Consider the following 54239-nt stretch of genomic DNA (forward strand, 5'->3'; position numbering starts at 1 on the left):
GCATCTGGTCTTCAAGGGCGCGGGCGACATGGGCGCGCGCGAGATCGTCGAGCGTGTCGAGGCCGAGGGCGGCTCCATCAACGCCGCGACCGGCTATGAGCGCACCAGTTTCGACATCCGCGCGCTGAAGGGCAGCCTGCCGCTGGCCATGCAGGTGCTGTCGGATCTGGTGTTCCGCCCGACCCTGGCGCCCGAGGAGATCGAGCGCGAGAAGGACGTGGTGGCCCAGGAGATCGCCGAAGCCTTCGACACCCCCGACGACCATGTGTTCGAGATGGCCCAGACCCGCGCCTTCGTGGGGCAGGCGCTGGGGCGGCCGATCCTGGGCTCCATCGCCAGCCTGGCGCCGGTCGAGCGCGAGACGATCGGCGACTGGCGCCGACGTCTCTATTCGCCCGACCGCATGGTCGTGGCTGTCTCGGGCGGGGTGGACGAAGACGAGCTTCTGCCGCTGGCCGAGGCCTGGTTCGGCCATCAGACGGCGACGCCGACCGAGGCGCTGCCGCCGGCCGTCTTCGTCGGCGGCGAGGCGCGGCTGGCGCGCAAGATCGAACAGGCCAATCTGGTGTTCCAGCTGCCGACCATCGGCGCGCGCGACGAGCGGCTGCCCGCCCTGCGCCTGTTCACCGAAATCCTGGGCGGGGGCATGGCTTCGCGCCTGTTCCAGAGCGCGCGCGAGGATCGCGGCCTAGCCTACGCCATCGACGCCTATCACGAGACCTACGACGATCTGGGGCTGCTGGGCGTCTACGCCGGGGCGGGGGCCGAACGCTCGGTCGAGCTGGCCGAACTGTGCGCGGCCGAAATCCTGGATCTGGCCGAGCGGGGGCCCGCGCCGCAGGAGCTGGCGCGCGCCAAGGCGGTGCTGAACGCCAGCCTGTGGATGGCCGACGAAAGCCCGGCCAGCCGCGCGGGCCGCAATGCAGGCCAGACCCTGGTGTTCGGGGCGCCGGTCTCGTCCGAGGCGACGGCGGCCCGCATCGAGGCTCAAAGCGCCGAGGACCTGCGCGCCGTGGGGCGTGAGATGGCGGCGACGGGTCGGTCGGCCAGCGCCGTGCTGGGGCCGCGCGGGGCGGGCGGGGCGGGCGCCGCCTTCCGCGCCGCCATGTTGGCAGCCGGCGGCTGACGTCATCTTTGTCGCCGGCGGCTGACGCCGGGGCTGCGACGGGTTATCCTGATCCCATGGCCCTGTTCGACTGGATGGCCGAGGCGACCGGACCGGTCCTGAACGGGCAGGGGGTCGTGCTGCGTCCGCCGCGCCCTTCTGACTATATGGCGTGGGCCTCCCTGCGCGAGGAGTCGCGCGCCTATCTGCAGCCGTGGGAGCCGGCCTGGCCCGAGGACGATCTGACCCGGGCCGCCTTTCGGCGCCGGCTGGGCGTCTATGCGCGCGAAATGGAGCTGGGCACGGCCTGGCCCCTGTTCATCTTCGATGGCGAGGATGAAGCCCTGCTGGGCGCCGTCACCCTGTCCAACATCCGGCGCGGCGTCGCCGAGACCGGGACGCTGGGCTATTGGGTCGGCCAGCCGCACGCAGGGCGCGGGGTCGGCACCACGGCGGTGCGCGCCATGCTGGCTTACGCCTTTGGCCCGTTGAAGCTGCATCGGGTCGAGGCGGCGTGCCTGCCGACCAACTACGCCTCGCGCCGGGTGCTGGAAAAGGCGGGGTTCCGTCATGAGGGACTGGCGCGGGCTTATTTGAAAATTAACGGCCGCTGGGCAGATCATCTGCTGTTCGGCGTTCTGAACACCGAGTTCGCGCCCACCCTTCCTCAGTCATGTTAGCGGGTACGCTTTGAGTGCAAGATCCAGAGCGTTGACGTGGGACCCCACCACGGCCATCGAAGCCTTGGCTGCGGCGGACGCCGCGCTTTGGATTTGGACCCCCGCCGAGGATCAGATCCGCTTCACCGGCGCCACCCGGCCGCTGGGACTGGGGCCGCTGGCGCCGCAATGCTCGGGCGCGGCCTTCACCGCCCTGGCAATGCCGCAGGACCGCGCCCTGGCCGATCGGCTGCTGAAGCCGCAGGCCGAGGGGACCGAGATCGCCGTGCGTCTGCGGATGCGCGGGTGCGAGACCTGTCTATGGCGCGGCGTCTGGCTGGAAGACGGCCTGCGCGCGGCGGGCATCGTCGCCCTGGAGACCAAGTTCGCCGGGGCGGATCGCGACACGCTGACCGGCCTGCTGGACCGGCGGACCTTTCGCGTCCGCGTCGCCGAAACCCTGGCGCAGCCCGGCGAGTATGAACTGGTCGTGGGCGATCTGGACCGCCTGCGCCGCCTGAACGAGGCCCTGGGGCACGAGCGGGCGGACCTGGTGCTGTCGGCCTTGGGGTCGCGACTGTCGGCGGCCTTTTCCGAAAGCTGCGCCCCCGCCCGGATCGGCGAGGACGAGTTCGCCATCCTGGTGAAGCGCGGCGGGACCAGCGGCGGGGCCCGGATGCGCGAGGCGCTGGAACAGCCGCTGCGCATGGCCGGTTTCGACATCTATCCCACCCTGTCCATCGGGGCGGTGACGGCCGAGGGCGGCCCCGACGCCCCGGACCCGGCCGAACTCCTGCGCCGCGCCGAGCTGGCGGTGGAGCAGGCCAAGACCGCCGGGCGCGGCGGGGCCGCCGCCTATGGCCGGGCGCTGGAAAGCGACAGCCTGTCGCGTCTGGCGCTGGAGGCGGACCTGCGCAACGCCTTCGTGCGCGGCGAGATCGAGCCCTTCTTCCAGCCGATCGTGAACCTGAACACCGGCGCCGTCGCCGGGTTCGAGGCCCTGGCGCGCTGGCGCCACCCTCGGCGCGGTCTGGTCCCGCCGGACGAGTTCCTGACCCTGGCCGATGAAATGGGCCTAATGAACGAACTGGGCCTGCTGATGATGACCCAGGCGGCGCGTCAGCTGGACGAGTGGCTGACCCGCCACCCCAATGCGGGGCGGCTGTTCTGCAGCGTCAACCTGTCGGTCGGCGAGATCGAACGCCCTTATCTGGTTGAGGATGTCGCCCGCATCATCAAGGAGACGGGCCTGCCGCGCGGCGCCCTCAAGCTGGAAGTCACCGAAGGCGACATCATGCGCGACACCGCCCGCGCCGCCGAGGTGCTGAAGGCCCTGCGCGAAGCCGGGGCCAGCCTGGCGCTGGACGACTTCGGCACCGGCTTCTCGTCGCTGTCCTACCTGGCCAAGCTGCCGTTCGACACGCTGAAGATCGACCGCTACTTCGTGCTGACGATGGACAAGGACGAGGGCTCGGCCAAGATCGTCAAATCGGTCGTCAACCTGGGCCGCGACCTGGCGCTGGAAGTCGTGGCCGAGGGGGTCGAGAACGCCGGCCTGGCCCGGCTGCTGCTGGCCGACGGCTGCCACTATGGGCAGGGGTTCGGTTATGCGCCCGCCCTGCCGGCGCAGGAGGCCGAGGTCTATTTGAACGAGTCCCTCGCCGACGGTTCCGCGCCGATCAAGGGGCGCTCGGCGTGAAGATAGACCCGGTGATGAGGGATCGTATGATCATGACGGCGGCGGCGGCGCCCGCCGTTCTGGGCGTCGGCGTCGCCCTTCTGTTCACGCAAGATCTTGTGGTGGTCGGCGCCGTCGGGGCCAGTCTGGCGCTTGTTTCGGCCGCGCTCAGCCTGACGCCGCCTGTAACGGCGGCGCGAATCCGACATCTGCGCCGCAGGTGTCCGAAAGAAGACTAGGCCCGGCCGCTCTGGCTGGACAGGCGGGCCGCGTCGACGCCGAGGCCCGCCAGGGCGCGGCTCCACTTGGTGTCGTAATCGGTGTCGAAGATCAGGGCGTCGTCGGCTTCTGCGGTCAGCCAGACGTTTTCGTTCAGCTCTTCCTCCAGCTGACCCTCGCCCCAGCCGGCGTAGCCCAGCAGCAGGATCGACCGCCGCGGGCCTTCGGCGTCGGCCATGGCGGTGAGGGCGTCGCGGGTGCCGGTCAGGGCCAGCCCCTCGCCGAAGCTGAGGCTGGTCTCGTCGCTGATCCAGTCGTCGGTGTGCAGGACGAAGCCGCGCTCGCGCTCGACCGGGCCGCCGATCAGCACTCGCCGGTCGCGCAGGCGGTCATGGCTGGGCGTATCCAGCGTCTCCAGCACCTCGGCCAGGGACACGCCGGGCGCGGGCTGGTCCAGGCGCACGCCCAGGGCGTGGTCATCGTCGTGGGCGCAGATCAGGATGACGGCGTGGCGGAAGCGGTCGTCGTCGATGCCGGGCATGGCGACCAGCAGACGTCCGGTCAGGGAGGAGGCCGCCGGGGAGGAGGAGGTCTTCATCCCCCTATCATCGGGGCGCCGGCCTTCGGGCGCAAGACGGAGGGCGCCGGGGCGCTTGGCGTTCGGGCCGTGGGTCTCTATCTGATCGTCATCGCGCTCCGGATCGGCCGGGCCGACATCCGGAGATCCCGACATGACCCTTTCGATCGGCGACCGCATTCCCGAGGCGACCCTGACCACCATGACCGCCGAGGGCCCCAAGCCGGTCACGACGGCCGAGCTGTTCGGCGGCAAGACCGTCGCCCTGTTCGCCGTGCCGGGCGCCTTCACCCCGACCTGCTCGGCGCGCCACCTGCCGGGCTATGTCGACCACCGCGCCGACCTGAAGGCCAAGGGCGTGGACACCGTGGCCTGCGTTTCGGTCAACGACGCCTTCGTCATGGGCGCCTGGGCTCAGGCCAACGACCTGAACGGGACCGACGACATCGTCATGCTGGCCGACGGCAACGGCGACTTCACCCGCGCCGTGGGCCTGGCGCTGGACGCCAAGGGCTTCGGCATGGGCGAGCGCTCGCAGCGTTACTCCATGCTGGTCAAGGACGGCGTCATCGACCAGTTGAACATCGAGCAGGGCGGCGAGTTCAAGGTGTCCTCGGCCGAGCACCTTCTGGCCCAGCTGTGATTGCCGGCGTCGCCCGCCGCTGGCCGGCCCGCCGCGCGCGGGGCTGAGGCCGTGGCGGGCGACGTCTTCACGCCCGAACAACGCAGCGCCGTCATGCGGCGCGTGAAGGGTCGCGACACCGGCCCCGAGATGAAGGTCCGGCGCGCCCTGCGCGCGGCGGGCATCGGCTATCGCCTCGGCGGCTGCGGCCTGCCGGGGCGGCCGGATCTGGTGATGAAGGGGCGCAAGACGGTCGTGTTCGTCCACGGCTGTTTCTGGCACGGCCACGACTGCCCGCGCGGCGCTCGCCAGCCCAAGGACAACGCCGATTACTGGATCGCCAAGATCGACCGCAACCGCGCCCGGGACGCCCGCGTGGCCGACGAACTGGCGGCGGCGCGCTGGCGCGTCCTGACGCTGTGGGAATGCGACCTCAGACAGCCGGGCTGGGAAGAGCGCTTGATTGCGGCCTTGCGCCCGGAAACCGCCTAGGCGGCGGCCGCGTCCGCCTCGCCTTGGGCCGCGGCGTCCAGCGTGCGGGACAGGGCCTCCAGCAGCGCGGCTGGGGTCAGCGGCTTGGACACGAAGGCGTTCATGCCGGCGGCCAGGCAGGCGCTCATGTCTTCCGGCTCGGTGTCGGCGGTCACGGCGATGACGGGAACGCAGGCGTTCGGGCCGCCGCCGCTGCGCAGCCGTCGGGTCGTTTCGCGGCCGTCCAGTTCGGGCATCCGCACATCCATGAAAACGACGTCGAAGAGCTGGTCCTCGCAGGCCTGAAGCGCGGCCAGGCCGTTTTCCGCCATGACGATCTCGCAGTCGAAGGCCTGCAGGATCAGCTGGATGGCGCGCCGGTTGATGGCGTGGTCGTCGACGACGAGGACGCGCAGAGGCCGGGCGTCCGCCGCGTCGTCATCGAGCGCGACCTTCTCGAAGGCCGGCGGCGAAGGCAGGGACGGCGAAGGCAGGGGCGGCGAAGGCGGGAGATGCGAAGTCGGGGCCGCCGGAGCGCTGTCCGGCGGGGGGGCGAGCGGGTCGAGGCGGCCGGACACGGCCAGCGGGGTGATTGGCTCGTCGCGGATGTCGTCGGCGGCCGCATCGCGCCGTCCTTGAGGCAGGCTCAGGGCCACGGTGAACTGGGAGCCGCAGCCGGGTTCGCTGCGCACCGTCAGGCGCCCGCCCATCAGTTCGATCAGGTCGCGGCTGATCGCCAGCCCCAGGCCAGAACCGCCGAAGCGGGCGGCGACGCCGTCCTGGGTCTGGTCGAACGGGTTGAACAGCCTCTGCAGCTGCGCGGGGCTCATGCCGCGCCCGGTATCGGCGATGTCGATCAGCAGGGCGCAGGCGCCCTGATCGTCCACCCAGCAACGGACCTTCAGCGTCACCGTCCCGGCCTCGGTGAACTTCATGGCGTTGGAGATCAGATTGTTCAGCACCTGGCGCAGGCGCATGGCGTCGCCCCGCACCCAGCGGGGCGTCTCGCGCGCGCCTTCCAGCCGCAACCGCAGACCCTGGGCGCGGGCCTGGCCCTGCCACAGCCGTGCGGTCTGGGCCAGCAACAGGCGCAGGTCGAACTCATTGCTCTCGACGTGCATCCGGCCTGCGTTCAGCCGTGCGTGATCAAGCAGGTCGTCCAGCAGGGCCTTCATCATGAGGCCGGCGTCCTCGATCAGGGCGACCTGCTGGCGCGCGGCGGCGGACGGAGCGGCGGCGCGCAGGTAGTCTGCGCCCGTCAGGATGGCGCTGATGGGCGTGCGCAGGTCGTGGCCGACGGCGGCCAGGAAGGCGCTGCGCTCGGTCATGGCGGTCTCGACCTGGCGGCGTTCCCGCTCGGCTTCGGCCAGGGCGTGGCGCTCGGCCAGCGTGGCGCTGCGCAGGCGCGCGCGCGTGTTGAAGCAGAACAGGGCGTAACAGAAGATGCCGATCGCCACGGCGATGATCAGAGACCGCTCGGCCCCCCACAAGGCCATGAACATGGGCGTCAGGGCCATGAAGCCCAGCTGGGGCAGCACGGTGAAGCTGAACACCCGCATATTGCCGGCCGACATGATCACGGAGTTGATCGAGCCTGCCGAGAGCAGGACGGAAGCGGCGAAACCGCCCATCGGACCGCCGATCAGCCAAAGGGGCACAGACAGGAAACCCAGCCAGCCGGCGTTCAGCGCCAGAACGGCGTCCATCGCCAACCCGCGCCAGCCCTTTGGCGTCTCCTGGCGGTCCTGGAGCACGGGCTGGGCCAGCCAGGCCTCAACCCCCTGGATCAGGACATAGACAGCCAGCCACCCCATAGCGGGCCCCAGTCCCAGAATGGGGCTGAAGACAAGCGCCGTCGCGCCGCCCGTGACAAGGCGCTGCATTGTCGCCTTGCGACGTTGGCGAATGGCGGGCGCCCACCCGATGTGGGCGTCGGCGATAGTGTCGGACATACGACGTTCCAAACGGGCGCTGGGCCCATTGGTTCATCATCGACCGAGGGTTGCTAATGCTCCGTCAACGGCGGGCGGCGGTCGCCTCGGCCATGCTGGAGAAACCTTCGGCGCGCAGGCGAGCGGCCAGGTCGCACTTGATGCGGCCGATCAGGCCCGGACCTTCATAGATCAGGGCCGAATAGACCTGGACCGCCGAGGCGCCGGCCCGGATTCGGGCGAAGGCGTCCTCGCCGCTGGCGATGCCGCCGACAGCGATCAGGGGCAGGCGCCCGCCCGCCGCCTCGGCCGCCGCCTCAAGGGCCTTCAGGGCGAAGGGCTTCAGCGGGGCGCCGGACAGGCCGCCGCTCTCGCCCGCGAAGGCGGAACGCAGGGAGGCGGGCCGCTCCAGCGTGGTGTTGGACACGATCAGGGCGTCGATGCGGTGGGCGAGGGAGGCCTCGACGATCATGCCGATCTCTTCGCCGATCAGATCGGGCGCGATCTTCAGGAACACCGGGGCGCCGTCGCCGGGGCGCGCCTCGTTGATGCGGCCCAGCAGGTCGTCCAGCGCCTCGCGGCCCTGCAGCGCGCGCAGCCCCGGCGTATTGGGCGAGGAGATGTTGATCGTGAAATAGTCGGCCAGTCCCGCCAGCCGCCTCAGCCCCGCGACATAGTCGGCGGCCTTGTCCTCGGTGTCCTTGTTGGCGCCCAGGTTGGCGCCGATGGCGGTGCGGGTCGGGCGCCGGGCCAGACGGGCGGCGAAGGGCTCAAGCCCCTCGTTGTTGAAGCCCATGCGGTTGATGATCGCCCGGTCTTCGGCCAGGCGGAACAGGCGCGGTTTGGAGTTGCCCGCTTGCGCGCGCGGCGTGACCGAGCCGCACTCCACCGCGCCGAAGCCCAACCGCGACAGGCCTTCCAGCGCCTCGCCGTTCTTGTCCAGACCGGCGGCCAGACCGACGGGGTTGGACATCTGCAGCCCGGCCATCGTGGTCTTCAGGATCGGATCGTCGGCGCCGGGCGCGGGCAGGGGCGTCAGCTGCAGGGCGCGGATGGCCAGGCGGTGGGCCGTTTCGGGGTCGAATTGGCGCAGCAGGACGGCGCCCAGGTCGGTCAGGCTCATGCTCATGTTCAGGCTCGGGCGGTCTCTTCAATGACCATGCGGCCGTCGGCGCTGACCGACAGGGCGCGCGCGCCGCGCGTCGCCGCGACGGGCAGGGGGCCGTAGATGTGCGGGAACAGGGCGCCGCCGCGCGACGGCTCCCAGATCAGGGCGTCGCCCAGGGCCGTCAGGTCGACCTCGACCAGCATCAAGTCGCTCTGTCCCGCGTAATGCTTGGCCGCCGTGGCCTCCAGCTGATCGGCGGCCGACAGGTGGATGTAGCCGTCGGCCAGGTCCACGGCCGAACCGTCGTAGCGGCCCTCGGCCAGGGCCGCGCGCCAGTCGGCGCGGCTCAAAATCTTGAAGGCGAAATGGGGCAGGTCGGTCATGGCCTAGAGCGTCTCCGGGGTCAGCCAGCCCTCATAGGAGGGGCGCCCGGCGACATCGACGGTGAAGACAGCCGCCGCCCCGGTGGGGAAGCCGCCGCTCATCTTGTCTAGCACCGACGGGGAGGCGGCGCTCTCGATCAGATATTCGACCGCCAGTTGATGTACGCCGGGGTTATGGGCGATCAGCAGCAGGCAGCCCGCCTCGTCCTCGGCCGCCTCGACGGCGCGGCGCAGGGTGTCGGCCGAGGCGTTGTAGAGGCTATCCGAAACGCGCAGTTCGACGTCGCCGAAATGGTCGCTGACCTGATCCCAGGTCTGGCGCGTGCGCCGGGCGCCGGACACCAAAGCCATGTCCGGCTTCAGTCCCCGCGCGGCCAGGGCGCGGCCGATGGCGGCGGCGTCGCGCAGGCCGCGCTCGCTCAGGGCGCGGTCCACGTCGCCGCCGGGCGCCGAGGCTTCGGCCTTGGCGTGACGCATCAGGATCAGTCTTTGCATGAGGCTGGCTTTAAGGCTGTTTGCGCGCGGCGCCCATAGGGTGCGACGCAGGCGCGTGATCACGGGCGGCGGGCGAGGGGGTCAGGGCGGGCCGTCCGGCCAGCACCGTCTGGGCCAGGCCGCGCGGGCGGACGCGAGCGTAGGCCTGGCGCGTGGCTTCCAGCATGATCAGGCCCGCCGCGCCGGGAAACAGTTTCGGGCCCACCTGTTCCAGCCCGTCCGCCAGACCCAGCAAGGGCCGCCACGGGGGGACGTACAGCGCCTGGGACCAGGCGACCGGCTCCAGGCCGACTTCGCGCACTAGCCGCTCCAACTGGCCGCGGGTGAAGGGGCGGCCGTGGCCGAAGGGGGTGGCCTCGGCGCGGGCCCACAGTCCCCCGCGCGCCGCCGCCGCCAGGATGACGCGGCCGGACGGAGCCAGGGCGCGGACCGCCTCGGTCAGCAGGGCCTTGGGGTCGTCCGCCTCTTCCAGGGCGTGGACCAGCAGGATGCGGTCGAAGGTTCCGGCGGCGAAAGGCAGGCGGCGCTCGTCGATCAGGACGGTGCGGTTGCGCCCGCCCGCCGTCCACTGCTCCGCGCCCTGTGCGCCCGGCATGGCGGCGATGACGCGGCGCGCGCCGATGAAGGCGTCCAGCCAGGGGGTGGCGTAGCCCAGCCCCAGCACGTCGCAGCCGTTCGCCTCGCCCCAGGCGTCGTCCAGACGCCGCGCCAGCATGCGCCGCGCCAGCGCCCCGGTCGGTTCGCCGTAGAAGGTGCGGAGCTCGTCGATGCTGCGGCGCATGGGAGCAGTATGGCGGATTTCGCAGCGGATGTCGGCCTTCCTGCTTAAAACCGCTAATCCCCGGCGGACGCCGGGATGAGCGGAAAATTGTATATGGGCCTGCTAGGATGACGCCTGATCGGAGACCTCCTCATGACCCTGACCGTCCGCCAGTTCCCCTGCCTGTCCGACAACTACGGCTTTCTGATCCGCGATGAGGCGACCGGGCTGGTCGCGGCCATCGACACGCCGGACGCCGAGGCGATCCTGGACGATCTGGAGGTGTCGGGCTGGGGGCGGCTGGACCTGATCCTGAACACCCACTGGCACCCCGACCATACCGGCGGCAACGAACGGCTGCAGGCCGAGACGGGCTGCGAGATCGCCGGGCCGGAGGAGGTGCGCCGCGCGGCGCCGCTGGATCACGTGCTGGTCGACGGCGAGGCGGTGCGGCTGGGCGAGACGGCCTTCGACGTGGTGCTGTCGCCGGGCCATACGCTGGGCCATGTGGTCTATCATGCGGCGGACGACGGCCTGGCCTTCGTCGGCGACGTCATCTTCGCCCTGGGCTGCGGGCGGCTGTTCGAGGGAACGCCTGAGCAGATGTGGGAGAGCCTGAACCGCATCGCCGCCTGGCCCGAGGCGACGACCCTGTACTGCGCCCATGAATATACGGCGTCGAACGCCCGCTTCGCCCTGTCGTCGCCGGACGCCGATGAGGCCTTGCAGGCGCACGCCGAGGCGATCTTCGCCGCGCGCGAACGGGGCGAGGCCACCGTGCCGACGACGGTCGGGGTCGAGCGCCGCTTCAACCCCTTCCTGCGCGCCCGCGACGCCGAAGACTTCGCTCAGCGCCGCGCGGCCAAGGACGCGTTCAAGGGATAGCGGGTCTCAAGAGGCCGAGTAGCTGGTCTTGATCTGGGTGTAGAAGTCGGCGGCGGCGAAACCCTGTTCGCGGGGGCCGTAGCTGGACTTCTTCGTGCCGCCGAACGGGACGTGATAGTCGACCCCGGCGGTGGCCAGGTTGACCATGGTCATGCCCGCCCGCGCCCGGCGCTGGAACTCGCGCGCGTGCTTCAGCGACTGGGTGACGATGCCCGCCGACAGGCCGAACTCGACGCCATTGGCGATGGTCATGGCCTCCTCGAAATCGGCTACGCGGATGGTCGAGGCGACGGGGCCGAACACTTCTTCGTTGTTGATGCGGGCGTCGGGCAGGGTGTCGACGATCAGGGTCGGCTGGACGTACCAGCCCGGCTTGTCGAGGCTGAGGCGCTGGCCGCCCGCCACGACGCGGCCGCCGCCGGACGCGGCGATGTCGATGTAGTCGTAGGACACGTCGCGCTGGGCCTCGGTCACGGCGGGGCCCATCTGGGTGGACGGGTCCAGGGCGTCGCCGACGCGCAAGGACGCGACCTTCTCAGCCAGGGCGGCGACGAAGCGGTCGTGGATGCCGTCCTGCACGATCAGGCGGCTGGAGGCGGTGCAGCGCTGGCCCGTGGCGAAGAAGCTGCCGTCCAGGGCGACGTTCACGGCGCGGTCCAGATCGGCGTCGTCCATCACGATCAGCGGGTTCTTGCCGCCCATTTCCAGCTGGACGCGGGCCTGACGCTTCATCGCCCCTTCGGCCACCCCGGCGCCGACCTTCTGCGAGCCGGTGAAGCTGATGCCGTCCACGTCCGGATGGGCGACGATGGCGCGGCCGACGTCGCCGTCGCCGATGACCATGTTGACCACGCCCTTGGGCAGGCCCGCCTCATGCAGGATGGCGATCAGGGCCTCGGCCGTGGCCGGGGTCGGGCCGGCGGGCTTGATGACCACGGTGTTGCCGAAGGCGATGGCCGGGGCGATCTTCCAGGCCGGGATGGCGATGGGGAAGTTCCACGGGGTGATCAGGCCGAACACGCCGACCGGCTGGCGATAGGTCTGGATTTCCACGCCGGGGCGGGTCGAGGCCAGGTTCTGGCCGTGCAGGCGCAGGGCCTCGCCGGCGAAGAACTTCAGGATGCGGGCGGCGCGGGCCGTCTCGCCGATGCCCTCGGCCAGGGTCTTGCCCTCTTCGCGCGACAGCAGGCGGCCGATGACTTCGCGCCGCTCCATCAGCAGGGTCCCGGCGCGATCCAGCACATCCGAACGGACCTCAGGCGAGGCGTCGGCCCAGGGACCGAAGGCGGCGCGGGCGGCGGCGACCGCCTGATCGACCTCGGCGGCGCCGCCCTGGGGCGTGCGGGCGACCACTTCGCGGATGTCCGACGGGTTCAGGCTCTCGCCCGGGCGCGTTCCGGCGACCTTCTCGCCGCCGATCCAGTGCGAAAGCTCAAGCGTGTCGGTCATCTGATCATTCCCTTGGTTCAGCGTCTGGATTGCCTGACGCAGCGACCGGCGACAAGGCGTCGGCGCCGGATGTTTCTGTTGAATTGGCGCGGGTTTGGCGAAGGGATTGCGCTGAGCGCACAAGGCGTGTCATGAATAACGCTGATCGGCCGGGGGCGGTTTCAGATGATTTTCCAGCGGGTTTTCGCAGCTTTTGCTGCTCTGGCCGTCTGTGCGTCGGCTTGCCCGGCCGCAGCCTTCGTCGCGCCCGGCGCGGTCCAGGTCGAGACGGGGCCGCCGGGTTCAGCGCGGGCGGGGCTGAAGCGCCGGGTGGCGGTCGGGCGCTTCAGCAACAGCACCCCCTATGGCCGCCTGCTGCTGTCGCCGGGGCAGGCTGATCCGGTGGCGAGCCAGGCGGGCGACATGCTGGTCAACGCTTTGGTGGCCTCCGACCATTTCTTCGTCTTCGAGCGATCCGATCTGACGGCGCTGAACGCCGAGCGGGTGCTGTCCGAGGCGGACGGTCAGGCGTTGAGCGGGGTCGACGCCCTGCTGCTGGGCTCGATCACCCAACTGGGCCGTCGCAACGAGGGCAAGCAGGGCTTCCTCAACTCCCAGCGGCGCCAGGCGGTCAACGCCACCGTCGAAATCCGCTTGGTCGACGTGCGCACGGGTCGGGTCTTCTTCACCGCCTCGGGCGCCGGGGAGGCGACGACGGAGACGGGCGAGGTGGCGGGCTTCGGCAGCCGCGCCGGCTATGACTCGACCCTGAACGATCGGGCCATATCGGCGGCCATCGCGGACGCCATGACCAATATCGTCAACCAGTTGCAGCAGCGGGCCTGGTTCACCGACATCCTTCGGGTGTCCGGCCCGACCGTCTATGTCAGCGGCGGTCCCAGCCAGGGTCTGCGCGCCGGCGACCGCTTCCACGTCGAAACGCCGGGCGAGACGGTGGTCAGCGGCCAGTCGGGCTTGCCGATCACTCTGCCGGGCAGCCGGGTGGCGCAGATCGAGATCACCGGCTTCTTCGGCGACAGCCCTGAGACCGAGGGCGCGACCGCCCGCCTGATCGAGGGCGAACTGCCTGCCGATCCAACCGGCCTGCGGGTCACGGAGATCAGACCATGAAGACGAGCGCGGTCGTGCTGACCGTCCTGTGCGCCGCGCTGGCGGCCGGAGGGTGCGTCCAAAACTATCCTGCGCGCGAGGCGGTGCAGGGCGCATCCGCGGGCACGCTGACGCTGCGTAACGCCCCGGCCGACGCCCGCCTGATCGTGGACGGGCGCGATCTGGGATCGGTCAGCGCCCTTGGCGGGGGCGCGGCCCTGACGCCGGGCCGTCATGAGGTCGTCGTCAGTCAGGGCGGTCGGATCCTTCACGCCCAGACGGTGATCGTCGCCGCCGGGACGCAGGCTGTGGTGGTGCTGCCGTGAAACGTCTGATGATGGCCGCCCTGATGACCCTGACCGGCCTCGCCGCCTGCGCGCCCGCCACGCGGTTCGAGTGGGGCGCCTATGAGCCCGCGCTCTACGCCTATGCCCAGAACCCTGAGAACCGCGAGGCCTATCGCACCGCGCTGGAGCGCGCCATCGAGGCGGGGCGCAAGCGCGACGCCGTGGCTCCCGGGCTGCTGGCCGAGCTGGGCTATCTGCATCTGCAGGCGGGCGAGACGGCGCAGGCCCTGACGCTGTTTCAGGAAGAGCGCGCGCGCTTCCCCGAATCCGCCGTCTTCATGGATCGGGTGATCGTCGGCCTCGGCGGTCAGGCCGCCGTCGCCGGAGGAGAGGCGCAATGATCATCCGCCAATCGCTCGCCGTCGCCGCCCTGGCCTGCGCCGCCCTGCTGACCGCCTGCGCCACGGGGCCTGCGCCCAAGAGCTACGCCGTCCTGCGCGCCGAGAATCCGCGCAGCGTCATGGTGGTTCCGGCGCTGAACTCGACGGTCGACGTGGATGCGGCGGACTATTTCGTCTCGACCATTTCCCGGCCGGTGGCCGAGCGCGGCTACTATGTCTTCCCCGCCCATATGGTGAAGGGGGTGCTGGAGGACGAAGGCCTGTCGGACGCCGGTCTGGTGCATCAGGCCGACGCCGCGCGCTTCGGTCCCCTGTTCGGCTGCGACGCCGTGCTGTTCGTCGAAATCCAGAAGTGGGAATCGCAATACATCCTGATCTCGACCTCGACCAATGTGGCGTTCGAATACACGCTGAAAAGCTGTCGCAGCGGTCAGGTGCTGTGGTCGGATCATCAGTCCATGACCTACAGTCCGCAGGCGTCAAACTCGGGCAATCCGCTGGCCGATCTGCTGGTCCAGGCCGTCGTCGCGGCGCTGGAGAAGGCCAAGCCCAACTATATGCCGCTGACCCAGCAGGCCAATCTGACGGCGACCCATGCGCTGGGTCAGGGCCTGCCCGCCGGTCCCTATCTGCCGGCCCAGCACCGGCAGGATCACAAGAGCTTTCCGGACGAATAGGTCCGTTGCGTCAGGGCGCGGTCAGCGCGGCTAAACACCGCGACAGAAAAGCTGCGGAGCGGGGCCTTGCCTCGCGCGTATAAGCCTTATCTGTTACGCCGCCCCCCGAACGTACGGAGACCTCGCCATGTCCGACACTGCTCAAACCCAAGCCTATGACGCCAGCCGCCACAGGAAGGCGGGGCGGGGGCGGGTCTATGACAGCATCGTCGACACCATCGGCGATACCCCTCTGGTGCGGCTGCCCAATCTGACGGCGGCGCTGAAGCCCAAGGCCACGGTGCTGGCCAAGCTGGAGTTCTTCAACCCGATCGCCTCGGTCAAGGACCGTATCGGCGTGGCGATGGTCGAGGCGCTGGAGCAACTGGGCAAGATCAAGCCGGGCGCCACCCTGATCGAGCCGACCAGCGGCAACACCGGCATCGCCCTGGCCTTCGTGGCGGCGTCCAAGGGCTATAAGCTGATCCTGGTCATGCCCGAGAGCATGTCGATCGAACGGCGCAAGATGTTGGCCCTGCTGGGCGCCAAGCTGGAGCTGACGCCGGCCGAAAAGGGCATGAAAGGCGCCATCGCGCGGGCTGAGGAGCTGCTGAGCGAAATCCCCGGCTCGGTCAGCCCGGCCCAGTTCGAGAACCTGGCCAACCCCGCCATCCATGAGGCGTCGACGGCTGAGGAAATCTGGAACGACACGGCGGGCGCCGTGGACGTGGTGGTGGCGGGCGTCGGCACCGGCGGCACCATCACCGGCGTCGGCCATGCGCTGAAGGCGAAGAAGCCGTCGGTGAAGATGATCGCGGTCGAGCCGACCGACTCTCCCGTCCTGTCCGGCGGCGCGCCGGGGCCGCACAAGATCCAGGGCATCGGCGCGGGCTTCATCCCCGCCGTGGTGGACCGCGCCGTCATCGACGGGGTCGAGCAGGTCACCAACGAGGACGCCTTCGCCATGGCCCGCCGCGTCGCGCGCGAGGACGGCGTCCCGGTCGGCATCAGCTCGGGCGCGGCCCTGACGGCGGCCTTCCGACTGGCGGCGCAGGACGCCTATGCCGGTCAGACCATCGTGACCATCGTCCCCAGCTTCGCCGAACGGTATCTGTCCACGGCCCTGTTCGAAGGGCTGTGACGGCCGGTTAACGCGTCGGCGCTAGGCTGCGCTCATGAGCGAACCCCGGGTCAGGGCGGAAGAGACAGGGACGCGGCCGTTGCGGGCGCGCCGCGCCCTGCTGCGTCGTCTGGCCGACGTGGTCAGCCTGCCGGCGAGCCGGATCAACGTCTTCGAGCGTTCGGTGGTCGGCGACCTGCTGGTCGACGTGCTGCGGACGGCGGCGACGGATGAGCGCCGCCGGGTGGCCGAGCGGCTGGCCCCGCTAGGCGAACTGCCCGATGCGCTGAAGCGGCTGCTGCTGCGCGACGAGCCCGAGGTGGCGCGGCCGCTGCTGGAGGAGTGCGCGGCCCTGTCGGACGCGGACCTGATCGGCTGCGCGCGCGATGCGGGGCTGGAGCATCGCCTGATGATGGCGGCGCGGCGCGGCCTGTCCGAGGTCGTGGCCGAGGCCCTGTTCAACTGGGCCGAGGAGGCGGTGATCGCCGCCGTCCTGCGCAATGACACGGCGCGCCTGCCGCAATCCGCCGTCGAGAGCGTGATCGCCCTGAGCCGCAACGCGCCGGCGCTGTGCGCCCTGATCCTGCGGCGCCCGGAACTGCGGCCCTCGGGCGCCTATGTCATGTTCTGGTGGTGCGGGGCCGAAGAGCGGCGCATCATCCTGCAACGCTTCGCGGTGTCGCGCGAGGTGATGCAGAGCAGCGTCGAGGACGTCTTCGCCCTGGCGGCCGAGGAGGGGTGGAGCGACCCGGTCGCGCGCAAGGCGCTGCAGTTCATCGAGCGGCGCCAGCGCAACCGCGCGGCGGTCGCCAAGAGCCCTTACGCCGATCTGGAAGCGGCCGTCGCGGCGGCGGGCGCCGGGGGGCTGACCCGCGAACTGGTCGCCGAGATCGGCTATCTGTCGGGGATCAAGCCTTTGACTTCGGCCAAGATCATGGGCGATGCGGGGGGCGAGCCCCTGGCCATATTGTGCAAGGCGACGGGGTTGGCGCGGCGCGACCTCGCGGCCCTGTGGCGAGCCATGCGGCGCCCCGAGACCACGGCGGACGGCGCCGAGCACCCCGACTGGCGCCGGGTGCAGATCATCTATGAAATGCTGGCGGTGGACCGGGCCCAGACGGTGCTGCGTTACTGGAACTGGTCTCTGTCCTCGGCGCTGACGCCGACGCTTCTACGGGCGATCCGCGAGGGGGAGGAGGCGCTGATCGACGAATACTCGGCGCCTGAGCGCGCAGCCCTGCTGGCCCTTGCGGAGAACTTCGGTCGATAAAAAATCGGCGTTGTCGTAATTACTGATCAGAGCAGTTGAACTCGCTTATCAAGCGATAAAAGACGGCTGCATTGCTTTCAAACTCGAACATCCGTATGAAACCGACAAGCGGCGGATCCTTTCAGATCAGTCGAATGAATTTGGGACGACAGAAGGCTGATCCAGATGGAAGAAAAACCCGAACTGCTTGAGATGACGGCGGACATCGTGTCGGCCTATGTCAGCAACAACACCGTATCGGCCGACACTGTGCCGACCCTGATCGCGCAAATCCACGCCGCCCTGTCGGGCGTTTCGGAAGCGCCGGTCGAGGCCGAGCCCGAGCCGCAAGAACCGGCCGTCCCGGTTCGCAAGTCGATCACGCCGGACTTCCTGATCTGCCTGGAAGACGGTCGCAAGTTCAAGTCGCTGAAGCGTCACCTGCGCACCAAATACAATCTGAGCCCGGAAGAATACCGCGCCAAATGGGGTCTGCCGAAAGACTATCCCATGGTCGCCCCGAACTACGCCAAGGCGCGTTCGGAACTGGCCAAGCAGATGGGCCTGGGCCAGGGCGGCCGCAAACCCGCCCGCGCGACCCGCAAGTAAAAGCGGCGCCAATCAAAAACAGACGCCCGCCTTTCCAGCGAAAGGCGGGCGTTTTGCTGTCCGGGACAAGGAGAGGCGGTCAGGCCGCCTGCATCGCCTTGCGCGCGCGCCAGAAGCGGATCGTCCGCAGGGCCGCCTCGCGGGTCAGTTCCTGATACATCCCGGCATAGGCGCGGGCCTTGCCCATGGCGTTGTCGTCGGTGTTCAGCAGGACGACGGCGTAGGTCAGGAACAGGGCGCGATCCAGGTCGGCCGCCTTGCAGATCACCGCCAGGGCGTCCAGCTCGCGCCGCTCGATGATCTGGCGGGCGGTGTGGAAGTCGACGTCAGCCAGCTGCGACAGGGCGATCAGGAAGGCGGTCTGGCCCCCCGAGCGCAGGAAGCGGGCCAGCACCTGGGGCGTCAGCTGGTTGGCGGCGCGCAGTTCTTCGACATAGGCCAGGCTCTCGGCGTAGTCGGGGGGCAGGGCGCCGTCTTCGGCGGCGACGCGCGTGCGCCCGGCGGCCAGGGCGCTTTCCAGCAGGCCCGGGTCCATCCGCGCGTTCTGTTCCAGGATGCGCTGGCGCAGGCGGGCCTCGACCTCGAAATACAGGTCGTTCAGCAGGTCGGGCGGCAGGCTGGAGCGTTCGACCGTCACCGCGTGCAGGGCCGGGTTGGCGCGGGCGCGTTCAACGGCGGTTTCCGAGGCGGCGCGCGACAGGCTGGCGCCTTCATTGCCCAGCAGCACGCCCAGGGTCTCGTCGTCGCCGCGCTCGACAATGGCGTCGGACACGGCCTCGGACACGGCGACGCGGCGGCTGACGGCGCGCATATGCCCCTGACCGCGCGAGCGCACCACGCCGATCAGGTCCGCCTCGGTCAGCACGGGCGAGGCGCTGAGGACGGGGGCGGCCACGGTCTCGGCTTCGTCGTTGGCCAGGCGGCGGATCAACTGGTGCGGGGCGTCGGGCGCCTCGGCGAACCGCTCGGCCAGTTCGGCGCGCACGGCCGTCTCCATCGCGTCGGTGAGGTCGGACAGGACGGCGCCATAGAGGGCGGTTTCCGCCTCGGTGCGCTGGGGGGCGCCGAAGAAGCAGTCGGTCAGTTCACGCAGCAGGGCGCGCCGCTTGGGGCTGGAGTCTTCCTGGGCCAGGGCGATCAGCTCAGGCAGGCGCGAGCCGGTCTTGGCCGGCGGAGGCAGGGCGGCGCCGTCGCTCATGGCAGGTCGGGCCCGTCGGTCGTGGGACCGTCCGTAAGGGGGGCGGCGCGCAGGCGGCCCTGGGCGTCGCGCATGACGGCGGGCGCCTCGGGCGGCTGAGCCAGGTCGTCCGAGGCGATCGGTTGATCCAGTTCGACCGGCAGGGCGTCCAGATAGTTGGGCGCGGGCAGGGGCGTGGCGTCCGGCTGGCGGCCCGCCTGACGGTGGACGGAGTAATAGCGGGCGCCGCTCTGAGCCGGGGCGTCGCTGGACGCGGGCTGGGGCGCGGGTTGCGGCGCAGTCTGAGGTTGTTGCTGCGCCGGGGCCTCAGGCGTGGCGGCGGCCGATGCGGCAGGCGTCTGAGGCGCGTTCCGTTGCAGCTGGAAGATCAGCGCGTCGCGACGGGGCGCCAACGGATCGACGGTCGGCTGGGCCGGTGCGGGCGCGGGGTCTGGCTGAGCTTGGGGCTGAGGCTCGGGCGGGAGCGGGGGGGCAGGCTGGACCGGCGGCGGGGGCGGCGCAGGCTGGGGCTGGGCGACAACGGTCTGCGGCTGTCGCACCGGTTCAGGCGTCGGCTCTGGAGCCGATTGAGGGGCAGGTTCGACGACGCGCGGGACGGGCTGAACTGGCGGCGGCATCGGCCGCAACGGCTCGGGCATCGGCGCGGGCGTCGGCTGGGGCAGAGGCGCATAGGGCGCAGGCTGAGGCTGGCTCTGCGTCGGCCGGCGCGTCCACGGCGGGGGTTGATAGGACGGCTGATAGGGCGCGGGCGGCGTGAAGTCGGGCGCCGGGGCTTCGGCCGGGGGGCTCACATAGGGGCGCCAGACGGCGTCCGGGTGGCTGGTCACCGGACGGAACTCGGGCGCGGGGGCCTGCTGGGGCTCGCCGTAGGCCTGGGCGGAACGCCAGGGGTATCCGCCGTGCGGGATAATCGGCGGGCGGGCGGCATAGGTCTGGCTGTCCGCCACGACCTGCTGCGGCGGGGCGAAGCTGTCAGCCGGGGCACTGGTCCAGTCCGGCGCGGGCCGGCTGGCTGGATGGGCTGAGGGGCGGCCCGGCCAGGAGAGTTGGCGCGTATGGGAGGGCGTAGGATAGGGCGTTTGGTCGGGAGCTTGTTGAGGCGGGACGGGCTGCGCCCAGGCGGCCGTGGCCGCGCCGAGCGCGGGCAGAAGGACGGCGATGGTCAGGGTGCGCGTCAACGGCGCCTCGTGAAAACTGCAGAGGTTCAGCCGGGCATCCTAGGCGGCGCGGCTTAATCCTCGCCTAACGTCGGGCGATTTAGCCGCGCGAGGGCAGGTACTGGCTGGTGAAGGCCTCGCGCCAGTCGGGGGCGGCGGGATAGGCGCCCTGCGTCTGATCGGCGAAGGCCTGCCAACGCTCGGGCGTCATGGCGCCGAGGCCGTACAGGGCCGCGTCGCCGCCGTCGACCATGGCGCGGGCGCGCAGGGCGGCGCGGGCGGCGTCCAGCGCGCGCTGGGGCAGGTCGGGATGGGCGCGGCGGATCAGGGCGTCGCCCTTGGCCCCGTCGCCGTGGACATAGTCGCGCCAGCCCTCGACCGAGGCAGCGATGAAGTTGCGCAGGGCCTGGGCGTTGTCGCGGGCGAAGGCGTTGGGCGCCAGCACCAGCCCGGAATAGGAGGGGTAGCCGTCCTCGGCCGGGGACAGGATCAGGGGCTGGAAGCCGACCGCGCGGGCGACCGCCTCTGGGCCGCCGTCGGTCAGGCGGGCGATCAGCACGCTGTCCGCATCGTCGCGGAAGGCCTTCAGATTGTCATCGACCGCGCCGGGTTGGGCCTGGTCGGCGGCCAGGTCGAAGCGGGCGCGCAGCCAGGTCCAGAAGCCGTCCTGATCCCTGGGCTCCATCAGCAGCTTGCGGCCGCGCAGGACGGTCAGATCCTCCAGCTGCTGGCCGGGATGGGCCAGAAGGACGACCGGGTCTTTCTGCAGGAAGGCGGCTACGGCCTTGACCGGGGCGCGCTCGGCGATCAGCCGCAGGGGCAGGAAGCTGTCGCGGCCGATGGCCAGTTCGACCGCGCTGGCGGCCAGAAGGGCGGGGATGTCGGCGCCCGGCGGGCCGGACAGAATCTCGACATTGAGGCCGCGCCGCTCGTAGGCCCCGACCGCCAGCGCCTGATAGAAGCCGCCGTGCAGGGCGTCGGCCGGTCCGCCCGCCGCGACGCGCAGGCGCACGCGGCCGGACTCGTCGGTCGGCGCGGGCGTGCGGCTGCACGCCGACAGGGCGCCCACGGCGCTCAGGCCCACGGCGCTTAGGCCAAGGGCGCCGGCCATCAGGCCGCGTCGGTTCAGGCGGGCGCGAGTCATCACGTCTAGGGTGTAGGGGGGCGGGCCGCGCTTGGAAAGGCGGCGGGACGTCGCCAGGCCGAATTGCGACCGGAAATCCAACAATCCAGCGCCGGAATTGAGCGAGGGGACGCCATCCTTTGAGCCGGACCGTCGCCGGTCAGATCGCGGATCGCGTCCCCTCGCCAAGTCCGGGTTGGACTTGACCGTTATAGGGTCGAAACTTCGCCTCAGCGTCGGCGGGCGAACCCGGCGTCGTTCAGCGCCTGTTTCATCGGCTCCTGGTCTTCGGCGTTCCGCAAGGCGAACCTCGCGCCGTCCGTCGATCCCGGCCTGGTTCTCCGTGATCCCTGCGCCGAAACGCTAAAGGATCGGGAGCCTTGGCCCTGCGTCGGTGTTTCCGCGTCCTCCGAGGAGGCTTGGAACCCTGGGTCAGAGAGCCGGACCGGTCCGCTTGATGTCCGGGTCTCCCCGGATTTCCGCGCCTCCGTGTCCCTTCGGCCTGTTGACGTTCCCGCGAAATCAGTTATTGGGCAAGCGCCCAAACCGGCGCGTCTGTGCGGAATCATCCCCGACCCGGTGGGCAAGTCTGTGGATATCTGTGGACGGCCGAAATTCGCGCAGGCGGATCAGGATGTTGCGCTGTCCACAGGAAAAGGCGCGCCGCGCCGGGCGCGAACTCTAGAGAATGAGGGCGTAGCCGGCCTGCTGGTGGTGAATGACGGTCATCATCGCGGCGGTATCGACCTGAACGCCGGGCTCCAGATCGGCGGGGGTCAGGCCGTTGGCGACCATCGACTGACCGCACAGGCGCACCTGAACCCCGGCGGCGAGGAGGGCGCGGATCAGGGCGCTGTTGGGATTGACCTCCCCCTTGCCGCGCGCGGCCCAGGCGGCGTCGGACAGGGTGGCGAGCGTGGCGCCTCCGTGCAGGACGGCGACGATCTTGCGGCGCTCGCCCGTCACGCCGCCGGCTTCGAGCAGATTGGTCAGGCGGGCCACGCGGTCGAGCGACTTGAGCGGCTTGTCGTCCGGCCCGCCCTGGGCCACGTCGAGAATGACCTTGTAGTCGCGCCCGGCGTCAGGTTGTTCGCCCGCATCAGGCAGGGCGGTGAAGGCGCCGTGGCCGACGACCGTCTGGGCTTGGGCTTGAGACGGAAGGGCGACGGTTGAGACGCCCAGAGCCCCGAGGGCCAGGACGATGGCGGAGAGAACGGCTTTCATGCGGAGGTCCTGACTTAACGAAGGGTGCAGAGGCAGGCGATCACCCTGCCAGCGCGGCCTTCTTCTCTTCAAGCTCCAGCCAGTCGAGTTCGGCGGTTTCCAGTTCAGCGCGGGCCTTTTCGGCGGCCTTCATGGCGCGGTCGAAGGCGGCGGGGTCGCGTGAATAGAGGTCGGGGTCGGCCAGGATGGCGTCCTGTTTGGCGATTTCGACCGGCAGGGTCTCCATCAGCTTTTCGACCTCTTCCAGACGGCGGGCGTCCTTGTAGGAAAGCTTGGCCTGTTTCTTCGGGGCGCGGTCAGAAGGCTCGGCCTTCTCGACCCGACGCGCCCCGGAGGGGGCGGCCTCGGCGTGGGTCGGGGGCGGGGCGAGGAAGCCGGGGTTCTGACGCAGGAAGTCCTGCCAGCCGCCGGGGGTCTCGACCACGTCGCCGCGGCCGTTCAGGGCGATGGTCGAGGTAGCCAGACGGTCGACGAAATCGCGATCGTGCGACACCAGGATCAGAGTGCCGTCGTAGCTTTCGAGCAGCTCTTCCAGCTTCTCCAGCGTGTCCATGTCGAGGTCGTTGGTCGGCTCGTCCAGGATCAGCAGATTGGCGGGCTGGGCCAGCGCGCGCGCCAGCAGCAGGCGGTTGCGCTCGCCGCCCGACAGGGTGGAGATGGGCTGCTTCAGCTGGGCCTCCTGGAACAGGAAGTCCTTGGCGTAGGCGGCGACGTGCATGGAGCGGCCGCGCACCAGGATGCTGTCGCCCCCGCCCGGCGTCAGGGCGTCCCACAGGGTCATGTCCGACTTCAGCCCCTCGCGCGACTGGTCGAGGTAAAGGGGCTCCAGATTGGCGCCCATGCGGACCGTGCCTTCGTCCGGGGCCAGTTCGCCCAGCAGCACCTTGACCAGGGTGGTCTTGCCCGCGCCGTTGGGACCGACGATGGCCAGCCGGTCGCCGCGGATGATGCGGGTGGTCAGGTTCTTGAAGATGACGCGGTCGCCGAACGCCTTGCTGACGCCCTTGATGTCGGCCACCAGCTTGCCCGAGGCGCCGCCGGAATCGACGCCGAGGTTCAGTTCGCGCGGAATGTCCTTGACCCGTTCGGCCCGGTCCAGACGCATCTGCTGCAGGGCGCGGGCGCGGCCCTCGTTGCGGGTGCGCTGGGCGGTGATGGAGCGGTAGAAGGTATAGGTCTCGGCCTCGATGCGCTTGGTCAGGCGGCGCAGGGACTCGGCCTCCTCCTCCATGACCTTGGCGGCCCAGTCGTCGAATTCGACGAAGCCCTTGTTGAGGGTGCGCACCCTTCGGCCTTCCAGCCAGTGCACGGTGTCGGTGACGCGGTTCAGGAAGGCGCGGTCGTGGCTGACGACCAGGAGGGCGAAACGGGCCTGGATCAGCTCGTTCTCCAGCAGTTCGATGGCCAGGATGTCGAGGTGGTTGGTCGGCTCGTCCAGCAGCAGAAGGTCGGGCTCTTCGGCGAAGGCCTTGGCCAGGGCGGCGCGGCGGATCTCGCCGCCCGACAGGCCTTGCGTCGACTTGTTCGGGTTGAGGCCGAAGGTCTCCAGCCAGCTTTCGGCGGTCCAGCGTTCGGCCTCGCCCGAGGCGGCGTAGTCGGCCAGGGTCCATTCTTGAGCGGCCCTACCGCTCGCGACTTCGCGCTCGCTGCTTGAGGGCGGTGAAAGATCGGGTTCTTGCGGGACATAGGCGAAGCGGGTGCCCGCCTGGAACGAGCGGTCGCCCGAGTCCGGCTCGATCAGGCCCATGACCACCTTCATCAGGGTGGACTTGCCCGCCCCGTTGCGGCCGACCAGGGCGGCGCGGCTGCGCGGCTCCATCGCCATGTCGACGCCGTCGAACAGCGGGCGGGGGCCGTCCTGCAGGCGGACGTCCTTGAGGGCGACGAGAGGAGGGCGAGGGGCCATAGACACCAGTCCGAAAAGGGAGGCGACGCCTATAGCGCGTCGAGGGGGCGAAGGGCCAATATTTCCGGATTTACACAAAACCGTCCAGACGGTATGTCGGGCCGCATGGACGCTCAACCGAACCGCCGCACGCCCGAAGACACCCGCCGCCAGATTATCGACGCGGCCATCGAACTGGCCGCCGAACAGGGGGCGATGGCGCTGACGCTGGACGCCGTGGTGGGGCGTCTGCCCTTCAGCAAGGGCGCCCTGCTGCATCACTTTCCGACCAAACAGGCGTTGCTGGAAGGGGTGCTGGACCATCTGGCGCTGGAGATGACGACGGCGGTGCTGGCCGAGGCCGCGCGCGATCCCAACCCCTATGGCCGCAATGCGCGGGCCTATCTGAGGACGGTGGTCAATGAGCCGGCGACCGAGCGGGACGTGAGCATCGGCCGCGCCGTCCTGGCCGCCTGCGCCATAGAGCCCAGCCTGATCCCGCGCTGGCGCGAGGCGATCCGCAGCCTGACGGTGGGAGACCCCGAAGATCCGATGGGCCGGGACGACGCCCTGATGCTGCGGCTGATCGCCGACGGCCTGTGGATGAGCGACCTGTTCGACACGCATGAGGTGTCGCTGGAACAGCGCCAGGCCCTGCTGTCGCTGCTGACGCCGGGCAGCCTGCTGACGAACGGCTATTCAGAGGCCGGCGCCAATGGGGAGACCGGCGCATGAGCCCGACCACCTGGCTGGCCCTGCTGGGCGCGATCGGCTTTGAGGTGATGGGCACGACCCTGCTGCAGCAGTCGCAGCAGTTCACCAAACCCCTGCCGACGGCGGGGCTGGCGGTCTGTTACGGCATCGCCTTCTATCTGCTGACGCTGGCGCTGAAGCAGATGCCGGTGGGGCTGGCCTATGCGATCTGGAGCGGGCTGGGGGTGGTGCTGATCTCGCTGATCGGCCTGGTCCTGTTCAAGCAGAAACTGGATGGCCCGGCCATCATCGGTCTGGGGCTGATCATCGGCGGGGTGGTGGTGATCAACCTGTTCTCGAAAAGCGTGACGCACTGAAGCGCGCCGGAGGGGCGGCTGAGTCGCCGAGACCAGGATCGCCTGGCCCTCCCCACCCGGTCTTCGCTTCGCTTCGACCACCCTCCCCATGAAGGGGAGGGAGAAGGCGACAGCGGGGGTTTTGAGGCGTATAGGGCGCGCCCATGAGTTCCGCGCCCGCCAAGCCCTTCTGGGAGACCAAGACGCTCGCCGAGATGAATCCGGCCGAGTGGGAAAGCCTGTGCGACGGTTGCGGCCTGTGCTGCGTCATCCGGTTCGAGGACGAGGACACCGGCCGGATCATCCCGACGCGCGTGCATTGCAAGCTGTTCGACACGAACGCCTGCACCTGCACCGATTACGCCGATCGTCAGGCCGAGGTGCCGGACTGCGTGCAGCTGACGCCCGACAATATCGAGCGGCTGAAGTGGATGCCGCTGTCGTGCGCCTATCGTCGGCTGCATGAAGGGCGGCCGCTGGCCTGGTGGCATCCGCTGGTCTCGGGCGACCGGGAGACGGTGCATACGGCCGGGGTGTCGGTGCGTCGCCAGACCGTGTGCGAGACGGCGCTGAAGGAACCCGAGGACGCCCTGGAGTTCGAAGCGCCCGAATGGATGGCGGAACGGGGCGTCGCTAACGAATAATTCGGCGCCTGGGGGTTAGGGGCGTGGTCAGGGCGAGGGCGGAATGGATATTGTCGCAGCAGGAAAAGGGTCGGGAAACGGCGCGCGGGACGCGTTCGACCGGCTGACGGCGATCGCCTGCGCGACCTTCCGCACGCCCCACGCCATGATTGCGACGCTGGATGAAGACCGGGCGGTCTTTCTGTCCGGGGTTGGGCTGGACGAGGTGAGCGTGCCGCGCCTCGACAGCGTCAGCCATCAACTGGCTGACATGGGGCCGGACGCCGTGATGGTGATCCAGGATGCGCGTGAGCATCCCGTCTATCGCCGCCATCCGATGGTGGTCGGGGCGCCCCATGTCCGCTTCTTTCTCGGCGCCACGGTGTGCGGCGCTGACGGGCGGCCCGCGGGGGCCATCGGCGTGATGGACGTTCAGCCGCGTCCGGCGCCGACGCAGGCCGAGCTGGACCTGATCCGCGAACTGGCCGGGCTGGCGGGTCAGTTGATGGAGCACGCCGAGGCGATGCGCCAGGAGGCGGCGCGCCTGGAGACGCTGCGGCTGGCCGAGGACATGGTCGGGGTCGGACGCTGGCGCTATGAGGTCGCGACCGGAGCGGTGACCTGGTCGGACGAGATCTATCGCATCCACGGGCGGGCGCCGGGCGCCTTCCATCCGAAGCTGGAGGATGTCTTCGGCCACTATCACGCGGACGACCGGGGCGAGGTCCAGCGGCTGGTCGAACGGGCGCTGAAGAGCGGCGAAGGCTATACCTTCAAGCTGAGGCTAGTAGGCGTGGATGGGGTCGAGCGGGTGGTCGCCGCCGAGGGCGCCGCCGAGAAGGACGCCACCGGCCGGGTGATCGCCCTGTTCGGCGTGCTGCAGGACGTGACCGAGCGCGAGGCCTTGCTGCGTGCGGCCCAGACCAATGAGCGGCGCTATCGCCTGCTGGCCGAAAACACCGGCGACGTGATCACCCGCGTCAAGATGGACGGGTCGAGCAAATACATCTCGCCGGCGATCCAGCAGTTGCTGGGCTGGACCTTTGAGGACATGAGCGGCCAGTCGACCGACTATGTCCACCCCGAGGACCGGCTGCAGGTGCTCCAGGCGATCAGCGCGGCGGTCCAGACAGGCCAGCCGACGCGGCTGGAGCATCGGGCGGTGCACCGCCAGGGCCACACGGTATGGGTGGAGTCGGCCTTCAAGGCCCTGACCGACGAGCACGGCCAGGTCGACGACGTGGTGGTGGTGATCCGCGACATGACCCAGCGCAAGGTGCTGGAGGACGAGGTCATCGAGGCCAAGGAGCGGGCCGAGAAGGCCGCCCAGGCCAAGAGCGAGTTCCTGGCCAACATGAGCCATGAGCTGCGCACGCCCCTGACCAGCGTCATCGGCTTTTCGGGACTGTTGCAGGCCTCGGAGCACCTGCCGCCCGAAGAGCGGGTCTATGTCGAACGGATCGCCACGGCGTCGGAGGCGCTGCTGGGCGTCATCAACGACATTCTGGACTATTCCAAGCTGGAAGCCGACGCGATCGAGATGGACCCGGAGCCGTTCGATACGCGGGCCCTGGTGGACGGGGCGGCGGCCATCATCGAGAGCCAGTGCTCGGCCAAGGGGCTGACGCTGAACGTGGTGGTGGCGGCGGAAACGCCCGAGCGCCTGACCGGCGACAAGGGGCGGTTGCGGCAGGTGATGCTGAACTTCCTGTCCAATGCGGCCAAGTTCACCGCGCGGGGAGCGGTGACGCTGAAGGTCGGCGGGCGGCCGCTGGCGGACGGCGGCTGGCGGATGCGGGTGGAGGTGACCGACACCGGCATCGGCATCCCGTCCGAGAAGATCGGGGAACTGTTCCGGCGCTTCACCCAGGCCGACGCCTCGACCACGCGGGTCTATGGCGGGACGGGGCTGGGTCTGGCGATCTCGCGGCGGCTGATCGAACTGATGGGCGGCGAGGTCGGGGTGGAAAGCGCGCCGGGCGCCGGCTCGACCTTCTGGTTCGAGGCGCCGCTGGCGGCGGCGACGGCCGAGGACGTTACGGCGGCAGGCGAGGAGGATCGCGCCCGCAAGGACGCCCTGCGCGGCCGGGTGCTGATGGCCGACGACGCGGCCGCCAACCGCGAGCTGGTCAGCGCCATTCTGAGGAACCTGGGGTTGGAGATCGATACGGTCGCCGACGGCGCCGAGGCGGTGCATGCGGCGCATTCAGGCGCCTATGACCTGGTGCTGATGGACGTGCACATGCCGGTCATGGACGGCCTGACCGCGACGCGGGAAATCCGCCGGATGCAGGCCCAGGGCGAGCGGCGGATCCCCATCCTGGCGCTGACGGCCAACGTGCAGGCGGACCAGGTGAAGCGTTGCCTGGAAGCGGGGATGGACGGCCATCTGGCCAAGCCGATCCAGATCGCGGAACTGGCGGCCGCCCTGTCGCGGTGGCTGAACGAGGCGGCAACGACGCCTGAAGAGACGCGGGCGGGCGCCTGACGCCGACGGTCTTTGCGACAGGGCGGGCCAAAGCCGGGAAATCCCTGCGTTTGACGCCATCCGGGCGCCCTTTGCGCGCCTGAGGACGCTGCTCGTCTATGGTTCAGTCATGGCGGGAAAAGCGGATCAGAGCGGGGCGGCGGGGACGACCGCGGCGTGGCTGGGCGAGGTCTTCGCCCGGCTGAGGGCCGCGACCGACGAGGCCATCGCCGTGGTGACGGCGGCCGAGCCGCCCGCCGATGTGGCCGAGGCCGAGAAGCGGGCGCGCGCCATCGGCGTTCTGGCCCGCACGGCCAAGGCGGTGGCGGCGCTGGAAGCCGACCTGATCCGCAAGAGCCGCAGCCCTGAAGAGGATGGAATGAGCGACGACGACCGTGACCTCAGCGACGCCGAACTGGCCGGGCTTCAGGCCGAATTCTTCGCCCGTGTCGATCATCTCGTCGCAGCCATCGAGCGCAAGTCGCTGGCTGCGGGACTGGATCGAGAGCCTGCCGCGCGAACAGCGGGGGGCGGCGCTGAGGGCGGCGGTCAAGGCGACGCCGAGGCTGAACGACGACCAGATCGCGCCGCCTGAGGACTGGCGCACCTGGGTGCTGCTGGGCGGGCGCGGGTCGGGCAAGACCTTCGCCGGCGGCTTCTGGATGAACGAGCTGGCGCGGGGGGCGGATATGACCTTCGCCCTGGTCGGGACGGCCCTGCACGACGTGCGCGAGGTGATGGTCGAGGGGCCGTCGGGGCTGAAGGCTCAGGCGACGGCCGACAACCGGCCGCGCTGGGAAGCGGGGCGGCGAAGGCTGGTCTGGCCCTCGGGCGCGGCGGCCTATGCGTTTTCGGCCGAAGACCCGGACAGCCTGCGCGGGCCGCAGTTTCACGCCGCCTGGGCGGACGAGTTCTGCGCCTGGAGGAATATCGAGGCGACGCTGTCGAACCTGAGGTTCGGCCTGCGGCTGGGGACGGACCCTAAGCTGGCGATCACGACGACGCCCCGGCCGATCCCAGCCCTGAGGCGGCTGTTGGCCGAGCCGGGCGTGGCGACGGCCCGGCTGGCGACGAAGGACAACGAAGCCAATCTGGCGCCGGGGTTCCTGGGCCATCTGCAGAGCCTCTACGCCGGGACGCGGCTGGAGGCGCAGGAGATGGAAGGGCTGGTGGTCGAGGCCGACGGCGCCCTGTTCCGGGCCGAGGATCTGGCGCGGGCGCGGGGGAGCCGTCCGGCGAAGTTTGAGCGGGTGGTGGTGGCGGTCGATCCGCCAGCCAGCGCCCACGGCGACGCCTGCGGGATCGTGGTGGCGGGACGCTGGGACAGGACGGGCTATGTGCTGGCCGACCGTTCGGCGCGCGGCCTGTCGCCCGCCGGGTGGGCGCGGCGCGTGGCCGAGACCGCGCGCGAGTTCGACGCCGACCTGGTGCTGGCCGAGGCCAATCAGGGCGGGGAGATGGTGCGCGCCCTGCTGGGCCAGGCCGACTGTCCGGCGCAGGTGAAGCTGGTTCACGCCAGCCGGTCCAAGAAGGCGCGGGCCGAGCCGGTGGCGGCGCTCTACGAACAGGGGCGCGTGGTCCACTGCGGGGCGTTCGCGGCGCTGGAGGAAGAGATGATGGCGCTGGGCGGGGAGGCGCCGGGGGGCAAGAGCCCGGACCGGGCGGACGCCCTGGTGTGGGGGCTGACGCACCTGCTGCTGGCCGGGAAGACGCAGCCGAGGCTGCGGGCGTTGTGAGCGCTTCGAACTGTAAAATTCGAATGGCAAAGCTTGTTAAAGAACGTAGGTTAGTCGGGAGTCTTTCGAACAACGAAAAGAGATCATGGTGCTGCAGAAGATACGGATGAGCTTGGTCGCAGTCTTAGTGGCGATGGGGCTCTGGGCGACAGCGGGAAGCGCCTTGGCTCAGCGGGTCGAGCATGACGTGGCGGGGACCATGACGACCCTGGTCGATAATAACCCCGATCGCATCGGGCAGGTGGTTACCGCGCCCGCAGGCTATGATCGTGTGAAGCGGTTCACCTATTGGATCGAGCCGGGCGCGAGCGGTGTGACGGTGCGGCCGGCGGTCCGGGGCTATGATTCCGTCTCGGATCGCTATGCCGATCAGGTGATTGAGACGGGGCCGGACCAGACCTTGTCGGGGACGACGGCGAGGGCCGTCACGTTTGACTTCGACGCGCCGGTCGTCGCGGGCCAACAATATATGCTGGCGCTGGAAGTCGTGAGCGGCGACGGCAAGATCGAGGTGGTTGACCCGGGCAGTTATGCTGATGGGTTCTGGCTGCAGGTCTATTTCAATTCGCCATTGCTCTTCCCGAACAAGGACGCCCGCTTCCGTGCCGAGTTCGGTCAGGCGGCGCCTGCGGCCATTCCGACGATGACGGAGTGGGCGATGATCCTGATGGCCCTGGCGATGGCCGGGGGAGCGGCGGTCGTGTTGCAGCGGCGTAGGACTGCAGCGGGTTAAACCGCTTCCGACATAATGAGGTCGAGCGTGGCCCCGGTCTGAGAAGGATCGGGGCCTTTTGCTGTCTGGAGGTTGAGAATGGGATGGTGGCGATTGCAGAGGCGCGCAGCGGAGCCGGCCTATGAGGAAAAGACATCGCGCACCGGGCCGCTGATCGCCCTGACCGGGGCGGGCCGCGCGCGATGGACGCCGCGCGATTATGCGCACCTGGCGGACGAGGGGTTCGGCAAGAACGCCGTGGCCTATCGCTGCGTGCGGATGATCGCGGAGGCGGCGGCCTCGACGCCGCTGATGGTGATGGTCGGGGGCGTGCGCAGCGCGGACCATCCGTTGGCGCGGCTGATCGACAAGCCCAATCCCGAGCAGTCGGGGGCCGAGCTGATGGAGGCGCTGTACGGCGCGCTGCAGACGGCGGGCAACGCCTATGTCGAGGCGACCGGCGACGCGGATGGAGACGGGGCGCCGGACGAGCTGTGGGCGCTGCGGCCCGACCGGGTGAAGGTGGTCCCGGGGCGGGCGGGCTGGCCAGAAGCCTATGAGTATGCGGTCGGCGGGCGCGCGGTGCGGATCGGGCGGCATGGCGACGGCTGGTCGCCGGTCATGCATCTGAAGCTGTTTCATCCGACGGACGATCATTACGGGTTTTCACCGCTGGAGGCGGCGGCCTTCGCCATCGACGTGCACAACGCCTCGGGCGCCTGGAACAAGGCGCTGTTGGACAATGCGGCGCGGCCGTCGGGGGCGCTGGTCTATGGCGCCAGGGACGGCGAGCGGCTGACGGCGGATCAGTTCGAGGCGCTGAAGGCGGAGCTGGGGGAGGCCCACGCCGGGGCGCGCAACGCCGGGCGGCCGCTGCTGCTGGAAGGCGGGCTGGACTGGAAGCCGATGAGCCTGACGCCGCACGACATGGACTTCATCGCCGGCAAGCACGCGGCGGCGCGGGAGATCGCCCTGGCGTTCGGCGTGCCGCCGCAACTGCTGGGGATCCCGGGGGATGCGACCTACGCCAACTATCGCGAGGCCAACGCCGCCTTCTGGCGCGGGACGGTGATCCCGCTGGTGCGGAAGGCGGCCGGCGCGATGACGGGGTGGCTGGGCGGGCGGTTCACGGATTGCCGGATCGAGCCGGATCTGGATGCGGTTCCGGCCCTTCAGGTCGAGCGTGACGCGCTGTGGGCGCGGCTGAATGCCGCGAGCTTCCTGACCGAGGACGAGCGGCGCCGGATGGCGGGGGTGGGGGAGTGATGGAGGCGATGAAGAAGATGCCCGTCGCCCTGATCGCGGCCTTGCTGGTGCAGACCGTCGGCGGACTGGTCTGGGCCGGCGGGGCGGCGGCGCGGATCGCCACCCTGGAGCAGCGCGTGGACGAGCAGAGGCTGGTCGCCGAGCGGCTGGCCCGGCTGGAGGCGCAGGGCGAAGCGACGCGCGCCGCGGTCGAGCGGATCGAGCGGCGGCTGGAGGAGAAATGATGGCGGCGATAGGCCGAACAACGGCGGGCCTGGCGATCGCCGGCTACGCCTCCCTTTGGGGCGTGGCGGATCTGAACGGGGACGTGACGGCGCGCGGCGTCTTCGCCGACAGCCTGGCCAAGACCGGCGCGGGCGGGGTGCGGATGCTGCACCAGCATGAGAGCCGCGCCGTGGTCGGCGTCTGGGACCGGATGGTCGAGGACGAGCGCGGCCTGTGGGTCGAGGGGCGGATCGAGGACTGGTCCGCCGAGGCCCGCTACGCCGCCGCCCTGACGCGCGCCGGGGCGCTGGACGGGCTGTCGATCGGCTTTCGGGCGACGAAGGCGCGGCGCGACGGGCGGCTTAGGGTGCTGAGCCGGGCGGAGCTGTGGGAGGTGTCGCTGGTGACGTTTCCGATGCTGCCGGGCGCGCGGTTTCAGGCGCGGGCGGCGGCAGGCTGATCCGGCGTCAGTCGGGCGAGGCCAGCGGGCGGTCGTCGCGACGTCCGTGCAGGCCGGGGGCCTCCTGGGCGTGGCCGCGCAGGGCGATGGCGCAGGATTCGGGGGTCTGGCGGGAGGCGACGGCGGGGCTGGCGCCGCGGTCATAGGCGGCCCGGAGCGCGCGGCGTTCTGTCTCGTCGGCGGTCGGGGCGTGGCGGCGCAGATGGGCGGCGAAGCCCTGTTCGCCCGAAGGGGCGCGATTGAAGCGCTCGCACGCCCCCAGGGTCTCGAACAGGCGGGTCTGCAGGGAAGCGTCGGCGGAGAGACGGCTCTGTTGAAGGGGCATGGCGGCTGTTTCCGGCGTCGCGCACGACGGGAGAAAGGCGGCGGACAGGGCGATTATGACGAGTTTGAGCATCAATCCTTCCTGCATGAACGAGGACGCTAACACGCCAGCGCGAAGGCGCAACAACGGCTGTGGCGCGACCTGCTGAAGCAAGATCGAGACGCGGCGTCGCAACCGCGTCTCCAGCGTAACCGCATCGTGCGGTTCTAACATCGGAGACACCATGAAAGAGACCAAGACCGTCTCGGGCAACCCCGAGGCGCGCGCCGCCATGCATGAGATGATGGCCGCGTTCGAGGCGTTCAAAGGGGCGAACGACGCCCGTCTGGACGAGATCGAGAAGAAGGCTTCGGCCGATGCGCTGCTGGAGGAGAAGGTGGCGCGCATCGATCAGGCCGTGGCGCAGGCGCAGGCGCGCATGGATCGCGTGCTGAGCGAGAGCCGCAGGCCTGTGCTTGAGGCCGACGGCCCCTCCACCGCTTCGCGGTCCCCCTCCCCATTCCATGGGGAGGAGAAGAGCGCGTGGGACGGCTATATGAAATCGGGCGCCTCGCATGGCCTGGAGCTGAAGGCGGGGCTGTCGTCGGCGTCGAACTCGGCGGGCTATGTTGTGCCGCCGGAGACGGAGCGCGCCATCGAGCGCCGCCTGATGGCGGGCTCGCCGATGCGCGAGATCGCCACGGTGCGCACCGTCGGCTCAGGCGTGTTCAGGAAGCCGGTGTCGACGGCGGGCGTGCAGGCCGGCTGGGTGGCCGAGACGGCGGCGCGGCCGGAGACGGACCCGGCGACGCTGGCGCTGCTGGAGTTCTCCTCGGCCGATCTCTACGCCTGTCCGGCGGCGACGCAGAGCCTGCTGGACGACGCCCTGATCGATCTGGACGAATGGCTGGCGGCCGAGGTCGAGGACGCCTTCGCGGCGCAGGAGACGGCGGCCTTCGTCAGCGGCGACGGGGTGAACAAGCCCAAGGGCTTCCTGGCCTATGCGACGGCGAGCGAAGGCACGCAGACCTGGGGGCAGATCGGCACGGTGGCGTCGGGGGCGGCGGGCGGTTTCGCCTCGACCAACCCGGCGGACAAGCTGATCGACCTGATCTATGCGCCCAAGGCTCAGTATCGGCCGAACGGGCGTTTCGTGATGAACCGACGCACGGTCTCGGCGGTGCGCAAGTTCAAGGATGCGGACGGCAACTATGTCTGGTCGCCGGCGACGCGGCCGGGCGAGACGGCCTCGCTGCTGGGCTATCCGGTTACCGAGATCGAGACCATGCCGGATATCGGCGCCAACAGTCTGTCGATCGCGTTCGGCGACTTTGCGCGCGGCTATCTGATCGTAGACCGCGCGGGGGTGCGGGTGCTGCGCGATCCCTATTCGGCCAAGCCCTATGTGCTGTTCTACACGACCAAGCGCGTGGGCGGCGGGGTGCAGAACTTCGACGCGATCAAGCTGATGAAGTTCGCGGCCTTGTAAGGGGCCGACGTCGGGTCTTCCTTCTCCCCTGCGGGGGAGAAGGCGGCTCGCAGAGCGAGACGGATGAGGGGGACGGGGGCGGCGCGCTTTGGTCCAGCCGGTCGTCTGTTGAACCCTTCCCCTCATCCGAGCGCCTGCGGCGCCCACCTTCTCCCACAAGGGGAGAAGGAAAAGGAATATAGGAGATTTGAATGACCGCACCCGTGAGCCTCACGGAGGCGAAGCTGTTCCTGCGCGTCGAGCATGAGGCGGAGGACGGGCTGATCCAGACGCTGATCGACGCGGCCAGGGCGCGGGTGGAAGGCGAAGTCGGGTTGTGCCTGACCTCGACCTCGCCAGCGCCGCTGCGGCTGGCGGTGATGATGCTGGTGATGCGCGCCTATGAGCGCGGCGACGGCGAGATGAGCGCGGCGCCGGTCGAGGGGTGGATCGCGCCCTATCGCGTGGTGCGGCTGTGAGCGCGGGCGCGATGAAGGTGGTGGCGTCTCTGGTGCGGCCGGTGGAGGCGCAGACGCCCTATGGCGGGCGCGTCGTCAGCTATGAGCCGGTCGGGTCGCTGTGGCTGAGCCTGGGGGCGCGGCGGCGACGCGAGCGGACGGACGCGGGCGTGACGCGCGCCGTGGAGACGCTGAGCGCCACGGTGCGGGCCGATCCGAGGCTGGAGGAGGGGCTGGTCGTCCGCTTCGGCGGGGCGGACTGGGGCGTCGTGGGCGTCGAGGCCGATCCGAAGGCGGCGGGCCGGGCAAGGCTGAATCTGGAGCGGGCGCGATGAAGGATCATGAAGGGGCGCTGGTGAAGGCGCTGATCGCGCATCTGGGCGGCGACGGGGCGCTGAAGGCGCTGCTGGGCGATCCGGCCCGGATCTGGGACGAGCCGCCGCAGGGGGCGGAGTTTCCGCATCTGGTGATCGGGCGGTGCGAGAGCCGGCCGCTGAATGCGGACGGCGGCGGGGTGGAGCAGAGGCTGACCCTGACCTGCGCCAGTCGGTTCAGGGGGCTGGAGGAGGCGCGGGCCGTGGCGGCGGCGGTGCGGGCGCGGCTGGCCGATGCGCCGCTGGAGGCGGAAGGGGTGAAGGCGGTCAGCGTGGCGGTGACGTTCACGGACCTGTTCCGCAGCCCGGATCTGAAGCGGGCATGGGCGGTGATGCGGCTGCGGGCCGTGACGGAAGAGGTTTAGCGCGGCGCCTCTCCCTCCCCTTCATGGGGAGGGTGGTCGCGATAGCGACCGGGTGGGCGCGCGGGGCGATCGGGGCGCGGCGTGGGCATGGCCTGGCCCTCCCCACCCGGCCTCGCCTGCAGCTCGGCCGCCCTCCCCATAAGGGGAGGGAGAAGGCGTGCGTGTTCTGGAAAACGAAGCGAGGAAAGATGACGGCGCAACGGGGCAAGGACATCCTGCTGAAGATCGAAGGCGCCGCCGGCGCCTTCATCACTGTGGCGGGGCTGAGGGCGAGGACGATTTCGCTGAACGCCAAGACGGTGGACGCGACCGACAGCGACAGCGCCGGGCGGTGGCGCGAGCTGCTGGCGGGCGCGGGCGTGAAGTCGGCGGCGGTGTCGGGGCAGGGAATCTTTCGCGACGCGGCGTCGGACGCCCTGATCCGCGAGGCCTTCTTTGAGCAGGCGGCGAAGACGTGGCGGCTGATCGTGCCGGACTTCGGCGTGCTGGAGGGGCCGTTCCTGGTCGCCGCGCTGGAATATGCGGGCGAGCATGAGGGCGAGGCCAGCTTTGCGTTGAGTTTGGCCAGCGCGGGCGAGATCCGTTTCGAGGCGCTGTGATGGCGAACGGCGTGCGGGGCGAGGTGGTCGCGAGGCTAGCGGGGGCGGAGCGGACGCTGTGCCTGACGCTGGGCGCCTTGGCCGAGATCGAGACGGGGCTGGGCGTGGCCGGGATGGCGGCGCTGGCGGAGCGGATGCGCTCGCTGTCGGCGCGCGATCTGATGGTGGTCCTGGCGGCGCTGTTGCGCGGCGGGGGCGAGGTTGTGCTGGCGGACGGACTGGCGAGCGCGCCGGTTGATCCGCGCGAGGCGGCGGGGGCGGTGGCGAAGGCGTTCGCGGCGGCGGCCTGATGACTCCTTGGAGCGAGATGATGCAGGCGGCGGCGCGGAGGGGCGTGGGGCCGGAGGGCTTCTGGCGGCTGTCGCTCAAGGAGTGGCGGATGCTGACGGCGGGGCCGGCGCGGGCGGCGCCCCTGGGGCGCGGCGAACTGGAGCGGATGCAGGAGATGTGGCCGGATGAGCGATAGTTTCAGGCCGGACGGCGTCGACGCCGTGCCGGTGAAGGCGGCGGAGGCGGCGGCGGCGCTGGAGGCGCTGAAAGAGCCGGCGGAGCGGGCGGCGGCCTCGATCGAGGATGCGTTCGGGCGGGCGGGGGCCAGTCTGACGCGCTCGCTGGCGCGGGCGGCGGCGGACGGGCAGGTGACGCTGGCTGAGCTGGCGCGGGCGGTGCTGAACGCTGTCAATGCGGCGGCGGGCGTGCGCGGCGGCGTGGGACTGTCGGGCGCCATAGCGGCGGCGATGGGCGGCTTCGGCGGCGCGCGGGCGGACGGCGGGCCGGTGCTGGGCGGGGGCGCCTATCTGGTCGGCGAGCGCGGGCCGGAGGTGTTTCGCCCGGCGGGCGCCGGGACGGTCGAGCCGATGGGCGGTCCCTCTGGTTCTGGACCCGGGGTGACGGTGAACGTGACGGTGGACGGCGGCGCCGAGGGGCTGTTGCGGTCAGAGACGCAGATCGCACGGATGCTGGCGCGGGCGACGGCGCTGGGCGCGCGCTGACCCGCTCAAGCAGCGAGGCGCCGCGCGCCGAGCGGTAGCGACAAAGCAGCTCAAGCAGCGAGGCGCCGCGCGCCGAGCGGTAGCGACAAAGCAGCCCAAGCAGCGAGGCGCCGCGCGCCGAGGGGTAGCGACAAAGCAGCTCAAGCAGCGAGGCGCCGCGCGCCGAGCGGTAGCGACAACAAAAAAGAGCGCTCCGAAGAGCGCTCTTTGGGACTTATTCGCCCTTGGGGTTGGGGCCGTATTTGTTGGGGCCGGGTTGGCTGCCGCCGAAGCCGAGCCACATCCAGAAGCCGAAGCTGACCAGACCGGCCAGGAACATCAGGCCGAAGGCGGCGCCGCCGGTGGCGACGAGCAGTTCGGGGTCCATCGACTGCATGGCGTTGGGGTCGCTCAGGACCGACAGGCCGAAGGCGCTGACCAGCATGGCGAGCGAGGCGTACCAGAGCGCCCAGGGGATGACGACCAGCCAGCCCGGCTTGCCCATGTCGTGGAAGCGTTTGAAGCCGACCGCCAGGTGCAGGACCATCACGGCGAGGCCGAGGATGAAGCTGACCTTGGGCACGAAGTTCAGGATCAGGCCGACGACGACCAGGATGGCCCAGCTGATCCAGAAGTCCCGGCGCCGCAGGCGGCCCTTGAACGAGAAGAGGGCGGTCTTGATGTCGTAGCCGGCGGCGGGCTGGGCGCTGGCCGAGGGGGCGGCGCCTGCAGCCTGGCCGAAGGCCGCGGCGGCGGTGGCGGACGGCAGAAGCATGATCTGGGTCGCCTCCATGCCTTCGGGCACGAAATCGACGCGCACGCCGGCGGCCATCGCGCCCTCGCCCTGAACGGCGGTGCGCGCAAAGCCGTAGCGGAGGCTGTCGTCGCCGCTGATCAGCCCTGTGCCGGTCGCCTCGTCATAGCTGAGAATTTCGCCGCGCACGCGGATCTCCTGTCGTTGAACGGCTTTGCCGTGGTGTGGCGAAAGCATGGCCGACGCCGGTGGCGCGGACAACCCAAAGCGTGACGTTAGGCAAGGTTTTTCGCGACGCGTTCGCGAGCGGTCCCGGCCGGGACGCAATCCAGACATTGAGACAGGGATGGGGAGGGGACGCATGGCCTTTCATGAGGTGCGCCTGCCGGCGCGGCTGGCGTTCGGTTCGACCGGCGGCGTCGAGCGCAGGACGGAGATCACGACGCTGGCGTCGGGGTTCGAGCGGCGTTCGACGCCGTGGGCCGATGGGCGCAGACGCTATCTGATCGGGGCGGGGCTGCGCTCGCTGGACGACATGGCGGCGCTGACGAGTTTCTTCGAGGCGCGGCGCGGGCGGCTGCATGGGTTCCGGTTTCGCGACTTTGCGGACTTCAGGAGCGGGGCGCCGGGGGCGGCCGTGACGCCGCTGGATCAGGCGATCGGGACGGGCGACGGCGAAACGCGGACGTTCCAGCTGTGCAAGGCCTATGGCGATCATCGGCGGCTGATCGCCAAGCCGGTCGAGGGATCGGTGCGGGTGGCCGTGGCGGGCGTGGAGACGGCGGCCTTCAGCCTGGAGGCGACGACAGGGCGGGTGACGCTGGCGACGGCGCCGCCGAAAGGGGCGGCGGTGACGGCGGGCTTCGCCTTTGACGTGCCGGTGCGGTTCGACGCGGACCGGATGGAGGTGACGCTGGAGAGCTTCGGCGCCGGGCGGATGGTCGCCATGCCGCTGATCGAGGTGCGGGTCTGAGCCATGCGCAATGTTCCGGACGAACTGCTCGCCCGCATCGAGAGCGGGGCGGCGACGCTGTGTCATGCCTGGCTGCTGAGGCGGGCGGACGGGCGGGCGATGGGCTTCACCGACCATGACCGCGATCTGGAGGTCGAGGGCGTCATGTGCCGGGCGGGCAGCGGCTGGACCGGCGGCGCGGGCGAGGGCGAGGTCGGGCTGGCGGCGGGGGCGTTGTCGGCCTCGGGCGGGCTGGATGACGCGGCGATCACCGAAGAGGACATAGCGGCGGGGCGCTATGACGCGGCCGAGGTCGAGCTGTGGCGCGTGGACTGGATGCGGCCGGACCTGAAGGTGCGGCTGTGGAAGGGGAGGCTGGCGCGGATACGGCGCGAGGAGGGGCGGTTCATCGCCGATCTGGACGGGCCGATCGCGGCGCTGGAGCGGGTCGTCGGGCGGACCTATGGCCGGGGCTGCGACGCGGTGCTGGGCGATGGGCGCTGCGGGCTGGAGGCGGCGGCGGTCGCGGGGCGCAGCTGCGACAAGCGGTGGGCGACCTGCGTGGGCGTGTTCGGCAATGGGGTGAACTTTCAAGGGTTCCCGGATGTGCCGGGCGAGGACTTCCTGACGGCGCGGCCGGCAAGCGGGCGCAATGACGGCGGGAGCCGCAGGCGATGAGGAAGATCAGCGCCGACCCTTCCCTCCCCGTCCCGGGGAGGGTGGTCGCGCAGCGACCGGGTGGGGTGGGCTGGGCGATACAGGACGCCGCGATCCTGGACGCCGCCATGCGGAGAGAGGCGTTTGAGGCGCCTGGCCGCCCCCACCCGGCTTCGCCCTGCGGGCTCAGCCACCCTCCCCGGGACGGGGAGGGAGAGGCGGCGCGCCGTGCAATCATCGTCTCCGCCGCGCGGGGCTGGCTGGGCACGCCGTATCGGCATCAGTGCAGCGTGAAGGGCGAGGGGGCGGACTGCCTCGGCCTGGTGCGGGGGGTGTGGCGCGAGGTTATGGGCGAAGAGCCGGAGGCGCCGCCGCCCTATCGCCCCGACTGGGCCGAGGTCGGGGGCGAAGAGGCGTTGTGGGCGGCGGCGCGGCGCTGGCTGGTGGAGATACCGCCCGAGCGGGCGGGGCCGGGCGACGTGCTGCTGTTCCGCATGGCGGCGGGGGCGCCGGCCAAACACTGCGCGGTGTTGAGCGCGGTGGCGGGGCCGGAGCCGCGGATGATCCACGCCTATTGGGGCCGCTCGGTCGTGGAGAGCTGGATGGGGCCGTGGTGGCGACGGCGGCTGGTCGCGGCCTTTCGCTGGCCTGAATCCCGGACGATTTTGAAGGAGTAGACGATGGCGCAGGTGCTGCTGGGCGGGCTTGGCGGGATGGCGGGCGTCAGCAGCCTGGGCCTGTTGGCCGGGGGCCTGCTGGGGCGGGCGCTGGACGACCGGCTGGTGGCGGGCCTGTCGCCGGCGCGGCAGGTCGGGCCGAGGCTGGAGGGGCTGAAGCTGCAATCCTCGGCCGAGGGGGCGCCGATGGCCTGCGTCTTCGGTCGGGCGCGGGTGACGGGACAGGTGATCTGGGCCGCGCGGTTTCTGGAGCGCAAGGAGAAGCGCTCGGCCGGCAAGGCGGGAAAGACGATCGACTACGCCTATTCCCTGAGTTTCGCGGTGGCCCTGTGCGAGGGGCCGATCGACGGGGTGGGGCGCGTCTGGGCCGACGGCCAGCCGATGGACATGACGGGCGTGACCATGCGCCTGCATCGCGGGACCAAGGATCAGATGCCCGACCCGCTGATCGAGGCGGTGGAGGGACGGGCGCCCGCCTATCGCGGGACGGCCTATGTGGTGTTCGAGGACCTGCCGCTGGACGCCTATGGCGACCGGGCGCCGCAGCTGTCGTTTGAGGTGTTCCGTCGACCGCAGGGCGCCGAACCGCAGATGGAGGACCGACTGGAAGGCGTCTGCCTGATCCCCGGCGCGGGCGAGTTCTGTCTGGCGACCGAGCCGGTGATGCGGCGCGAGGGGCTGACGAAATCGACGCCCGAGAACGTGCATCTGACGGCGGGGCAGACGGATCTCGAGGCCTCGCTGGATCAGTTGACAGCCCAGGCGCCGAGGCTGAAACGGGTCAGTCTGGTGGTCGGCTGGTTCGGCGACGACATATGCATGAGCCATTGCCGCATCCGGCCGGGGGTGGAGCGGCGGCAGAAGCCGACCGAGCCGCTGGTCTGGCGCGTGGCCGGGGTCGAGCGGGCGGACGCGCATCTGATCTCACAGGTCGAGGATGGTCCGGCCTATGGCGGCACGCCCTCGGACGACAGCGTGCGGCAGGCGATCCGGGCGCTGAAGGCGCGCGGGCTGGAGGTGACGCTGTATCCCTTCGTCTTCATGGACTGCCCCGGCTATCCGTGGCGGGGACGCATTGAGGGGACGGACGGAGCGGGGGCGACGGCCGAGGTCGCGGCCCTGTTCGGGACGGCGGACGGCTGGGGCCTGCGTCGGCTGGCGCTGCACTATGCGAAGATCGGGGCCGAGGAGGGGGCGGACGGGCTGCTGATCGGCTCGGAGATGCGCGGGCTGACCTGGACGCGCGATGCGGGCGGGGGCTTTCCGGCGGTGGCGCAGTTGCGGACGCTGGCGGCCGAATGCCGGGCGGTGGTCGGGCCGGGAGTGAAGCTGAGCTACGCCGCTGACTGGTCGGAGTATTTCGGCTGGCAGAGAGAGGGGGAGGTAAGGTTTCACCTCGATCCTTTGTGGGCTGATCCGAACATCGATTACGTCGCCATCGACTGGTACCCGCCGATGGGGGACTGGCGCGGCGGCGACGGCGGGGTTGATGCACAAGCGTTCCGTGGACCGTCGGACCCGGCCTATCTGGCGGCGCAGGTGGCGGGCGGCGAGGGGTATGACTGGTTCTACGCCAACGCGGCGGACCGGGCGGCGCAGCGGCGCACGGCGATCGAGGACGGCGCCCACGGCGAGGCCTGGATCTGGCGCTACAAGGACCTGAAGGGCTGGTGGTCGAACCCGCACCATGAGCGCATCGGCGGCGCAAGACAGGCGGCGCCGACGGCCTGGGTTCCGCAGATGAAGCCGATCCGGCTGACCGAGTTCGGCTGTGCGGCCGTGGATCGCGGGGGCAATGCGCCGAACCTGTTCCAGGATCCGAAGAGCAGCGAGAACGCCCTGCCGCCGTACTCGACCGGAGCGCGCGACGACCGGATGCAGCGGCGGCTGATCGAGGCGGTGCTGACGCACTATGCGCAGCCGGCGAATAATCCGATCTCGGGCGTCTATGGCGGGCCGATGTTGCAGGGGGCGGACGTCTGGTGCTGGGACGCGCGGCCCTATCCGGCGTTTCCGGCGCTGGCTGAGGTGTGGGCGGACGCGGGCGCCTGGCGCACGGGGCACTGGCTTAACGGGCGGATGGGCGGCGATGCGCGCGGCCTGATCGAGGCGATCCTGAAGCGCGGCGGGTTGGCCGAGACGGACTATACGGTCGGGGCGGTGGACGGCGCGGTGACGGGCTATGTCATCGACCGGCCGATGGCGACGAAGGATGCGCTGGCGCCGCTGATTCAGACGCTGGGGGCGACGGCGGCGGAGCGGGATGGTCGGGTGGCCGTGTTGGGCGAGACGGCGCGGGAGATGATGTTGCATCAGGCGGCGCTGGCCCTGCCCGACAAGGGCGGGAGCGCGGCGGCGGAGCGGCGGCTGACGCCTCGGCCTAGCGCCGCGCGGCTGCGGTTTATCGATGAGGCGGCGGACTATCAGCTGGGCGCCGTGACGGTGCGCGGCGACGGCGAGGGCGGCGGCGTGGACGCGGCCCTGCCCGCCGTGGTCGGGGCCGGGCTGGCGACGGCGGCGGCGCAGCGGCTGTTGCAGGGCGAGGCGGCCGAGCAGCTGACGCTCAAGCTGGGGCCGCTGGAGGCGCTGAAGCTGGAGCCGGGCGATGTGGCCGCGGTGGAGGGACGTGCGGGCGACTGGCGCGTCGAGCGGCTGGACTGGGACGAGACGCCCAGGGCGGTGTTGACGCCCGTGGTCGAGGCGGTTGTCGTGGATGCGCCGGAGGACTGGCGCGGCGATGGGGGCGGGGCGACGACGGCGGGGGCGCCGTTCCTGATGCTGCTGGACCTGCCGCCGCTGCCGGGAGAGGAGGGGGATGGGCGGTCGGTGGTCGCGGCGGCGGCCGAGCCGTGGAGGCCGATGGCGCTGCATGGCGGCGCGTCGGTCGACAGTCTGACGCCAAGGGCGGTGGTGGAGACGCCCGCGACGGTGGGGACGCTGACGGCGCCCCTGCGGCCCGGCGTGGTCGGCCGCTGGGACGAGACGGCCGTGCTGAACGTGCGGATCGAGGGACAGGCGCCCCAGAGCCGGGCGGCCGAGGCGGTGCTGTCGGGCGCCAATGTGCTGGCGGTGCGCAGCGGAGAAGGATGGGAACTGGTGCAGTTCCGCCGGGCCGAACTGGTCGGCGGCGACGTGTGGCGTTTAAGCGGCCTGCTGCGCGGTCAGCAGGGGACGGAGGAAGCGGCCGCGCGCGGGGCGGAAGCGGGGGCGCTGGTCGTGGTGCTGGAGCGCGGCATGGCGCGCGCCGAGGTCGATGCGGCCGAGCGGGGACTGCCTCGGATCTGGCGGGCGGGGCCGGCAGGCGCGCCGCCGGGCGGGGCGGGGACGACGGAGGTCGGCTTCACCTGGGCCAACCGGAACGCGGCTCCGTGGCGATCGGCGCATCTGCGGGCTGTGGCGGAGGGCGGCGGATGGCGGTTGAGCTGGACGCCCCGCGTGCGTCTGGGCGGCGACGGATGGGACGCTGAGCCCGTCGAGGTCGATCCGAGGCGCTTCCGCATGCGGGTGCTGGACGGCGCTGTCGTGCGGCGGGTCTGGGAGGTCGAGGGGCTGACGGCCGTCTATGGCGCGGCCGAGGTCGCGGCGGACTTTCCAGGCGGGCTCGGGGCGGACGCGCACGTCGCGGTAGCCCAGTGGGGCGACGGATATGGCTGGGGCCCGGAGGCGGTGGCGGGATTGTGACGTGGCCACCTCTCCTGTTGTGACCGGGGCGAATACGGGGAAACCGTCCTCGCCCCTTTCGGCGGGCGGTTGCATGGCTTAACTGACGCTCTGGTCTGTGTTGATCCGGAGTGGAGCGAAAATTGGCTGGCGATCCCTATCAGGAACTGGGCGTTTCCAAGGGCGCGAGCGCGGACGAGATCAAGAAGGCGTTCCGCAAGCTGGCCAAGGAACTGCACCCCGACAAGAACCCCGGCGACAAGGCGGCTGAGGAGCGGTTCAAGCGCATCACCGCCGCCTTCGACCTGCTGGGCGACGCCGAGAAGCGCGCGAAGTATGACCGCGGCGAGATCGACGCCGACGGCCGCGAACAATTTCGAGGCTTTGGCGGCGCTCAGGGCGGCCGGCCGGGCGGCGGCGGGTTCAGCGGCTTCGGCTTCGGCGGGCGCGGCGAGGGCGGCCCCGGCGGCCGGGCCAGCTTTGACGACATCGACCTGGAAGAAATCTTCGGCGCCTTCGGAGGCGGCGGACGCAGCGCCGGGCGCGGTTTCGGCGGCGGACGCGGGCAGGACGTGCGGGCCACCCTCGACATCAGTCTTGAGGACGCGATCGCCGGGACGACGCGGCGCATCCAGTTCTCGGACGGGCGGATGCTGGACGTGGCCATCCCCAAGGGCGCGGCGGACGGTCAGACGATCCGGCTGAAGGGGCAGGGCGCGCCGGGGCGCGGCGGTCAGGCGGGCGACGCGCTGATTGAGCTGCGTATCCAGCCGCATCCGGTGTTCAAGCGCGACGGCGCCGATCTGACGATGGACCTGCCGGTGTCGGTTCCGGATGCGGTGCTGGGCGGCAAGATCCAGGTGCCGACGCCGGAGGGTGCGGTGATGATGACCATTCCCAAAGGCTCCAACTCGGGCAAGGTGCTGCGGCTGAAGGGGCGCGGCGCCTATGCGAACGGCAGGCGCGGCGATCTGATGGCCAGGCTGGTGGTGACGCTGCCTGAGGCGCCAGACGACGAACTGGTCCGGTTTGCGACGGAATGGCGTGAGCGCCGGCCCTATAAGCCCGGCCGTTGATGGCCTAAGGCTGACGCTTCCTTCTCCTCCCCGAGACTTCAGAGACCGACATGACGCCTAAGCCCGCCGCCAAGCCTGCTCGCCCCTGGTTCTCGGCCGGGCCGACGGCCAAGCGTCCGGGCTGGGAACTGGCGAAGCTGCCCACGAACCTGATGGGGCGGGGCATCCGCGCGCCGGAGGTGGTCGAGCGGTTCGCGCACGGCCTGCGGCTGACGCGCGAGGTGCTGAGCCCGCCGGACGATTACGTCATGCTCTACACGCCCGGTTCGGACACAGGGGCGGTCGAGGCGGCGCTGTGGTGCATGTTGGGCGAGCGCCCGGTGCAGGTGATCGCCTATGAGAATTTCGGCCTGACCTGGCTGGCGGACGTGAAGACGCATCTGGGGCTGGAGCCTGAGGCCCTGACGGCGCCGTGGGGCGAGCTGCCGGACTTGTCGAAGGTCGATCCCAAGAAGGACGTGGTGTTTCCGTGGAACGGCACGACCTCGGGCGTGCGCGTGCCCGACGGCGACTGGATCGCCGACGACCGCGAGGGGCTGACCATCTGCGACGCGACCTCGGCGGCGTTCGCGATGGACCTGCCGTGGGACAAGCTGGATGTGACGACCTTCAGCTTCCAGAAGGCGCTAGGCGGCGAGGCGGGCGTCGGGGTCATGGTGCTGTCGCCGCGCGCGGTGGCGCGACTGGACAGCTATCGGCCGGATCGGGCCGTGCCCAAGGTGCTGCGGATCGCCGACAAGACGGGCTTTGACCGGACGCTGGCGGACGGGGTGGTGATGAACACCTTCTCAGTCCTGACCATCGAGGACTGGATCGACGCCCTGGACTGGGCGAAGGCCGAAGGCGGACTGCCTGCCCTGATCGCGCGCACAGACGCCAACTATGCCGCCCTGGCCGAGTGGGTGGAGCGGACCGACTGGATCGCCTTCCTGCCGGACCGGCCGGACATCCGCTCGACGACCTCGGTCTGTCTGAAGTTCGTCGATCCGCGGGTGGCGGCGCTGGACGAGGCGGGGCAGAAGGCCTTTGTGACGCGGTTCAAGACTCTGCTGGAGGGAGAGGGGGCGGTCTATGACATGGAGCCGCACCGCAACGCCCCGCCGGGCCTGCGCCTGTGGTGCGGCTGTACGATTGAGACAGCGGATGTCGTGACCGCGACGCCGTGGCTGGAATGGGCGTTCCAGACGGCGGTCGGTGAACTGGCTCAGTCGGCGGACGGATAATTCTGTCGCCTATTAGACGCCCTTGGGGGCGACGCCGGACGATTCAGGGGGTATAGGCTCCCACCGCATTCTGGATTGCGGAGTATAGGTCTTGGCGAACGTCGCAGTGGTCGGCGCCCAGTGGGGCGACGAGGGCAAGGGCAAGATCGTGGACTGGCTGTCCAATCGCGCCGACATGGTGGTGCGGTTCCAGGGCGGCCACAACGCGGGCCACACCCTGGTCGTCGACGGCAAGGTCTATAAACTTGCATTGCTCCCGAGCGGAGTGGTGCAGGGCAAGCCCTCGATCATCGGCAACGGCGTGGTCGTCGATCCCTGGCACCTGGTCGGCGAGATCGAGAAGATCCAGGCTCAGGGCGTGGCGATCACGCCCGACATCCTGACCATCGCCGACAACGCCTGCCTGATCCTGCCGATCCATCCGGCGCTGGACGTGGCGCGTGAGGCCGCCGCCAGCGCGCCGGGCGCCAAGATCGGCACGACCGGCCGCGGCATCGGCCCGGCCTATGAGGACAAGGTGGGGCGCCGGGCCATCCGCGTCTGCGATCTGGCCAATGAAGACGACCTGAAGATCAAGATCGACCGCCTGCGCTCGCACCATGATCCGCTGCGGGCCGGTCTGGGGCTGGAGCCGATCGACCCGGAAGCGCTGCTGGCGCAACTGCTGGAGATCGCGCCGAAGATCCTGCCCTACGTCAAACCGGCGTGGCGGGTGCTGGACGAGGCGCAGAAGGCGGGCAAGCGGGTGCTGTTCGAGGGGGCGCAGGGCGCCTTCCTGGACGTGGACCACGGCACCTATCCCTATGTGACCAGCTCCAACACCGTTGCCGGTCAGGCGGCGGCAGGGTCGGGCGTCGGCCCGCGCGGCGTCGGCTATGTGCTGGGCATTGTGAAGGCTTATACGACGCGTGTCGGCGAAGGCCCCTTCGCCTGCGAACTGAACGATGAAGTCGGCCAGCACCTGGCGGTGGTGGGCCGCGAGATCGGCGTGAACACGGGCCGGTCGCGCCGCTGCGGCTGGTTCGACGCGGTGCTGGTGCGCCAGTCGGTGGCGATCAACGGCATCGACGGCATCGCCCTGACCAAGCTGGACGTGCTGGACGGGCTGAAGACGCTGAAGATCTGCGTCGGCTATCGCATCAATGGCGAGGTTTTGGACTATCTGCCCAGCAGCCTGAAGGATCAGGCTTCGGCCGAGCCGGTGTTCGAGGAACTGGAAGGCTGGGACGAGAGCACCGCAGGCGTGCGGACCTTCAAGGACCTGAACGCCCATGCGCTGAAGTATGTGCGTCGGATCGAGGAACTGATCGGGGCGCCGGTGGCCCTGCTGTCGACCAGCCCCGAGCGCGACGACACCATCCTGATGCGCGATCCGTTCCAAGGCTGAGTTTACAGTTCCAGCCGAGGCAACGACGCCTTAACCGGTGAGGCGTAGGGTGACGCTCTGAAATGGAGCTCGCCCTGTGTTCGCCCTAGACGCCAAGACGATGCAGCGGATCGCGCCGGTGGTCCGGCGCGTGATCATCGTTGATCCCAACCCCGCCGCCGCGCGCCTGTTGCAGGACCTGTTGAAGGGGTTCGGATCGCGCGAGATCGTGGTCGAAGGCGACGAGGCGCGGGTGCTGGACCTGGCCCGTGAAATGGAGCCGGCGCTGATCTTCACTGAGCGCACGGGTCCAAGGCTGGACGGCGAGGCCTTGGTGCGGCGCATTCGGCGTTCGAGCCTGGCCTGCCGCCGCGCGCCGATCATCATGGTGACGGCGGAGGCCACCGCCAGCGCCATCAAGGGCGCGCGAGACTCGGGCGTGCACGAGTTCCTGAGGAAGCCCTTCACCAGCGGCGACCTGCAACGTCGGATCGAGAACCTGGCGACCAAGCCGCGCGATTGGGTCGAGGCGGTCGGCTATATCGGGCCGGACCGGCGGCGCTTCAACTCGGACGACTACGCCGGGCCGCAGAAACGCAAGGCGGACAAGCCTCGCTCCAGCGCGGAGGCCGCTCTGGCGGTCAAGGATCAGGCGATGCGCATTCTGTTTTCAGCCTTGGCTCAGTTCGACAGCGATCCGATGCAGGCCGTGCGGGCGATCAAGCAGCAGGCTGAGACCTTGAAGGCCCTGGCCATCAAGACAGGCGACGCGCCGCTGGCCATTGCGGCGGCGGGACTGGACACGGCGCTGGCCGCCGGGGCGCCGACCAAGGCCGGGCTGACGGCGCCGGTTGAGGTGGTGCTGAAGCTGGCCTCGCCCGAGAGCCTAGCCCGGGCGGGTTAGGGCCGCCGCCCTCGATCCTCGGGGCAAGCCCGAGGATGACGGCGGAGAGCGGCCGTTGAGGCGATCCAGCAGGCCCTCAGGCGTCGACCAAATTGCGTTCTTCGGCAGCGGCGCGCATGGCCTTTTGCAGCTTTTCGAAGGCGCGGACCTCGATCTGGCGGACGCGCTCGCGGCTGACGCCGTACTGGCCGGCCAGCTCCTCAAGCGTGACCGGATCGTCCTTGAGGCGGCGCTCGGTCAGGATGTGCTTCTCGCGATCGGTCAGCTCTTCCATGGCTTCCTGCAGCAGGCCCATGCGGATGGACTTTTCCTCGCTCTCGGCCAGTTCGGTCTCCTGGCTGACGGCGTTGTCGTCGGCCAGCCAGTCCTGCCACTCGCTTTCGCCATCCGAACGCAGCGGCGCGTTCAGCGAAGCGTCGCCGCCGAGACGGCGATTCATGTTGGTGACTTCTTCTTCCGACACGCCCAGCTTGGTGGCGATGGCGGCGAGGTGCTCGGGGTGCAGGTCGCCTTCCTCGAAGGCCGAGATCTGGCTCTTGGCCTTGCGCAGGTTGAAGAACAGCTTCTTCTGCGCCGCCGTGGTGCCCATCTTCACGAGCGACCAGGAGCGCAGGATGTATTCCTGAATGGACGCGCGGATCCACCACATGGCGTAGGTCGCCAGGCGGAAGCCCTTGTCGGGATCGAATTTCTTGACGGCCTGCATCAGGCCGACGTTGCCCTCGGAGATCACCTCGCCGATCGGCAGGCCGTAGCCGCGATAACCCATGGCGATCTTGGCCACGAGGCGCAGGTGAGAGGTCACAAGACGGTGGGCGGCCTCGGTGTCCTGGTGTTCGCTCCACCGCTTGGCGAGCATGAACTCCTCGTCCTTGGTGAGCATGGGAAACTTACGGATTTCCGTAAGATACCGTGACAGTCCCTGTTCAGGCGACATCACCGTCAGCGTTTTATTGGCCATATGGTCCCTCCGGCTTCACGAGCTGGCGCTACGGCTTTGACCACATGACGTGCATCATCACCTCGCCCCTCAACTGACAAGATGGGAATCCGTTGCCCGAAACGAAAGGGGCGGATTGTCCCAATTGAACGGCGACGCTTCCTCGCCGTCTATGTATCATCTAGCACAGATGTTGTTGCGAATAAAGCGGCCGCGTTTAGAGGGCCGCCAGCAGGGTTTGCAGCCGCTGCATGTCCTGCGGCGGGGCGGTCTGGAAGCGCAGCGGCTCGCCGGTGACGGGGTGGACGAAGCCGAGGATGGCGCCGTGCAGGGCCTGGCGTTTCAGGCCGGCCTCGGCGATGGCGGCGCGGACGGGCGCGGCGGGGCTGCCGGAGCCATAGACGGGGTCGCCGAGCAGGGGCGAGCCCCTGGACGCCATGTGGACGCGGATCTGGTGGGTGCGGCCGGTCTGCAGGGTGCAGGCGACGCGGGCGGCGAGCGGGGCGTTGGAGGCCTTGGCCGGACGGCCGAAGGTCTGCTGGACGACATAGTCGGTGATGGCCTCTCGCCCGCCGGATTTCAGCACCGCCATCTTCTTGCGGTCGCCGCTGGAGCGGCCGATCTGGGTCTGGATGCGGCCCTTCTCGGGCGAGGGCGCGCCGCGCGTCAGGGCGACATAGGTGCGCTCGATATCGTGGGCGGCGAACAGGGCGGCCAGCCCCGCGTGGGCGCGGTCCGACTTAGCGGCGACCATGACGCCGGAGGTGTCCTTGTCCAGGCGGTGGACGATGCCGGGGCGGTCCGGATCGCCGAGGGTCGACAGGGCGGCGCAGTGGTGCAGCAGGGCGTGGACCAGGGTGCCGGTCTCGCAGCCGGGGGCGGGATGGACCGCCATGCCCGGCGCCTTGTCGATGACGATCAGGTCGTCGTCCTCGAACAGGATGGTCAGGGGGATGGCTTCGGGGCGCAGTTCAGCCGAGGCCCCTGGCGGCAGGATGATCTGGTAGTCGCCGGGCGCAGGCTTGGCCTTGGCCCCTACAACGGCGCCGTTCAGGGAGACCGCGCCCGCGTCCAGCAGCGCCTGGATGCGCGCGCGGGACAGTTCGGGAAGGGCGTCGGCCAAGGCGCGGTCCAGCCGCGCAGCGCCGGGGGCGACCTGGGCGGTCAGGACTGTCAGGTCGGATTCGTCGTCTGTCGCGGGCATGATGTCGGTCACGACGTCCGTTTAGCACGGGTGGCGGACGCCATGAAAAAAGGGCGGCCCGACGGGACCGCCCCTTCAATCGTCTCAGCGGGGTTCAGGCCCGCTTCTGCGTCGATCAACCGATGCGCGGGTCCAGGTCGCCGGCGGCGTAGCGCTTGGCCATCTGGGCGGTGGACAGCGGCTGGATCTTGGACGCCATGCCTTCGCAGCCGAACTGCTGATAGCGCTCCATGCACAGCTTGCGCATGGCTTCCTTGGCGGGTTTCAGATAGGCGCGCGGGTCGAACTCGCCCGGCTTCTCGGCCAGAACCTTGCGGATGGCGCCGGTCATGGCCATGCGGTTGTCGGTGTCGATGTTGATCTTGCGCACGCCGTGCTTGATGCCGCGCTGGATTTCCTCGACCGGCACGCCCCAGGTCTGGGGCATCTGGCCGCCGTACTGGTTGATGATGTCCTGCAGGTCCTGCGGCACCGAGGAGGAGCCGTGCATCACCAGGTGGGTGTTGGGCAGGCGTTTGTGGATTTCCTCGATCACGTTCATGGCCAGAACGTCGCCGTCCGGCTGGCGCGTGAACTTATAGGCGCCGTGCGAGGTGCCCATGGCGATGGCCAGGGCGTCGACCTTGGTGGCCTTGACGAAGTCGACGGCCTGATCCGGGTCGGTCAGCAGGGCCGAGTGGTCCAGCTTGCCTTCGAAGCCGTGGCCGTCCTCGGCCTCGCCCATGCCGGTTTCCAGCGAGCCCAGAACGCCCAGTTCGCCCTCGACCGAGACGCCGCACGAGTGGGCCATCTCGACCACGCGACGGGTGACGTCCACGTTGTAGTCGTAGGAAGCGGGGGTCTTGGCGTCTTCTTCCAGCGAGCCGTCCATCATCACCGAGGTGAAGCCGTACTGGATGGCGGTGGCGCAGGTGGCCGGGCCGTTGCCGTGGTCCTGGTGCATGCAGACCGGGATGTGCGGATAAAGCTCGACCAGGGCGTCGATCAGTCGGGCCAGGACCACGTCGTTGGCGTAGGAGCGGGCGCCGCGCGAGGCCTGGATGATGACCGGCGCGTTGACGGCGTCGGCGGCCTCCATGATGGCCAGGCCCTGCTCCATGTTGTTGATGTTGTAGGCGGGCAGGCCGTAGTCATATTCCGCCGCGTGGTCGAGCAGTTGTCGCAGCGTGATGCGCGCCATGGGTAGTCTCCTGAACCGATAGTGATTTTGCCCGAGGTCTTAGCCGGTCGGGTGCGGGAAGTCACGCCGCCGTGACAGGGCTCAGGCGTGGTGGACTTTGGGCGCGCAGGCCTTAAGTGCTCCGGCGCCTGCGGGGCGTCTGACCAAGGAGCGGCCATGAGCCAGAACAATGATGCGCTGGATGAAGACGGCGGCGGTTTCGACGTCGACGACTGGGCGCGGTTGACGCCCTTCGCCGGGGCCGTGGCGACGCTGGACGACGTTCAGGCGGGCAAGGCGGTCTTCGCCCTGGGCGACACCGAAGAGGCGCGCGTCATCGACATGGAGCTGCCTCAGCCCGTCATCTGGTGGGAGGAGGACGGCGAGCAGGCGGCCGTAATCGTTCAGGCCGAGGCCCATGTCGGTCCCCACGGCGAACTTATGGAAGTGCTGGGGCTGATCCTGCCCGATGGCGGCGGGGCGGTGGCTCTGCTGGACGATGTCGATCTGGTGGACGACACCGATCCGACGTGGCGCGATCTGGTCGCGCGTGCCGTCGATATGGACGGCGAAGGCTAAAGCTTCGGACAGCAGGGGCGAGGGCCGCGAACAGCCCTCGCCTTGACGTTTTTAGGCGGCGCGCAGGGCCTCTACGCCCGGCAGAACCTTGCCTTCCATCCACTCCAGGAAGGCGCCGCCTGCGGTGGAGACGAAGGTCATGTTGTCCGCCGTGCCCGCGTGGTGCAGGGCCGCGACCGTGTCGCCGCCGCCGGCCACGGCGACCAGCTTGCCGGCCTTGGCCAGTTCGGCGGCGTGTTTGGCGGCGGCCACGGTGGCCTTGTCGAAGGGCGGGACCTCGAACACGCCCAGCGGGCCGTTCCAGATCAGCGTCTTGGACAGGTCCATGGCGCGGTTCAGGCGGGCGACGGTTTCCGGCCCGGCGTCCAGGATCAGGTCGTCGGCGGCGATGCGATCCAGGGCGCGGACGCCCGATTCGATGCCCGGCTTGACGCCCTTGGCCACCACCACATCGACCGGCAGCAGCAGTTCGCAGCCCTGACGGCGGGCTTCCTCGATGATCTCGCGGGCGGTGTCGGCCAGATCCTTCTCGCACAGCGAGCCGCCGACATCGACGCCCTGGGCGAACAGGAAGGTGTTGGCCATGCCGCCGCCGATGGCCAGGTAGTCCAGCTTGGCGACCAGGTTCTTCAGCAGGTCCAGCTTGGTCGAGACCTTGGCGCCGCCGACGATGCCGATGACCGGCTTCTGCGGCTTGCCGAGCGCCGCGTCCAGCGCCTCAAGCTCGCGCGCCATGGCGCAACCGGCATAGGCGGGCAGCAGCCGGGCCAGCCCCTCGGTCGAGGCATGGGCGCGGTGCGCGGCCGAGAAGGCGTCGTTGACGTAGAGGTCGCCCAGTTCCGCCAGTTGTTCAGCGAAGGCCGGGTCGTTCTTTTCCTCGCCCTTGTGGAAGCGGACGTTTTCCAGCAGCAGCACGCCGCCCGCGTCCAGATCGGCCACGGCGGCCTTGGCCTCATCGCCCACGCAGTCGTCGGCGAAGCGCACGGGGCCGTGCAGCAGCAGCTCAAGCGGCTCGACCACGGGGCGCAGGCTCATCGACGGCACGCGCTCGCCCTTGGGCCGATCAAAGTGGGCCAGCAGCACCACCTTGGCGCCCGCTTCGCGCAGGCGGTGAATGGTCGGCAGGGCGGCCTTCAGACGGGTGTCGTCGGTCACGTTCCCGTCCTCCATCGGCACGTTGAAGTCCACGCGGACCATGGCGGTCTGGCCCGAAAGGTCGGAAACGTCGTCGAGGGTGCGGAAGGTCATGATGGCGTATCTCTGTTCTTCCTTCTCCCCTCGTGGGAGAAGGTGGCTCGCGGAGCGAGCCGGATGAGGGGGCGTTGAACCAGACGCAGCGACTGAGAGCGGCGATGACGCCGGCCGAGGCGGCGATGTGGCGTATCCTGCGCGGTCGAGGGTTTGAGGCGCACAAGTTCCGGCGACAGACCCGCATCGGGCGCTGGATCGCTGACTTCTGCTGCTATGAACTCAGGTTGGTGATCGAACTGGACGGAGGCGTCCATCGGTTGCGCGAGGTCGAGGACGCTGCGCGCGATGCAGACCTTGAGCAGCGCGGCTTCACCGTCCTGCGCTTCGGCAATGAGGCTGTGCTGACGAATCCGAATCTGGTTCTGGATGCAGTCCGGCATCATGCGGCGCGTCAGCCCCCTCATCCGTCAGGCTCCGCCTGACACCTTCTCCCACGAGGGG

General features: G+C 70.0%; 60 protein-coding genes (1 of these 60 cut by a window edge). 42 read left to right on the plus strand and 18 right to left on the minus strand.

Annotated features, from left to right (window positions below; translation table 11 throughout):
• The 4 genes in view from DA69_RS00830 to DA69_RS00845 are tightly spaced (at most 56 nt apart) and all read left to right on the plus strand, a layout consistent with a single transcriptional unit that may run on beyond the window.
• Positions 1-1126, plus strand: the 3' portion of a protein-coding gene (locus DA69_RS00830; protein ID WP_145915937.1) for a M16 family metallopeptidase. 95 nt of this gene lie to the left of the window's left edge; only the last 1126 of its 1221 coding nucleotides appear in the window; its start codon lies off the left edge, out of view; it ends in the stop codon at positions 1124-1126.
• A 56-nt stretch (positions 1127-1182) separates the two neighbouring features.
• Entirely contained in the window at positions 1183-1785 is a 603-nt protein-coding gene (locus tag DA69_RS00835; RefSeq protein WP_025977915.1) for a GNAT family N-acetyltransferase, read from the plus strand.
• Between the two features lie 10 nt (positions 1786-1795).
• The gene (locus DA69_RS00840; RefSeq protein ID WP_025977914.1) at positions 1796-3463 is read left to right on the plus strand and encodes a putative bifunctional diguanylate cyclase/phosphodiesterase; all 1668 of its coding nucleotides are present in this window, start codon (positions 1796-1798) and stop codon (positions 3461-3463) included.
• A gap of 14 nt (positions 3464-3477) precedes the next feature.
• Positions 3478-3681, plus strand: a complete 204-nt coding sequence (locus tag DA69_RS00845; protein ID WP_134581546.1) for a hypothetical protein — start codon at positions 3478-3480, stop codon at positions 3679-3681.
• Here the strand turns inward: DA69_RS00845 and DA69_RS00850 are convergent.
• A complete protein-coding gene (locus tag DA69_RS00850) occupies positions 3678-4259 on the minus strand; it encodes a YqgE/AlgH family protein (RefSeq protein ID WP_025977912.1) in 582 nt (193 codons plus the stop codon). The genes DA69_RS00845 and DA69_RS00850 overlap by 4 nt on opposite strands.
• 133 nt (positions 4260-4392) lie before the next feature.
• On the opposite strand from DA69_RS00850, the gene DA69_RS00855 reads away from it, so the two are divergent.
• On the plus strand, positions 4393-4881 hold the full coding sequence (locus tag DA69_RS00855; RefSeq protein WP_025977911.1) for a peroxiredoxin: 489 nt from the start codon (positions 4393-4395) through the stop codon (positions 4879-4881).
• A gap of 51 nt (positions 4882-4932) precedes the next feature.
• The gene (locus DA69_RS00860; RefSeq protein WP_029972627.1) at positions 4933-5352 is read left to right on the plus strand and encodes a very short patch repair endonuclease; all 420 of its coding nucleotides are present in this window, start codon (positions 4933-4935) and stop codon (positions 5350-5352) included.
• Here DA69_RS00860 and DA69_RS00865 read toward each other — a convergent pair.
• The 5 genes from DA69_RS00865 to DA69_RS00885 form a co-directional block, all read right to left on the minus strand.
• Positions 5349-7283, minus strand: coding sequence for an ATP-binding protein (locus DA69_RS00865; protein WP_025977909.1), 1935 nt, complete (start codon positions 7281-7283; stop codon positions 5349-5351). The two genes, DA69_RS00860 and DA69_RS00865, sit on opposite strands and share 4 nt — an antisense overlap.
• A 64-nt stretch (positions 7284-7347) precedes the next feature.
• Positions 7348-8385 (minus strand): quinone-dependent dihydroorotate dehydrogenase, encoded by a 1038-nt coding sequence (locus tag DA69_RS00870; RefSeq protein WP_025977908.1) that lies wholly within the window; start codon positions 8383-8385, stop codon positions 7348-7350.
• 8 nt (positions 8386-8393) lie between these two features.
• Entirely contained in the window at positions 8394-8753 is a 360-nt protein-coding gene (locus tag DA69_RS00875; protein ID WP_025977907.1) for a DUF952 domain-containing protein, read from the minus strand.
• A gap of 3 nt (positions 8754-8756) precedes the next feature.
• Positions 8757-9248, minus strand: coding sequence for a SixA phosphatase family protein (locus tag DA69_RS00880; protein ID WP_025977906.1), 492 nt, complete (start codon positions 9246-9248; stop codon positions 8757-8759).
• Between the two features lie 10 nt (positions 9249-9258).
• Positions 9259-10029 (minus strand): class I SAM-dependent methyltransferase, encoded by a 771-nt coding sequence (locus tag DA69_RS00885; RefSeq protein WP_025977905.1) that lies wholly within the window; start codon positions 10027-10029, stop codon positions 9259-9261.
• Positions 10030-10161: 132 nt separating this feature from the next.
• Here DA69_RS00885 and gloB point away from each other — a divergent pair, with 132 nt between their 5' ends.
• Positions 10162-10893, plus strand: coding sequence for a hydroxyacylglutathione hydrolase (gene gloB / locus DA69_RS00890; protein ID WP_025977904.1), 732 nt, complete (start codon positions 10162-10164; stop codon positions 10891-10893).
• A 6-nt stretch (positions 10894-10899) separates the two neighbouring features.
• Here the strand turns inward: gloB and DA69_RS00895 are convergent, their stop codons facing one another.
• Entirely contained in the window at positions 10900-12342 is a 1443-nt protein-coding gene (locus DA69_RS00895; RefSeq protein WP_025977903.1) for an aldehyde dehydrogenase family protein, read from the minus strand.
• Positions 12343-12507: 165 nt separating this feature from the next.
• On the opposite strand from DA69_RS00895, the gene DA69_RS00900 reads away from it, so the two are divergent.
• The 7 genes from DA69_RS00900 to DA69_RS00930 all read left to right on the plus strand — a co-directional run bounded on the left by DA69_RS00900 (position 12508) and on the right by DA69_RS00930 (position 17753).
• The gene (locus DA69_RS00900) at positions 12508-13452 is read left to right on the plus strand and encodes a CsgG/HfaB family protein (RefSeq protein ID WP_025977902.1); all 945 of its coding nucleotides are present in this window, start codon (positions 12508-12510) and stop codon (positions 13450-13452) included.
• Positions 13449-13757: a hypothetical protein gene (locus DA69_RS00905; RefSeq protein WP_025977901.1), complete on the plus strand. Its 309-nt coding sequence runs from the start codon at positions 13449-13451 to the stop codon at positions 13755-13757. The genes DA69_RS00900 and DA69_RS00905 overlap by 4 nt, the downstream gene beginning before the upstream one ends.
• Entirely contained in the window at positions 13754-14119 is a 366-nt protein-coding gene (locus DA69_RS00910; RefSeq protein WP_145915876.1) for a DUF4810 domain-containing protein, read from the plus strand. Before DA69_RS00905 ends, DA69_RS00910 begins: the two co-directional genes overlap by 4 nt.
• On the plus strand, positions 14116-14796 hold the full coding sequence (locus DA69_RS00915; RefSeq protein WP_025977899.1) for a GNA1162 family protein: 681 nt from the start codon (positions 14116-14118) through the stop codon (positions 14794-14796). The genes DA69_RS00910 and DA69_RS00915 overlap by 4 nt, the downstream gene beginning before the upstream one ends.
• A gap of 127 nt (positions 14797-14923) precedes the next feature.
• Positions 14924-15916 (plus strand): cysteine synthase A, encoded by a 993-nt coding sequence (gene cysK / locus DA69_RS00920; protein ID WP_025977898.1) that lies wholly within the window; start codon positions 14924-14926, stop codon positions 15914-15916.
• A 34-nt stretch (positions 15917-15950) separates the two neighbouring features.
• On the plus strand, positions 15951-17165 hold the full coding sequence (locus DA69_RS00925) for a DUF2336 domain-containing protein (RefSeq protein ID WP_025977897.1): 1215 nt from the start codon (positions 15951-15953) through the stop codon (positions 17163-17165).
• Positions 17166-17330: 165 nt separating this feature from the next.
• Positions 17331-17753 (plus strand): MucR family transcriptional regulator, encoded by a 423-nt coding sequence (locus DA69_RS00930; protein ID WP_025977896.1) that lies wholly within the window; start codon positions 17331-17333, stop codon positions 17751-17753.
• Positions 17754-17832: 79 nt separating this feature from the next.
• Here the strand turns inward: DA69_RS00930 and DA69_RS00935 are convergent, their stop codons facing one another.
• The 5 genes from DA69_RS00935 to DA69_RS00955 all read right to left on the minus strand — a co-directional run bounded on the left by DA69_RS00935 (position 17833) and on the right by DA69_RS00955 (position 24367).
• Positions 17833-18951 (minus strand): DUF2336 domain-containing protein, encoded by a 1119-nt coding sequence (locus DA69_RS00935; protein WP_025977895.1) that lies wholly within the window; start codon positions 18949-18951, stop codon positions 17833-17835.
• Positions 18948-20129 carry a hypothetical protein gene (locus DA69_RS00940; protein WP_025977894.1) on the minus strand — a complete coding sequence of 394 codons (1182 nt, stop codon included), beginning with the start codon at positions 20127-20129 and terminating at the stop codon, positions 18948-18950. Before DA69_RS00940 ends, DA69_RS00935 begins: the two co-directional genes overlap by 4 nt.
• Positions 20130-20208: 79 nt before the next feature.
• Positions 20209-21252 carry an ABC transporter substrate-binding protein gene (locus tag DA69_RS00945; RefSeq protein WP_029972623.1) on the minus strand — a complete coding sequence of 348 codons (1044 nt, stop codon included), beginning with the start codon at positions 21250-21252 and terminating at the stop codon, positions 20209-20211.
• Between the two features lie 660 nt (positions 21253-21912).
• Complete coding sequence (locus tag DA69_RS00950; protein WP_025977892.1) at positions 21913-22455, minus strand: DsrE family protein; 543 nt, start codon at positions 22453-22455, stop codon at positions 21913-21915.
• Between the two features lie 40 nt (positions 22456-22495).
• Positions 22496-24367, minus strand: a complete 1872-nt coding sequence (locus DA69_RS00955; protein WP_025977891.1) for an ABC-F family ATP-binding cassette domain-containing protein — start codon at positions 24365-24367, stop codon at positions 22496-22498.
• Positions 24368-24466: 99 nt separating this feature from the next.
• On the opposite strand from DA69_RS00955, the gene DA69_RS00960 reads away from it, so the two are divergent.
• From DA69_RS00960 to DA69_RS01005, 10 genes are all read left to right on the plus strand, one after another.
• On the plus strand, positions 24467-25075 hold the full coding sequence (locus tag DA69_RS00960) for a TetR/AcrR family transcriptional regulator (RefSeq protein ID WP_025977890.1): 609 nt from the start codon (positions 24467-24469) through the stop codon (positions 25073-25075).
• Entirely contained in the window at positions 25072-25410 is a 339-nt protein-coding gene (locus DA69_RS00965; protein ID WP_025977889.1) for a DMT family transporter, read from the plus strand. Before DA69_RS00960 ends, DA69_RS00965 begins: the two co-directional genes overlap by 4 nt.
• A 143-nt stretch (positions 25411-25553) precedes the next feature.
• The gene (locus DA69_RS00970) at positions 25554-26033 is read left to right on the plus strand and encodes a YcgN family cysteine cluster protein (protein ID WP_003169096.1); all 480 of its coding nucleotides are present in this window, start codon (positions 25554-25556) and stop codon (positions 26031-26033) included.
• Between the two features lie 43 nt (positions 26034-26076).
• Positions 26077-28500, plus strand: coding sequence for a PAS domain-containing protein (locus tag DA69_RS00975; protein ID WP_025977888.1), 2424 nt, complete (start codon positions 26077-26079; stop codon positions 28498-28500).
• A 109-nt stretch (positions 28501-28609) separates the two neighbouring features.
• Positions 28610-29074, plus strand: coding sequence for a hypothetical protein (locus DA69_RS14770; protein WP_025977887.1), 465 nt, complete (start codon positions 28610-28612; stop codon positions 29072-29074).
• 16 nt (positions 29075-29090) lie between these two features.
• Positions 29091-30215, plus strand: a complete 1125-nt coding sequence (locus tag DA69_RS00985) for a DNA-packaging protein (protein ID WP_035302508.1) — start codon at positions 29091-29093, stop codon at positions 30213-30215.
• Between the two features lie 85 nt (positions 30216-30300).
• Complete coding sequence (locus DA69_RS00990; RefSeq protein ID WP_025977885.1) at positions 30301-30948, plus strand: IPTL-CTERM sorting domain-containing protein; 648 nt, start codon at positions 30301-30303, stop codon at positions 30946-30948.
• A 78-nt stretch (positions 30949-31026) separates the two neighbouring features.
• Entirely contained in the window at positions 31027-32193 is a 1167-nt protein-coding gene (locus tag DA69_RS00995) for a phage portal protein (protein WP_025977884.1), read from the plus strand.
• 8 nt (positions 32194-32201) lie between these two features.
• Positions 32202-32417, plus strand: coding sequence for a hypothetical protein (locus DA69_RS01000; RefSeq protein WP_419177558.1), 216 nt, complete (start codon positions 32202-32204; stop codon positions 32415-32417).
• Positions 32414-32857, plus strand: a complete 444-nt coding sequence (locus DA69_RS01005) for an HK97 family phage prohead protease (protein WP_029972618.1) — start codon at positions 32414-32416, stop codon at positions 32855-32857. Before DA69_RS01000 ends, DA69_RS01005 begins: the two co-directional genes overlap by 4 nt.
• A 7-nt stretch (positions 32858-32864) precedes the next feature.
• Here the strand turns inward: DA69_RS01005 and DA69_RS01010 are convergent, their stop codons facing one another.
• Complete coding sequence (locus tag DA69_RS01010; RefSeq protein ID WP_025977881.1) at positions 32865-33254, minus strand: hypothetical protein; 390 nt, start codon at positions 33252-33254, stop codon at positions 32865-32867.
• 151 nt (positions 33255-33405) lie between these two features.
• Here DA69_RS01010 and DA69_RS01015 point away from each other — a divergent pair, with 151 nt between their 5' ends.
• The 8 genes from DA69_RS01015 (at position 33406) to DA69_RS01045 (ending at position 37417) form a co-directional block, all read left to right on the plus strand.
• On the plus strand, positions 33406-34650 hold the full coding sequence (locus DA69_RS01015; protein WP_025977880.1) for a phage major capsid protein: 1245 nt from the start codon (positions 33406-33408) through the stop codon (positions 34648-34650).
• A 191-nt stretch (positions 34651-34841) separates the two neighbouring features.
• Positions 34842-35108, plus strand: a complete 267-nt coding sequence (locus DA69_RS01020) for a head-tail connector protein (RefSeq protein ID WP_025977879.1) — start codon at positions 34842-34844, stop codon at positions 35106-35108.
• Positions 35105-35422 (plus strand): head-tail adaptor protein, encoded by a 318-nt coding sequence (locus tag DA69_RS01025; RefSeq protein ID WP_235599185.1) that lies wholly within the window; start codon positions 35105-35107, stop codon positions 35420-35422. Before DA69_RS01020 ends, DA69_RS01025 begins: the two co-directional genes overlap by 4 nt.
• Positions 35419-35826 (plus strand): DUF3168 domain-containing protein, encoded by a 408-nt coding sequence (locus DA69_RS01030; protein WP_025977877.1) that lies wholly within the window; start codon positions 35419-35421, stop codon positions 35824-35826. The genes DA69_RS01025 and DA69_RS01030 overlap by 4 nt, the downstream gene beginning before the upstream one ends.
• A gap of 188 nt (positions 35827-36014) precedes the next feature.
• Positions 36015-36425 carry a phage major tail protein, TP901-1 family gene (locus DA69_RS01035; protein ID WP_025977876.1) on the plus strand — a complete coding sequence of 137 codons (411 nt, stop codon included), beginning with the start codon at positions 36015-36017 and terminating at the stop codon, positions 36423-36425.
• Entirely contained in the window at positions 36425-36715 is a 291-nt protein-coding gene (locus DA69_RS01040) for a GTA-gp10 family protein (RefSeq protein WP_025977875.1), read from the plus strand. The genes DA69_RS01035 and DA69_RS01040 overlap by 1 nt, the downstream gene beginning before the upstream one ends.
• On the plus strand, positions 36715-36891 hold the full coding sequence (locus tag DA69_RS14980) for a phage tail assembly chaperone (RefSeq protein WP_082891399.1): 177 nt from the start codon (positions 36715-36717) through the stop codon (positions 36889-36891). Before DA69_RS01040 ends, DA69_RS14980 begins: the two co-directional genes overlap by 1 nt.
• Entirely contained in the window at positions 36881-37417 is a 537-nt protein-coding gene (locus DA69_RS01045; protein ID WP_025977874.1) for a hypothetical protein, read from the plus strand. The genes DA69_RS14980 and DA69_RS01045 overlap by 11 nt, the downstream gene beginning before the upstream one ends.
• Before the next feature lie 214 nt (positions 37418-37631).
• On the opposite strand, the gene DA69_RS01050 is transcribed toward DA69_RS01045, so the two are convergent.
• Positions 37632-38339, minus strand: coding sequence for a DUF805 domain-containing protein (locus tag DA69_RS01050; RefSeq protein WP_025977873.1), 708 nt, complete (start codon positions 38337-38339; stop codon positions 37632-37634).
• A gap of 172 nt (positions 38340-38511) precedes the next feature.
• Here DA69_RS01050 and DA69_RS01055 point away from each other — a divergent pair, with 172 nt between their 5' ends.
• From DA69_RS01055 to DA69_RS01090, 8 genes are all read left to right on the plus strand, one after another.
• Entirely contained in the window at positions 38512-39123 is a 612-nt protein-coding gene (locus DA69_RS01055) for a DUF2460 domain-containing protein (protein ID WP_025977872.1), read from the plus strand.
• 3 nt (positions 39124-39126) lie between these two features.
• Positions 39127-39780, plus strand: coding sequence for a baseplate hub protein (locus DA69_RS01060; protein WP_025977871.1), 654 nt, complete (start codon positions 39127-39129; stop codon positions 39778-39780).
• Between the two features lie 65 nt (positions 39781-39845).
• On the plus strand, positions 39846-40436 hold the full coding sequence (locus tag DA69_RS01065) for an NlpC/P60 family protein (RefSeq protein ID WP_235599186.1): 591 nt from the start codon (positions 39846-39848) through the stop codon (positions 40434-40436).
• Between the two features lie 3 nt (positions 40437-40439).
• The gene (locus DA69_RS01070) at positions 40440-44117 is read left to right on the plus strand and encodes a baseplate multidomain protein megatron (protein WP_025977869.1); all 3678 of its coding nucleotides are present in this window, start codon (positions 40440-40442) and stop codon (positions 44115-44117) included.
• Positions 44118-44239: 122 nt separating this feature from the next.
• A complete protein-coding gene (locus DA69_RS01075) occupies positions 44240-45172 on the plus strand; it encodes a DnaJ C-terminal domain-containing protein (RefSeq protein WP_025977868.1) in 933 nt (310 codons plus the stop codon).
• 50 nt (positions 45173-45222) lie between these two features.
• A complete protein-coding gene (locus DA69_RS01080) occupies positions 45223-46395 on the plus strand; it encodes a phosphoserine transaminase (protein WP_025977867.1) in 1173 nt (390 codons plus the stop codon).
• 91 nt (positions 46396-46486) lie between these two features.
• Positions 46487-47782 (plus strand): adenylosuccinate synthase, encoded by a 1296-nt coding sequence (locus DA69_RS01085; protein WP_025977866.1) that lies wholly within the window; start codon positions 46487-46489, stop codon positions 47780-47782.
• A gap of 76 nt (positions 47783-47858) precedes the next feature.
• Positions 47859-48665: a response regulator gene (locus DA69_RS01090; protein WP_025977865.1), complete on the plus strand. Its 807-nt coding sequence runs from the start codon at positions 47859-47861 to the stop codon at positions 48663-48665.
• Between the two features lie 76 nt (positions 48666-48741).
• Here the strand turns inward: DA69_RS01090 and rpoH are convergent, their stop codons facing one another.
• The 3 genes from rpoH to fba all read right to left on the minus strand — a co-directional run bounded on the left by rpoH (position 48742) and on the right by fba (position 51989).
• Complete coding sequence (rpoH, locus tag DA69_RS01095; RefSeq protein ID WP_025977864.1) at positions 48742-49626, minus strand: RNA polymerase sigma factor RpoH; 885 nt, start codon at positions 49624-49626, stop codon at positions 48742-48744.
• A 196-nt stretch (positions 49627-49822) separates the two neighbouring features.
• Positions 49823-50809, minus strand: a complete 987-nt coding sequence (locus DA69_RS01100; protein WP_051582115.1) for an RluA family pseudouridine synthase — start codon at positions 50807-50809, stop codon at positions 49823-49825.
• Between the two features lie 115 nt (positions 50810-50924).
• Positions 50925-51989 carry a class II fructose-bisphosphate aldolase gene (gene fba / locus DA69_RS01105; RefSeq protein WP_025977862.1) on the minus strand — a complete coding sequence of 355 codons (1065 nt, stop codon included), beginning with the start codon at positions 51987-51989 and terminating at the stop codon, positions 50925-50927.
• Positions 51990-52145: 156 nt separating this feature from the next.
• Between fba and DA69_RS01110 the strand changes: the two genes are divergently transcribed.
• The gene (locus DA69_RS01110; RefSeq protein ID WP_025977861.1) at positions 52146-52547 is read left to right on the plus strand and encodes a hypothetical protein; all 402 of its coding nucleotides are present in this window, start codon (positions 52146-52148) and stop codon (positions 52545-52547) included.
• A gap of 51 nt (positions 52548-52598) precedes the next feature.
• Here DA69_RS01110 and DA69_RS01115 read toward each other — a convergent pair whose 3' ends face one another.
• Positions 52599-53795 (minus strand): phosphoglycerate kinase, encoded by a 1197-nt coding sequence (locus DA69_RS01115; RefSeq protein WP_025977860.1) that lies wholly within the window; start codon positions 53793-53795, stop codon positions 52599-52601.
• 74 nt (positions 53796-53869) lie between these two features.
• Between DA69_RS01115 and DA69_RS01120 the strand changes: the two genes are divergently transcribed.
• Positions 53870-54220 carry an endonuclease domain-containing protein gene (locus tag DA69_RS01120; protein WP_025977859.1) on the plus strand — a complete coding sequence of 117 codons (351 nt, stop codon included), beginning with the start codon at positions 53870-53872 and terminating at the stop codon, positions 54218-54220.
• Positions 54221-54239: the final 19 nt, after the last annotated feature.

It is taken from the genome of Brevundimonas naejangsanensis, assembly GCF_000635915.2.
GTDB classification, from domain to species: domain Bacteria; phylum Pseudomonadota; class Alphaproteobacteria; order Caulobacterales; family Caulobacteraceae; genus Brevundimonas; species Brevundimonas sanguinis.

Excerpts from the sequence above, each read along its gene's own strand:
- DA69_RS00880 (WP_025977906.1), bottom strand. The coding sequence starts at position 9,248 with ATGCAAAGACTGATCCTGATGCGTCACGCCAAGGCCGAAGCCTCGGCG.
- DA69_RS01000 (WP_419177558.1), top strand. The coding sequence starts at position 32,202 with ATGAAGAAGATGCCCGTCGCCCTGATCGCGGCCTTGCTGGTGCAGACC.
- DA69_RS00975 (WP_025977888.1), top strand. The coding sequence starts at position 26,077 with ATGGATATTGTCGCAGCAGGAAAAGGGTCGGGAAACGGCGCGCGGGAC.
- DA69_RS01005 (WP_029972618.1), top strand. The coding sequence starts at position 32,414 with ATGATGGCGGCGATAGGCCGAACAACGGCGGGCCTGGCGATCGCCGGC.
- DA69_RS00875 (WP_025977907.1), bottom strand. The coding sequence starts at position 8,753 with ATGACCGACCTGCCCCATTTCGCCTTCAAGATTTTGAGCCGCGCCGAC.
- DA69_RS01110 (WP_025977861.1), top strand. The coding sequence starts at position 52,146 with ATGAGCCAGAACAATGATGCGCTGGATGAAGACGGCGGCGGTTTCGAC.
- DA69_RS00950 (WP_025977892.1), bottom strand. The coding sequence starts at position 22,455 with ATGAAAGCCGTTCTCTCCGCCATCGTCCTGGCCCTCGGGGCTCTGGGC.
- DA69_RS00990 (WP_025977885.1), top strand. The coding sequence starts at position 30,301 with ATGGTGCTGCAGAAGATACGGATGAGCTTGGTCGCAGTCTTAGTGGCG.
- DA69_RS01060 (WP_025977871.1), top strand. The coding sequence starts at position 39,127 with ATGCGCAATGTTCCGGACGAACTGCTCGCCCGCATCGAGAGCGGGGCG.
- DA69_RS01115 (WP_025977860.1), bottom strand. The coding sequence starts at position 53,795 with ATGACCTTCCGCACCCTCGACGACGTTTCCGACCTTTCGGGCCAGACC.
- DA69_RS01040 (WP_025977875.1), top strand. The coding sequence starts at position 36,425 with ATGGCGAACGGCGTGCGGGGCGAGGTGGTCGCGAGGCTAGCGGGGGCG.
- DA69_RS00865 (WP_025977909.1), bottom strand. The coding sequence starts at position 7,283 with ATGTCCGACACTATCGCCGACGCCCACATCGGGTGGGCGCCCGCCATT.
- DA69_RS00960 (WP_025977890.1), top strand. The coding sequence starts at position 24,467 with ATGGACGCTCAACCGAACCGCCGCACGCCCGAAGACACCCGCCGCCAG.
- DA69_RS00995 (WP_025977884.1), top strand. The coding sequence starts at position 31,027 with ATGGGATGGTGGCGATTGCAGAGGCGCGCAGCGGAGCCGGCCTATGAG.
- DA69_RS01080 (WP_025977867.1), top strand. The coding sequence starts at position 45,223 with ATGACGCCTAAGCCCGCCGCCAAGCCTGCTCGCCCCTGGTTCTCGGCC.
- DA69_RS14980 (WP_082891399.1), top strand. The coding sequence starts at position 36,715 with ATGACTCCTTGGAGCGAGATGATGCAGGCGGCGGCGCGGAGGGGCGTG.
- DA69_RS00835 (WP_025977915.1), top strand. The coding sequence starts at position 1,183 with ATGGCCCTGTTCGACTGGATGGCCGAGGCGACCGGACCGGTCCTGAAC.
- DA69_RS00900 (WP_025977902.1), top strand. The coding sequence starts at position 12,508 with ATGATTTTCCAGCGGGTTTTCGCAGCTTTTGCTGCTCTGGCCGTCTGT.
- DA69_RS01045 (WP_025977874.1), top strand. The coding sequence starts at position 36,881 with ATGAGCGATAGTTTCAGGCCGGACGGCGTCGACGCCGTGCCGGTGAAG.
- DA69_RS00870 (WP_025977908.1), bottom strand. The coding sequence starts at position 8,385 with ATGAGCCTGACCGACCTGGGCGCCGTCCTGCTGCGCCAATTCGACCCC.
- DA69_RS01100 (WP_051582115.1), bottom strand. The coding sequence starts at position 50,809 with ATGCCCGCGACAGACGACGAATCCGACCTGACAGTCCTGACCGCCCAG.
- DA69_RS01015 (WP_025977880.1), top strand. The coding sequence starts at position 33,406 with ATGAAAGAGACCAAGACCGTCTCGGGCAACCCCGAGGCGCGCGCCGCC.
- DA69_RS01030 (WP_025977877.1), top strand. The coding sequence starts at position 35,419 with ATGAAGGATCATGAAGGGGCGCTGGTGAAGGCGCTGATCGCGCATCTG.
- DA69_RS01035 (WP_025977876.1), top strand. The coding sequence starts at position 36,015 with ATGACGGCGCAACGGGGCAAGGACATCCTGCTGAAGATCGAAGGCGCC.
- fba (WP_025977862.1), bottom strand. The coding sequence starts at position 51,989 with ATGGCGCGCATCACGCTGCGACAACTGCTCGACCACGCGGCGGAATAT.
- DA69_RS14770 (WP_025977887.1), top strand. The coding sequence starts at position 28,610 with ATGGCGGGAAAAGCGGATCAGAGCGGGGCGGCGGGGACGACCGCGGCG.
- cysK (WP_025977898.1), top strand. The coding sequence starts at position 14,924 with ATGTCCGACACTGCTCAAACCCAAGCCTATGACGCCAGCCGCCACAGG.
- DA69_RS00850 (WP_025977912.1), bottom strand. The coding sequence starts at position 4,259 with ATGAAGACCTCCTCCTCCCCGGCGGCCTCCTCCCTGACCGGACGTCTG.
- DA69_RS00930 (WP_025977896.1), top strand. The coding sequence starts at position 17,331 with ATGGAAGAAAAACCCGAACTGCTTGAGATGACGGCGGACATCGTGTCG.
- DA69_RS00965 (WP_025977889.1), top strand. The coding sequence starts at position 25,072 with ATGAGCCCGACCACCTGGCTGGCCCTGCTGGGCGCGATCGGCTTTGAG.
- DA69_RS00845 (WP_134581546.1), top strand. The coding sequence starts at position 3,478 with ATGAGGGATCGTATGATCATGACGGCGGCGGCGGCGCCCGCCGTTCTG.
- DA69_RS01055 (WP_025977872.1), top strand. The coding sequence starts at position 38,512 with ATGGCCTTTCATGAGGTGCGCCTGCCGGCGCGGCTGGCGTTCGGTTCG.
- DA69_RS00925 (WP_025977897.1), top strand. The coding sequence starts at position 15,951 with ATGAGCGAACCCCGGGTCAGGGCGGAAGAGACAGGGACGCGGCCGTTG.
- DA69_RS00915 (WP_025977899.1), top strand. The coding sequence starts at position 14,116 with ATGATCATCCGCCAATCGCTCGCCGTCGCCGCCCTGGCCTGCGCCGCC.
- DA69_RS00855 (WP_025977911.1), top strand. The coding sequence starts at position 4,393 with ATGACCCTTTCGATCGGCGACCGCATTCCCGAGGCGACCCTGACCACC.
- DA69_RS00935 (WP_025977895.1), bottom strand. The coding sequence starts at position 18,951 with ATGAGCGACGGCGCCGCCCTGCCTCCGCCGGCCAAGACCGGCTCGCGC.
- rpoH (WP_025977864.1), bottom strand. The coding sequence starts at position 49,626 with ATGGCCAATAAAACGCTGACGGTGATGTCGCCTGAACAGGGACTGTCA.
- DA69_RS00895 (WP_025977903.1), bottom strand. The coding sequence starts at position 12,342 with ATGACCGACACGCTTGAGCTTTCGCACTGGATCGGCGGCGAGAAGGTC.
- DA69_RS01070 (WP_025977869.1), top strand. The coding sequence starts at position 40,440 with ATGGCGCAGGTGCTGCTGGGCGGGCTTGGCGGGATGGCGGGCGTCAGC.
- DA69_RS00945 (WP_029972623.1), bottom strand. The coding sequence starts at position 21,252 with ATGACTCGCGCCCGCCTGAACCGACGCGGCCTGATGGCCGGCGCCCTT.
- DA69_RS00905 (WP_025977901.1), top strand. The coding sequence starts at position 13,449 with ATGAAGACGAGCGCGGTCGTGCTGACCGTCCTGTGCGCCGCGCTGGCG.
- DA69_RS00970 (WP_003169096.1), top strand. The coding sequence starts at position 25,554 with ATGAGTTCCGCGCCCGCCAAGCCCTTCTGGGAGACCAAGACGCTCGCC.
- DA69_RS00885 (WP_025977905.1), bottom strand. The coding sequence starts at position 10,029 with ATGCGCCGCAGCATCGACGAGCTCCGCACCTTCTACGGCGAACCGACC.
- DA69_RS01010 (WP_025977881.1), bottom strand. The coding sequence starts at position 33,254 with ATGCTCAAACTCGTCATAATCGCCCTGTCCGCCGCCTTTCTCCCGTCG.
- DA69_RS01020 (WP_025977879.1), top strand. The coding sequence starts at position 34,842 with ATGACCGCACCCGTGAGCCTCACGGAGGCGAAGCTGTTCCTGCGCGTC.
- gloB (WP_025977904.1), top strand. The coding sequence starts at position 10,162 with ATGACCCTGACCGTCCGCCAGTTCCCCTGCCTGTCCGACAACTACGGC.